The 57,671-nt window shown below is 30.6% G+C and carries 58 protein-coding genes and 9 tRNA genes (1 of these 67 running past the window's edge); 50 read left to right on the forward strand and 17 right to left on the reverse strand.

What is annotated here, in order from left to right; all coding sequences use genetic code 11:
* Positions 1-584 precede the first annotated feature (584 nt).
* The 7 genes from gyrA to dnaA all read right to left on the reverse strand — a co-directional run bounded on the left by gyrA (position 585) and on the right by dnaA (position 9,720).
* Positions 585-3,185, reverse strand: a complete 2,601-nt coding sequence (gyrA, locus tag KPL51_RS10860) for a DNA gyrase subunit A (protein WP_216160896.1) — start codon at positions 3,183-3,185, stop codon at positions 585-587.
* Between the two features lie 89 nt (positions 3,186-3,274).
* Positions 3,275-5,179 carry a DNA topoisomerase (ATP-hydrolyzing) subunit B gene (gene gyrB, locus KPL51_RS10865; protein WP_216160899.1) on the reverse strand — a complete coding sequence of 635 codons (1,905 nt, stop codon included), beginning with the start codon at positions 5,177-5,179 and terminating at the stop codon, positions 3,275-3,277.
* A gap of 20 nt (positions 5,180-5,199) precedes the next feature.
* Complete coding sequence (remB, locus tag KPL51_RS10870; RefSeq protein WP_216146188.1) at positions 5,200-5,463, reverse strand: extracellular matrix regulator RemB; 264 nt, start codon at positions 5,461-5,463, stop codon at positions 5,200-5,202.
* Between the two features lie 39 nt (positions 5,464-5,502).
* A complete protein-coding gene (gene recF / locus KPL51_RS10875; protein WP_216160904.1) occupies positions 5,503-6,594 on the reverse strand; it encodes a DNA replication/repair protein RecF in 1,092 nt (363 codons plus the stop codon).
* A 142-nt stretch (positions 6,595-6,736) separates the two neighbouring features.
* Complete coding sequence (locus KPL51_RS10880) at positions 6,737-6,943, reverse strand: RNA-binding S4 domain-containing protein (protein ID WP_216160908.1); 207 nt, start codon at positions 6,941-6,943, stop codon at positions 6,737-6,739.
* Positions 6,944-6,986: 43 nt separating this feature from the next.
* Entirely contained in the window at positions 6,987-8,096 is a 1,110-nt protein-coding gene (gene dnaN, locus KPL51_RS10885) for a DNA polymerase III subunit beta (RefSeq protein ID WP_216160910.1), read from the reverse strand.
* A gap of 271 nt (positions 8,097-8,367) precedes the next feature.
* Entirely contained in the window at positions 8,368-9,720 is a 1,353-nt protein-coding gene (gene dnaA / locus KPL51_RS10890; RefSeq protein ID WP_216160913.1) for a chromosomal replication initiator protein DnaA, read from the reverse strand.
* A gap of 543 nt (positions 9,721-10,263) precedes the next feature.
* On the opposite strand from dnaA, the gene rpmH reads away from it, so the two are divergent.
* From rpmH to KPL51_RS10955, 13 genes are all read left to right on the forward strand, one after another.
* Positions 10,264-10,398, forward strand: coding sequence for a 50S ribosomal protein L34 (gene rpmH / locus KPL51_RS10895; RefSeq protein WP_071614800.1), 135 nt, complete (start codon positions 10,264-10,266; stop codon positions 10,396-10,398).
* 64 nt (positions 10,399-10,462) lie between these two features.
* Complete coding sequence (gene rnpA, locus KPL51_RS10900; protein ID WP_216161247.1) at positions 10,463-10,831, forward strand: ribonuclease P protein component; 369 nt, start codon at positions 10,463-10,465, stop codon at positions 10,829-10,831.
* Entirely contained in the window at positions 10,794-11,003 is a 210-nt protein-coding gene (gene yidD, locus KPL51_RS10905; protein ID WP_216160918.1) for a membrane protein insertion efficiency factor YidD, read from the forward strand. Before rnpA ends, yidD begins: the two co-directional genes overlap by 38 nt.
* Positions 11,004-11,023: 20 nt before the next feature.
* Positions 11,024-11,707: a membrane protein insertase YidC gene (gene yidC, locus KPL51_RS10910; RefSeq protein ID WP_216160922.1), complete on the forward strand. Its 684-nt coding sequence runs from the start codon at positions 11,024-11,026 to the stop codon at positions 11,705-11,707.
* A 45-nt stretch (positions 11,708-11,752) separates the two neighbouring features.
* Positions 11,753-12,379 carry an RNA-binding cell elongation regulator Jag/EloR gene (gene jag, locus KPL51_RS10915; RefSeq protein WP_216160925.1) on the forward strand — a complete coding sequence of 209 codons (627 nt, stop codon included), beginning with the start codon at positions 11,753-11,755 and terminating at the stop codon, positions 12,377-12,379.
* A gap of 48 nt (positions 12,380-12,427) precedes the next feature.
* Positions 12,428-13,804: a tRNA uridine-5-carboxymethylaminomethyl(34) synthesis GTPase MnmE gene (mnmE, locus tag KPL51_RS10920; RefSeq protein ID WP_216160928.1), complete on the forward strand. Its 1,377-nt coding sequence runs from the start codon at positions 12,428-12,430 to the stop codon at positions 13,802-13,804.
* Positions 13,805-13,812: 8 nt separating this feature from the next.
* Positions 13,813-15,696: a tRNA uridine-5-carboxymethylaminomethyl(34) synthesis enzyme MnmG gene (gene mnmG / locus KPL51_RS10925; protein ID WP_216160931.1), complete on the forward strand. Its 1,884-nt coding sequence runs from the start codon at positions 13,813-13,815 to the stop codon at positions 15,694-15,696.
* Between the two features lie 42 nt (positions 15,697-15,738).
* The gene (gene rsmG, locus KPL51_RS10930; RefSeq protein WP_216160934.1) at positions 15,739-16,458 is read left to right on the forward strand and encodes a 16S rRNA (guanine(527)-N(7))-methyltransferase RsmG; all 720 of its coding nucleotides are present in this window, start codon (positions 15,739-15,741) and stop codon (positions 16,456-16,458) included.
* A 113-nt stretch (positions 16,459-16,571) separates the two neighbouring features.
* Positions 16,572-17,351, forward strand: a complete 780-nt coding sequence (gene noc, locus KPL51_RS10935) for a nucleoid occlusion protein (protein WP_216160937.1) — start codon at positions 16,572-16,574, stop codon at positions 17,349-17,351.
* Positions 17,352-17,582: 231 nt separating this feature from the next.
* Positions 17,583-18,359 carry a ParA family protein gene (locus KPL51_RS10940; RefSeq protein ID WP_216160940.1) on the forward strand — a complete coding sequence of 259 codons (777 nt, stop codon included), beginning with the start codon at positions 17,583-17,585 and terminating at the stop codon, positions 18,357-18,359.
* Entirely contained in the window at positions 18,356-19,207 is an 852-nt protein-coding gene (locus KPL51_RS10945; protein WP_216160943.1) for a ParB/RepB/Spo0J family partition protein, read from the forward strand. The genes KPL51_RS10940 and KPL51_RS10945 overlap by 4 nt, the downstream gene beginning before the upstream one ends.
* 39 nt (positions 19,208-19,246) lie before the next feature.
* Positions 19,247-19,750 (forward strand): DUF4446 family protein, encoded by a 504-nt coding sequence (locus KPL51_RS10950; protein ID WP_216160947.1) that lies wholly within the window; start codon positions 19,247-19,249, stop codon positions 19,748-19,750.
* Positions 19,751-19,853: 103 nt separating this feature from the next.
* Positions 19,854-20,111: a YkuS family protein gene (locus tag KPL51_RS10955; RefSeq protein ID WP_216160950.1), complete on the forward strand. Its 258-nt coding sequence runs from the start codon at positions 19,854-19,856 to the stop codon at positions 20,109-20,111.
* A gap of 45 nt (positions 20,112-20,156) precedes the next feature.
* Here the strand turns inward: KPL51_RS10955 and yyaC are convergent, their stop codons facing one another.
* Genes yyaC through KPL51_RS10970 form a run of 3 tightly spaced genes read right to left on the reverse strand, consistent with a single transcriptional unit; the run spans position 20,157 to position 23,024 of the window.
* A complete protein-coding gene (yyaC, locus tag KPL51_RS10960; protein WP_216160953.1) occupies positions 20,157-20,759 on the reverse strand; it encodes a spore protease YyaC in 603 nt (200 codons plus the stop codon).
* A gap of 48 nt (positions 20,760-20,807) precedes the next feature.
* Entirely contained in the window at positions 20,808-21,860 is a 1,053-nt protein-coding gene (gene ytvI / locus KPL51_RS10965; RefSeq protein ID WP_216160956.1) for a sporulation integral membrane protein YtvI, read from the reverse strand.
* Between the two features lie 9 nt (positions 21,861-21,869).
* Positions 21,870-23,024: an aminotransferase class V-fold PLP-dependent enzyme gene (locus tag KPL51_RS10970; protein WP_216160958.1), complete on the reverse strand. Its 1,155-nt coding sequence runs from the start codon at positions 23,022-23,024 to the stop codon at positions 21,870-21,872.
* A gap of 385 nt (positions 23,025-23,409) precedes the next feature.
* On the opposite strand from KPL51_RS10970, the gene yedF reads away from it, so the two are divergent.
* From yedF to KPL51_RS11080, 22 genes are all read left to right on the forward strand, one after another.
* The gene (gene yedF, locus KPL51_RS10975; RefSeq protein ID WP_216160960.1) at positions 23,410-23,994 is read left to right on the forward strand and encodes a sulfurtransferase-like selenium metabolism protein YedF; all 585 of its coding nucleotides are present in this window, start codon (positions 23,410-23,412) and stop codon (positions 23,992-23,994) included.
* A 108-nt stretch (positions 23,995-24,102) separates the two neighbouring features.
* Positions 24,103-24,375: a putative Se/S carrier protein gene (locus KPL51_RS10980; protein WP_216160962.1), complete on the forward strand. Its 273-nt coding sequence runs from the start codon at positions 24,103-24,105 to the stop codon at positions 24,373-24,375.
* A gap of 19 nt (positions 24,376-24,394) precedes the next feature.
* Positions 24,395-24,580, forward strand: coding sequence for a DUF951 domain-containing protein (locus tag KPL51_RS10985; RefSeq protein ID WP_216160964.1), 186 nt, complete (start codon positions 24,395-24,397; stop codon positions 24,578-24,580).
* 96 nt (positions 24,581-24,676) lie between these two features.
* The gene (rpsF, locus tag KPL51_RS10990; RefSeq protein WP_216160966.1) at positions 24,677-24,964 is read left to right on the forward strand and encodes a 30S ribosomal protein S6; all 288 of its coding nucleotides are present in this window, start codon (positions 24,677-24,679) and stop codon (positions 24,962-24,964) included.
* An 11-nt stretch (positions 24,965-24,975) separates the two neighbouring features.
* Positions 24,976-25,416, forward strand: coding sequence for a single-stranded DNA-binding protein (locus KPL51_RS10995; RefSeq protein WP_216160968.1), 441 nt, complete (start codon positions 24,976-24,978; stop codon positions 25,414-25,416).
* 31 nt (positions 25,417-25,447) lie between these two features.
* The gene (rpsR, locus tag KPL51_RS11000) at positions 25,448-25,711 is read left to right on the forward strand and encodes a 30S ribosomal protein S18 (RefSeq protein ID WP_376770086.1); all 264 of its coding nucleotides are present in this window, start codon (positions 25,448-25,450) and stop codon (positions 25,709-25,711) included.
* Positions 25,712-26,045: 334 nt separating this feature from the next.
* Positions 26,046-26,360 (forward strand): MazG-like family protein, encoded by a 315-nt coding sequence (locus KPL51_RS11005; protein WP_216160972.1) that lies wholly within the window; start codon positions 26,046-26,048, stop codon positions 26,358-26,360.
* Positions 26,361-26,375: 15 nt separating this feature from the next.
* A complete protein-coding gene (locus KPL51_RS11010) occupies positions 26,376-27,383 on the forward strand; it encodes a DUF2232 domain-containing protein (protein WP_216160974.1) in 1,008 nt (335 codons plus the stop codon).
* A 13-nt stretch (positions 27,384-27,396) separates the two neighbouring features.
* Positions 27,397-29,388 carry a DHH family phosphoesterase gene (locus KPL51_RS11015; RefSeq protein WP_216160977.1) on the forward strand — a complete coding sequence of 664 codons (1,992 nt, stop codon included), beginning with the start codon at positions 27,397-27,399 and terminating at the stop codon, positions 29,386-29,388.
* Positions 29,388-29,831, forward strand: a complete 444-nt coding sequence (gene rplI / locus KPL51_RS11020) for a 50S ribosomal protein L9 (protein ID WP_216160980.1) — start codon at positions 29,388-29,390, stop codon at positions 29,829-29,831. The genes KPL51_RS11015 and rplI overlap by 1 nt, the downstream gene beginning before the upstream one ends.
* A 71-nt stretch (positions 29,832-29,902) precedes the next feature.
* The gene (gene lonC / locus KPL51_RS11025) at positions 29,903-31,801 is read left to right on the forward strand and encodes a Lon family ATP-dependent protease (protein ID WP_216160983.1); all 1,899 of its coding nucleotides are present in this window, start codon (positions 29,903-29,905) and stop codon (positions 31,799-31,801) included.
* An 81-nt stretch (positions 31,802-31,882) separates the two neighbouring features.
* Positions 31,883-33,214 carry a replicative DNA helicase gene (locus KPL51_RS11030; RefSeq protein WP_216160986.1) on the forward strand — a complete coding sequence of 444 codons (1,332 nt, stop codon included), beginning with the start codon at positions 31,883-31,885 and terminating at the stop codon, positions 33,212-33,214.
* A 715-nt stretch (positions 33,215-33,929) separates the two neighbouring features.
* Positions 33,930-34,985: a ParM/StbA family protein gene (locus KPL51_RS11035; RefSeq protein ID WP_216160989.1), complete on the forward strand. Its 1,056-nt coding sequence runs from the start codon at positions 33,930-33,932 to the stop codon at positions 34,983-34,985.
* 2 nt (positions 34,986-34,987) lie between these two features.
* Positions 34,988-35,377, forward strand: a complete 390-nt coding sequence (locus KPL51_RS11040; RefSeq protein ID WP_216160992.1) for a hypothetical protein — start codon at positions 34,988-34,990, stop codon at positions 35,375-35,377.
* An 88-nt stretch (positions 35,378-35,465) separates the two neighbouring features.
* The gene (locus KPL51_RS11045; RefSeq protein ID WP_216160995.1) at positions 35,466-35,792 is read left to right on the forward strand and encodes a TM2 domain-containing protein; all 327 of its coding nucleotides are present in this window, start codon (positions 35,466-35,468) and stop codon (positions 35,790-35,792) included.
* Positions 35,793-35,816: 24 nt separating this feature from the next.
* Positions 35,817-35,892 (forward strand) — tRNA-Thr (locus KPL51_RS11050).
* A gap of 176 nt (positions 35,893-36,068) precedes the next feature.
* A complete protein-coding gene (locus tag KPL51_RS11055) occupies positions 36,069-36,740 on the forward strand; it encodes a phosphatase PAP2 family protein (RefSeq protein WP_216160998.1) in 672 nt (223 codons plus the stop codon).
* 264 nt (positions 36,741-37,004) lie between these two features.
* Positions 37,005-37,967 (forward strand): 3'-5' exoribonuclease YhaM family protein, encoded by a 963-nt coding sequence (locus KPL51_RS11060; protein ID WP_216161001.1) that lies wholly within the window; start codon positions 37,005-37,007, stop codon positions 37,965-37,967.
* 29 nt (positions 37,968-37,996) lie between these two features.
* Complete coding sequence (locus KPL51_RS11065; protein WP_216161004.1) at positions 37,997-38,209, forward strand: DUF3006 domain-containing protein; 213 nt, start codon at positions 37,997-37,999, stop codon at positions 38,207-38,209.
* A gap of 306 nt (positions 38,210-38,515) precedes the next feature.
* Positions 38,516-39,934, forward strand: a complete 1,419-nt coding sequence (locus KPL51_RS11070; protein WP_216161007.1) for an NAD(P)/FAD-dependent oxidoreductase — start codon at positions 38,516-38,518, stop codon at positions 39,932-39,934.
* 149 nt (positions 39,935-40,083) lie between these two features.
* Positions 40,084-41,370, forward strand: a complete 1,287-nt coding sequence (locus KPL51_RS11075) for an adenylosuccinate synthase (RefSeq protein WP_216161010.1) — start codon at positions 40,084-40,086, stop codon at positions 41,368-41,370.
* 261 nt (positions 41,371-41,631) lie between these two features.
* Positions 41,632-41,817, forward strand: a complete 186-nt coding sequence (locus KPL51_RS11080; RefSeq protein WP_216161013.1) for a DUF1858 domain-containing protein — start codon at positions 41,632-41,634, stop codon at positions 41,815-41,817.
* 42 nt (positions 41,818-41,859) lie between these two features.
* Here the strand turns inward: KPL51_RS11080 and KPL51_RS11085 are convergent, their stop codons facing one another.
* Complete coding sequence (locus KPL51_RS11085; protein ID WP_216161017.1) at positions 41,860-42,447, reverse strand: ECF transporter S component; 588 nt, start codon at positions 42,445-42,447, stop codon at positions 41,860-41,862.
* Between the two features lie 351 nt (positions 42,448-42,798).
* Between KPL51_RS11085 and KPL51_RS11090 the strand changes: the two genes are divergently transcribed.
* Positions 42,799-43,551 carry an acyl-[acyl-carrier-protein] thioesterase gene (locus tag KPL51_RS11090; RefSeq protein WP_216161020.1) on the forward strand — a complete coding sequence of 251 codons (753 nt, stop codon included), beginning with the start codon at positions 42,799-42,801 and terminating at the stop codon, positions 43,549-43,551.
* A gap of 594 nt (positions 43,552-44,145) precedes the next feature.
* Here KPL51_RS11090 and KPL51_RS11095 read toward each other — a convergent pair.
* Complete coding sequence (locus KPL51_RS11095; RefSeq protein ID WP_216161024.1) at positions 44,146-45,375, reverse strand: BaiN/RdsA family NAD(P)/FAD-dependent oxidoreductase; 1,230 nt, start codon at positions 45,373-45,375, stop codon at positions 44,146-44,148.
* A gap of 341 nt (positions 45,376-45,716) precedes the next feature.
* On the opposite strand from KPL51_RS11095, the gene KPL51_RS11100 reads away from it, so the two are divergent.
* The 8 genes from KPL51_RS11100 to KPL51_RS11135 all read left to right on the forward strand — a co-directional run bounded on the left by KPL51_RS11100 (position 45,717) and on the right by KPL51_RS11135 (position 46,398).
* Positions 45,717-45,791, forward strand: a tRNA-Glu gene (locus KPL51_RS11100).
* A 12-nt stretch (positions 45,792-45,803) separates the two neighbouring features.
* A tRNA-Val gene (locus KPL51_RS11105) sits at positions 45,804-45,879 on the forward strand.
* A gap of 5 nt (positions 45,880-45,884) precedes the next feature.
* Positions 45,885-45,961: transfer RNA gene (locus tag KPL51_RS11110), tRNA-Asp, on the forward strand.
* Positions 45,962-45,972: 11 nt separating this feature from the next.
* Positions 45,973-46,047, forward strand: a tRNA-Thr gene (locus tag KPL51_RS11115).
* A 23-nt stretch (positions 46,048-46,070) separates the two neighbouring features.
* Positions 46,071-46,145 (forward strand) — tRNA-Glu (locus KPL51_RS11120).
* Between the two features lie 13 nt (positions 46,146-46,158).
* Positions 46,159-46,234: transfer RNA gene (locus tag KPL51_RS11125), tRNA-Val, on the forward strand.
* A gap of 5 nt (positions 46,235-46,239) precedes the next feature.
* Positions 46,240-46,316, forward strand: a tRNA-Asp gene (locus KPL51_RS11130).
* A gap of 7 nt (positions 46,317-46,323) precedes the next feature.
* Positions 46,324-46,398, forward strand: a tRNA-Thr gene (locus KPL51_RS11135).
* 152 nt (positions 46,399-46,550) lie between these two features.
* Here KPL51_RS11135 and KPL51_RS11140 read toward each other — a convergent pair.
* Both KPL51_RS11140 and KPL51_RS11145 read right to left on the reverse strand, forming a co-directional pair.
* Positions 46,551-47,531, reverse strand: coding sequence for an ATP-binding protein (locus KPL51_RS11140; protein ID WP_216161027.1), 981 nt, complete (start codon positions 47,529-47,531; stop codon positions 46,551-46,553).
* A complete protein-coding gene (locus KPL51_RS11145) occupies positions 47,524-48,510 on the reverse strand; it encodes a DnaD domain protein (RefSeq protein ID WP_216161030.1) in 987 nt (328 codons plus the stop codon). Before KPL51_RS11145 ends, KPL51_RS11140 begins: the two co-directional genes overlap by 8 nt.
* Before the next feature lie 249 nt (positions 48,511-48,759).
* On the opposite strand from KPL51_RS11145, the gene KPL51_RS11150 reads away from it, so the two are divergent.
* From KPL51_RS11150 to KPL51_RS11160, 3 genes are all read left to right on the forward strand, one after another.
* Complete coding sequence (locus tag KPL51_RS11150; RefSeq protein WP_216161033.1) at positions 48,760-49,959, forward strand: M23 family metallopeptidase; 1,200 nt, start codon at positions 48,760-48,762, stop codon at positions 49,957-49,959.
* Positions 49,960-50,094: 135 nt separating this feature from the next.
* Entirely contained in the window at positions 50,095-50,757 is a 663-nt protein-coding gene (locus KPL51_RS11155; RefSeq protein WP_216161036.1) for a hypothetical protein, read from the forward strand.
* A gap of 190 nt (positions 50,758-50,947) precedes the next feature.
* Positions 50,948-51,160, forward strand: coding sequence for a hypothetical protein (locus KPL51_RS11160; protein ID WP_216161039.1), 213 nt, complete (start codon positions 50,948-50,950; stop codon positions 51,158-51,160).
* Positions 51,161-51,201: 41 nt separating this feature from the next.
* Here KPL51_RS11160 and KPL51_RS11165 read toward each other — a convergent pair whose 3' ends face one another.
* Together KPL51_RS11165 and KPL51_RS11170 are read right to left on the reverse strand one after the other, a co-directional pair.
* Complete coding sequence (locus tag KPL51_RS11165) at positions 51,202-51,387, reverse strand: uracil-DNA glycosylase (RefSeq protein ID WP_216161042.1); 186 nt, start codon at positions 51,385-51,387, stop codon at positions 51,202-51,204.
* 137 nt (positions 51,388-51,524) lie between these two features.
* On the reverse strand, positions 51,525-52,169 hold the full coding sequence (locus KPL51_RS11170; RefSeq protein WP_216161046.1) for an undecaprenyl diphosphate synthase family protein: 645 nt from the start codon (positions 52,167-52,169) through the stop codon (positions 51,525-51,527).
* Positions 52,170-52,522: 353 nt separating this feature from the next.
* Between KPL51_RS11170 and KPL51_RS11175 the strand changes: the two genes are divergently transcribed.
* The 3 genes from KPL51_RS11175 (at position 52,523) to KPL51_RS11185 (ending at position 56,894) form a co-directional block, all read left to right on the forward strand.
* Positions 52,523-53,086 (forward strand): TetR/AcrR family transcriptional regulator, encoded by a 564-nt coding sequence (locus KPL51_RS11175; RefSeq protein ID WP_216161050.1) that lies wholly within the window; start codon positions 52,523-52,525, stop codon positions 53,084-53,086.
* A gap of 185 nt (positions 53,087-53,271) precedes the next feature.
* On the forward strand, positions 53,272-55,821 hold the full coding sequence (locus tag KPL51_RS11180) for a YhgE/Pip domain-containing protein (RefSeq protein ID WP_216161053.1): 2,550 nt from the start codon (positions 53,272-53,274) through the stop codon (positions 55,819-55,821).
* Positions 55,822-55,958: 137 nt separating this feature from the next.
* Positions 55,959-56,894, forward strand: coding sequence for a DUF4097 family beta strand repeat-containing protein (locus KPL51_RS11185; RefSeq protein WP_216161056.1), 936 nt, complete (start codon positions 55,959-55,961; stop codon positions 56,892-56,894).
* A gap of 93 nt (positions 56,895-56,987) precedes the next feature.
* Here KPL51_RS11185 and KPL51_RS11190 read toward each other — a convergent pair whose 3' ends face one another.
* On the reverse strand, positions 56,988-57,671 hold the 3' portion of the coding sequence (locus KPL51_RS11190; RefSeq protein ID WP_216161059.1) for a radical SAM/SPASM domain-containing protein. 204 nt of this gene lie beyond the right edge of the window; 684 of the gene's 888 nt are visible here — the last part of the coding sequence; its start codon lies off the right edge, out of view — the gene reads right to left on this strand; the stop codon is at positions 56,988-56,990.

Genomic DNA, 57,671 nt, shown 5'->3' on the forward strand with positions numbered 1-57,671 from the left:
GGCACGCCGCCAGCGTTCGTCCTGAGCCAGGATCAAACTCTCAATTTAAAAGTTTGCACTTTTTATTTGAAATGAATAATCTGAGACAACTATTAAGTTGTTACTCAAGCTCATTACATACTTTTTAGTCTTACGACTAAATTTACTTCTTTATCTAAAGTAATTAACTGGTCTAACGAAATATTATTTCGTTATTTTACCTATTTCTCTGTTTAATTTTCAAAGACCAACTTCATTTGTCATCATGTGACGACCTTTATAAGTTTACTATTTAATTCTTAAATTGTCAATATATTTTTCTACTTTTAAAATATTATTTTAAACTTAGAAATCTAATTGACTTTTAAAATTAAATCGCTTATTGTTTATCACTCGAAGCGACAAGGAGTATTGTATCAAATATATTCCTTGCTGTATTTCAACTAGTTCTATTTCTTAGTATATTAAACTCACTTTTCTAAAGATACCTTTCTTTTTCGCTGCTTTACTACTTGAGATACACTAGGTTCATTTTATTATAAATATAAAAAAAGTACTTATCTGAAATAACTTCAAATAAGCACTTTACATTTTAATCTTCTTTTTTAATCTTCTTCTTTATCATTTGTTTCATCTTCAATATCAATATTTATTTCATCCGTTGCTTCGCTATCTGTCTCTAAATCATTCTCTACACTAAGAGAATTTTCTTCAGTTGCTTCAATGTCTTCAGTGTCATCTTGTAGATCACCATTCAATTTACAAGCACCACCGTCTTCATTAATTTCATCATTACAATTTATTTTAGCTATAGCTACTATATTATCGCCTTCGCCATTCTTCATTAAAGTAACTCCCATAGTATTTCTACTTGTAGTTGATATTCCTGAGACATTTAATCTTATAACAACACCATTACTGTTTATAAGTATCATTTCATCTCCATCTTTTACTATTCTGGCACCTACAAGTTTTCCTGTTTTGTCTGATACCTTATAAGTTATTACTCCTTTACCACCTCTACGCTGAAGTGAGTATTGTGAAACTAAGGTTCTTTTTCCAAAGCCATTTTCACTTATAACTAAAAGTTCTTCTTCAGGTTTAACAATATTCATAGACACTACAATATCTTCTTTTCTCAAAGTTAAAGCTTTAACTCCAGTTGCAGTTCTTCCCATACCTCTTACATCTTTTTCACTAAATCTTATGGAATAACCATTTTTTGTAGCAAATAGCATTTCGCTATCTCCAGTACTTACAGCCACTCCGATTAGTTCATCATCTTCTCTTAAATTAATTGCAATTAAACCATTCTTCCTTATAGAAGAATATTTATCAAGTGATGTTTTCTTAATTAAACCATGTTTTGTTCCCATTATAAGATAATTATCCTCAGTAAATTCTTTAAGAGATATAACCGCTTGAATTTTATCATCGTTTGCCAGTGGTATAATATTTACTAAGTTTGTACCCTTAGCTGTTCTTCCACCTTCAGGAATTTCATATGCCTTTAATCTAAATGCTTTCCCTTTATTTGTGAATAGCAGTAGATTGTTATGAGTGGAGGTTATAAATATATGTTCTACAAAATCATCTTCTTTTGTAGTAACACCTTGTATTCCTCTCCCCCCCCTTTTTTGAGCACTATAAGTATCAGCTGGAAGTCTCTTTATATAACCTGCATGAGTTAGAGTTATTACAACATCTGTCTCTTGAATTAAATCTTCCTCATCTATGCTATATGGATTTTTTTCTATTGCTGTTCTTCTAGTATCACCATATTTATTTCTAATTTCTATAAGCTCATCTTTAATTATGTTAAGTAGTACCATTTCATCTGCTAAAATTCCTTGTAGATAATTAATGGTTTTCATTAATTCGTTATACTCATCTTCAATCTTATCTCTTTCAAGTCCTGTTAATCTTCCAAGTCTCATTTCAACAATGGCAGTAGCTTGTTTTTCTGATAGTTCAAACGCATTCATTAAACTTTCTTTAGCTTCACTGATGCTATTAGATGCTCTTATTAAGCGAATTACTTCATCAATGTGGTCTAGCGCTATTTTCATACCTTCTAAGATGTGAGCTTTAGCTAAAGCTTTATCTAGATCAAATTGAGTTCTTCTTCTTACTACATCCTTTTGATGATCTAAATAATATACTAAACACTGTTTTAAATTTAGTGTTTGTGGCTCTCCATTTACAAGTGCTATCATTATAACTCCAAAAGTATCTTGCATCCTAGTATGTTTAAATAGCCTATTTAACACTATATTAGAATTTGCATCTCTTTTCAGTTCTATAACAATTCTCATACCTTCTCTATCTGATTCATCTCGAAGGTCTGATATTCCATCTATTTTCTTATCTTTTACTAACTCTGCAATACCTTCTATAAGTCTTGCTTTATTAACTTGATAAGGTAATTCTGTTACTATTATTGAATTTCTGCCTTTATTTTCTTCTATGTCTGTTTTAGCCCTTACCAGAATTCTTCCTCTTCCTGTTTCATAAGCACTTTTAATTCCTGCTCTACCTAGAATAATTCCTGCTGTAGGAAAATCTGGACCTTTTACTTTTATCATTAGGTCACTTATAGTAACTTCTGAATCATCAATAAGCATTAACACTCCATCTATAACTTCAATTAAGTTATGTGGAGGTATATTGGTCGCCATACCTACTGCTATTCCTGTTGATCCATTAACTAAAAGATTAGGAAATCTTGATGGTAGCACTGATGGCTCTTTTTCTTCTCCATCAAAGTTAGGAATAAAATCTACTGTCTCTTTATTGATATCACGAAGCATCTGTGTTGTAATTTTACTCATTTTAGCTTCTGTATATCTCATTGCCGCTGCTCCGTCACCGTCTACAGATCCAAAATTTCCATGACCATCAACCAAAATACATCTTTGAGAAAAGTCTTGAGCCATTCTAACGAGTGCTCCATATACTGCAGTATCACCATGTGGGTGATACTTACCTAAAACGTCTCCAACAATTCTTGCACACTTTCTATATCCCTTTTCTGGGGTTAACCCTAGTTCATGCATAGAGAATAATATTCTTCTATGGACAGGTTTAAGCCCATCCCGTACATCCGGAAGCGCACGACTTACTATAACGCTCATAGCGTAATCTATATAGGATTTTTTCATTTCGTACCTTATATCAATAGGTAAAATTTTTCCCTGATTATTCATCTGTTACACCTCTTCAAACAAAATATTTTAACAACACCTGAAAAATAGTACAGTTATTCTCCATGTGTTACGGTAATTATACTAATCTACTATATATCTAAATTAAGCACTTTCTTAGCATTTTCTTGTATAAACTCGCGACGTGGTTCTACTTTGTCCCCCATAAGAATAGTAAATATTTCGTCGGCTGCCATTGCGTCCTCTACATGTACCTGAAGGAGAGTTCTCTCTTCAGGATTCATTGTTGTATCCCAAAGCTGGTCTGGATTCATTTCCCCAAGACCTTTGTATCTTTGTATATCAGTATTATTGTCTTTTCCCCCTACTTCCAAAAGTACCTTTTCAAGCTCTTTATCAGTATATACATATTGCTCTTTCTTACCTTTAGTAACCTTAAATAATGGAGGTTGAGCTACATATACGTGTCCTTCTTCTACTAATTCCTTCATGTACCTATAGAAGAAAGTCAATAATAATGTTCTAATATGTGCTCCATCTACGTCCGCATCTGTCATAATAATAATACGATCATATCTTATTTTTTTTACATCAAAATCTTTTCCTATACCTGCCCCAAATGCTGTTATCATAGCCCGAATTTCCAGTGATGCTAGCATCTTATCAATTCTTTGCTTTTCAACGTTCATTATTTTTCCTTTTAGAGGGAGTATAGCTTGGAATTTTCTATCTCTACCTTGCTTTGCAGATCCTCCAGCTGAGTCACCCTCGACAAGGTATATTTCGCATTCCATAGGATCTTTTGAAGCACAATCGGATAATTTTCCAGGAAGAGTAGTACTTTCAAGTATTGACTTACGCCTTGTAAGTTCTCTTGCTTTTTTAGCTGCATCGCGAGCTCTAGCTGCATTCAATGATTTGTCTATTATTTTTTTACCAAGCTCTGGACTTTCCTCTAGAACATTGCTCATAGCCTCACCAACTATACTATCAACAATTCCTCTTACTTCACTATTTCCAAGTTTAGTTTTTGTTTGACCTTCAAATTGAGGATCAGTAAGTTTTATAGATACTACTGCTGTAAGGCCTTCTCGTACATCCTCACCAGATAGATTTTTATCATTATCTTTTAAGAAACCAAATTTTTTAGCATAGTCGTTCACTATTCTTGTGAGCGCCGTCTTAAAGCCAACTAGGTGTGTTCCACCTTCTACTGTATCTATATTATTAGCAAAAGAAAATAAATTTTCTGTGTATGTATCATTGTATTGCAATGCTATTTCAACAATATATTCATCTTTACGTCCTTCAATATATATAGTATCGTGAATTTTTCCCTTATTTCTGTTTAGATAATCTACAAAAGATTTTATTCCACCTTCATATAAAAATTCTTGTTTTTTATCTTCGCGCTCGTCTGTAAGTGTTATTCTTATACCTTTATTTAAAAAAGCAAGTTCGCGAAGTCTCTGAGCTACTGTTTCATAATCAAAATCAATTTCCTCAAAAATTTCTGCATCAGGCATAAAGAAAATCTTTGTTCCATGTTCTTCTGTTGTACCAATCTTTTCAAGAGTACTAGTAGCTTTTCCCTTTGAGAAAGTTTGTTTCCATACGTCACCATCAACTTTAACTTCAACTTCACAAACTTCAGAAAGTGCATTAACTACAGATGCTCCAACTCCATGAAGACCACCTGATACTTTGTATGCTCCACCACCAAATTTTCCACCTGCATGAAGTACAGTCATTATAACCTCTACAGTAGGTATTTTCATTTTATGATGCATACCTACGGGCATACCACGACCATCATCTATAACAGTTATAGAATTATTGGGATGTATAAATACCTCGATATTCTTACAAAAACCTGCCATTGCCTCATCTATACTATTATCTACAATTTCATAAACTAAATGATGAAGCCCGCGAATACTAGTGCTTCCTATATACATACCAGGTCTTTTTCTTACTGCTTCTAATCCTTCAAGTACTTGTATTTGACTTTCGTCATAAACATTGTTTATATCCATGTATATCCTCCTAATCTAATCTACAGTTCATAATATACAGTTTCTGTTCTCTTACATAGTGTTTGCGATGATATTGGTGATAGATATATTTTGCTTTTTTTATCTACCTCAGCAATAACAAAAGACTTGGCAATATTCTTAGTTATCCGTTCTACAAATCCATCTTCTTCAGCCATTCTTAAAAATTGTATAGTGTCCGAGCTGTACATAGTAGTTTCCATGTCAAATATACCTATAATATCTTTTATAGGCACTACTACATTTTCTCCTAAATGTAAAAACATATAATATCCTCCTTAATAGCGCATTATACTTATTTATATCTATGTAATTTCTTTTAACTTGCCTGAGCTAACCTCAAAAATTTTATTTTCAGAACTTAGATATTTTCTTATTTCATTAATTCCAGTACAAGTAATTAATGTTTGAACATCTTTTATAGAGTTTAATATATATTCTTGCCTTTTTGTATCGAGTTCAGACAAAACATCATCAAGTAATAATACTGGGTATTCTCCAGTTAATTCTTTTATAATTGCTAGTGCTCCAAATTTAATGGTTAGAACTGAAGTTCTTTGCTGTCCTTGAGACCCAAAAGTTCTAACATCCATACCATTGATAGTTATGGAAAAGTCATCCCTATGTGGTCCTATTGATGTTGTTTTAGTTTCAATATCTCTTTTTCTGTTTTTACATAAAAGCAAGTACAAGTTTTGCTGTATATTATCTAATTCTTTAATAGGTGTTAGATACTTAATTTCTATGACTTCACTTTTAGATGTTATATCACTATGTATTACTTTACCTATTTTATTTAACTTTTCTATATAATTTATTCTGTCTTTTATAATAATTGCACCAAATTCACTAAGTTGTTTATCATACACATCTATAATATCGCTATTTGTATTCCATTTTTTTATAGCTAAATTTCTCTCATTTAAAATTTTCTTGTATTGGGTTAAGCTATAGTAATACCTACTGTTTAACTTACATAGCTCTATATCTAAAAATTTTCGTCTATATGAGGGAGAATCTTTAACAATATTTAAATCTTCTGGAGAAAACATTATTACATTGAAGCTTCCCACCAACTCAGAAAGTTTTTGAACTTTTATAGAGTTTATATTAACCCCTTTTCTACCCTCTTTGAAAATTTTTATTTCTATTTTTTTATCTAATCTGGTTTTACATACATAAAGCTTTATATATGCCTCTGTCCCATTCCAATTTATAAGTTCCTTATCTCTATTAGTTCTATGAGACTTAGCTAAACTACAATAATAAATTGCTTCTAAAATATTTGTTTTTCCTTGGGCATTATCTCCCACAAATACATTAGTACCTTTATTTAATTCTATTGTTAAATCACTAAAATTCCTAAAATTCAGAAGTTGTAAATATTTTACATGCATACAATCACCTATTACAATTATAGCATATATATATTAATTATATAATTTAATATGTATAAATAAAATAACATATTTTTTTATATTACAGACATAAATTGTACACCGGATAATATTTAAAAATTATCCGGTGCATTATATATTATCAGACTATTTTATAAGATTCTTTGTTAAACTCAATTATATCACCTTTAGTTAATTTCTTACCCCTTTGAGTTTCAATGATACCATTGAGCTTAATCTCTTCATTTTTGATATAATATTTTGCCTCTGTTCCTAAACAAGCTATTCCAGCCCATTTTAGGAAAGAATCTAATTTTATTATATCTGTTTCTATTTTTATTTCATTCATTTTAAAACCTTCTTTTCTGAAATATTATTATAAACACTTTTTTCTAATTATTTGTAGCTCTTATTCTTACTGGCAAAACCATATATGTGCAATTATCTTTTTCTTTATTTCTTACTACACAAGGATTAACACCACTAGAAAATTCCATAATAATCTCTTCTTCTTCCATTATTTTTAGCAGCTCAATCAGGTATTTTGAGTTAAATGCAATTTGAAGTGGCTCTCCTTGCAAAATTATATTTATTTCCTCTCTAGCCTTTCCCAATTGAGAATTCGATGTAATTATCAAATTATCTTCTTCAATATTAAATTTGACTAAATTAGTATTTCCCTCTTTTGCCATAAGAGAAGCCCTCTCTATACAACTTAATAATTCAGACCTTTTAGCTGTTATTTTTAAATTATATTCTTCTGGTATTATTGAATTATATTTTATAAATTCTCCTTCTAGTAATCTTGATATAACCTTTGTTTTCCCAATATTAAATAATATATGGTTTGCTGTGAAGGTTATATTTACTGGCTCGTCTGTTTCCTCTAATATTTTTGCTACTTCACTTAATGTTTTACCTGGAATTACAGCATTTATATTAGAATCGTTATCTACCGGTTCACTTCTAAATGCAACTCTATATCCGTCTAGTGCTACAAGATTAAGCTTTTTATCTTTTATTTCGAATAAAACACCTGTAAGTATTGGTCTAGTTTCATCTTGAGCAACTGCAAAAATAGTACCTTTCATCATATTTTTTAATACCTTCTGAGAAATTGAAAAAATCATATTTTCTATTATATTGGGTAGACTAGGATAGTCATCAGCATTCATATGTATTATAGTCGCATATGATTTTTGGCAAACTATTTTAATAGAGTTATTATCCTCAGAAGTTATCTCTATTGCACTGTTGGGTAATTTTCTTATTATTTCACCAAAAAGTTTAGAATCTAAAACTACACTTCCATCTTCCATAACATCTGCATTAATCTTAGCTTCAATACTTAAATCAATATCAGATCCTATAAGTGTTACTACACTATTTTTCGCGATTAACAAGATACCTTGTAATACAGGCATAGTTGATTTACCAGTAATAGCTTTTTGAACATTTGAAATAGCTTCTTGTAATATATTTTTTTCACATATAAATTTCATTTAAAAACGACCTCCTTATCCACATGGGGAATTAGTTAAAGATAGGTAAGATAATAATCTAAAAATAGTAGTAATAGTAGTAGGGGCTGTTGATATGTTAAAAACCTATCGCGGGCTTTAAGCTGCAACAATCATTGGTAAAAGTAATTGTGGATAAGTATGCAAAAAAAAATCATAGTTATCCACAATATCAACAGCTGTGCTTTATGTATTATTTTATACACAGGACTATATATAAATAGTATCAACACTTGTTAGTAAAAGGAATATATTATTTTTGACTTATTTTTTTAGTTAGTTCAGCCACATTATCTTGTAGATTTTCATCTTCTTTAAGACCATTAGATATCTTCTCACATGCGTGTATTACTGTTGTATGATCCCTACCGCCAAATTCTTCACCTATTTTTGGTAGAGACATATCTGTTAGCTTTCGGCATAAATACATTGCAATTTGTCTTGGAAAGGTTATGTTTCTAGTACGCCTTGAAGATTTGAAATCTTCGACTTTTAAATTAAAATAGCTAGAAACTATATCTTGTATTAGTTCAATAGTTACTTGCTTTGAATTTCTACTTGAAATAATATCTTTAAGTGCTTCAGAAGCTAAATCTATACCAATCTCTTTATTAGTTAGAGATGAAAAAGCTACTATTCTTATAAGAGCACCTTCTAGTTCTCTTATATTAGATTTTATTTTAGTCGCAATATAAACTAATACATCATTTGGAATATTTAAATTTTCTACATCGGCTTTCTTCTTTAAAATAGCAATTCTAGTTTCAAAATCCGGTGGTTGTATATCAGCTATAAGACCCCATTCAAATCTAGAACGTAATCGATCTTCTAAAGTAGGTATTTCCTTAGGTGGCCTATCACTAGATAAAATAATTTGTTTGTTTGCTTCATGTAGATCATTAAATGTATGGAAGAACTCTTCTTGTGTACGTTCTTTACCAGCAATAAATTGAATATCATCAATTAGGAGTACATCTACATTTCTATACTTGTTTCTAAATTCTACGTTTTTGTCATCTTTAATAGAATTAATAAGTTCGTTTGTGAACTTTTCTGAAGAAACGTAAACAACTTTAGATTTTGGGTTATTTGATAATATATAATGACCAATGGCATGCATCAAATGTGTTTTTCCAAGACCAACCCCTCCATAAATGAATAGTGGGTTATAGGCCTTTGCAGGTGATTCGGCTACAGCAAGGGACGCGGCATGAGCAAACCTATTACTATTACCAATGACAAAAGAGTCAAAGGTATACTTTGGGTTTAGTGTTGCAGACATCTCATCATTAACTATTAGGTTATTTCTTTCAGATTCCCTTTTCGCTTTAGGTGTTTCAATTTCTGCGACTTCCTCAGATAATATAAAGAATTCAATTTTATATGTTTTAGAAGTAACTAATTTAACAGCATTCATTATTAAATCCTTATATCTATTTTCAAGAATGTCTTTGGTAAAATTATTAGGAACACCTAATTTAAAATTATTATTATCTAAGGCCATAGGTTCTATACTTTTAATCCAAGTATTAAAACTAACTTCTGTAAGTTCGCCTTTTATTATGTTTAAGGTTTTTTCCCAGATATCTTTAATTTGGGTGCTCATTTTCTACCCTCCAGTTCAAATAAAAAAAATATTTTATGTAAAAACAAACAATGTATAAACAGAGTTATAAACAATAAATAAATACATCATAGGTTGTTGATAAATAGCTTTAAAAATATTCACATGTTAATAACTATGTTAACAGTTTTTATATGGTTTTAGTTATTAACAGTTACAAAAAAAAAGTATTAACATATTAAATTTGTAATAAATCTACTGACGTAGCTAAAAATAGATAAGTAAAAAGCAGTTTTGTACAATATTATAGTAGTTATTCACAATTTTGTCCACAAGTTGTGAATAACTTTATGTATAACTAGGTTATTAACAGTTCTATCTTATATAATATCAAAAAATAACAAGGTGTTCAAGAAGTTATCCACAAATAATCATATAAATATTTTAAATATCAACAATACGAATAAAAATGGTTATCTTGACATTATGCGATAGTGAATATATAATACAATAGTAAAACCATAAATATGCGATTGTAAGATGATTGATATAATTTAAGGTTTAAAAAAAGGGGGTGTAGTAGATATGTTCATGACTTACCAGCCTAAAAAAAGACAAAGAAAAAAAGAACACGGATTCAGAAAGAGAATGAAAACCGCTTCTGGAAGAAACATTCTTCAAAAAAGAAGACAAAAAGGTAGAAAAAGATTGACAGCATAAAGGCCGCTAATGTGGCCTTTTTCTGCAATTTGCGGAAACGAGGGCGGCTAATATGAAAATTGATGTGAAGAAATATAGGATTAGAAAGAATACTGAATTTAGAACAGTATATAGAAGAGGAAAATCTTTTTCTAACTTATTATTAGTGTTGTATATCTATAGAAATGGAAAAGATATTAATAGATGTGGAATATCAGTAAGTAAAAAGGTAGGAAAAAGTGTAACTCGAAGTAGAGTTAAAAGACTAATTGGCGAAAGCTATAGGCTCAACAATGAGGGATTAAAGATAGGATATGACTTGGTGTTTATTGCAAGGAATCCTTCTAATGGTAAGAATTATAAAGAAATAGAAAATGCTTTGAAGAATTTGCTTAAAAAGGCAGGTTTGATTAATAATGAAAAAAATACTTATACTGGGCATAAAGAGTTATAGGAAATATATATCACCTCTTAAGAGGCCTTGTTGTATATTTTATCCAACATGTTCTCAGTATACTTTAGAAGCTATTGAAAAGTATGGAGCAATTAAAGGATCTATCATGGGAATAAAAAGAATATTGAGATGTCATCCTTACAATAAGGGCGGCTTTGATCCGGTTAAATAACCATTTGGGAGGTTTTATTTTTGTATTCGAAATTACAGTTTTTAATTTCGCCGCTTCAAAAGTTCTTTTACTTTATACATAGTGGCATTCATACAGTTATACCAATTGAAAATATATCATTTGGACTAGCGATAATTGTGTTTACAATTATAATAAGGATATTATTGCTACCTTTAAGTATTAAACAAACTAAATCAACGGCTAAAATGGGCGCAATTCAACCAGAAATGAAGAAAGTGCAAGAAAAATATAAAAAAGATCCACAAAAATCTCAGCAAGAAGTAATGAAGCTTTATAAAGAAAATGGAGTAAATCCAATGGGCGGGTGTTTGCCAATGCTTGTTCAGATGCCTATTCTATTTGCACTCTTTGCTGTGTTTAACACGTTAAATATGAAGGGCGCTGGATTCTTATGGATGCCAGATTTAACATTGCCTGATCCATATTATATATTACCAATATTGTCTACCGTTACAACGTATTTTTCATCAAAGCTTATGCAACCACCAGGTGGCGGTGCTCAATCTAAACAAACTTCAACAATGAACACTGGAATGGCTATTTTCATGGGATTTATGAGTCTTAAATTCAAAGGTGCATTGGTATTATATTGGGTAATAAACAACGTATTACAAGTAATCCAAACTTTAGTTATAAATAAAATGGAACTAGGGAATACTGGAGTTGTAAAAAAACAGATTTAACACAATTGCCTAATTTTATATTGAGAAAGGCGGGTGTCTTACTGTATGAAGATTATAGAAATCATGGGGAAGAATGTAGAAGATGCAATCAATAATGCATTGAAGGAATTAAAAGTTACAAGAGATAAAGTAAAAATTGAAACCTTAGACGAAGGTAGTAAAGGGTTTTTAAATATTATAGGGGTAAAACCTGCAAAAGTTAGAGTTACAGTTAAAAGAGATAGTTCATATGAAGCTAAAAATTTTCTAATGGAAGTATTGCAGTCTATGAGTATGAAAGCTGAAGTAAAACTAAAAGATGAAAATAATGAAATTAGGATTGATTTAATTGGACCTAATATGGGACTATTAATAGGATATAGAGGTGAGACACTAGACTCCCTTCAATACCTTGTAAGTTTAGTTGTAAACAAAAATCATGATGAAGAGTATAAAAGAGTAATATTAGATACTGAGAATTATAGGGCAAAAAGAGAAGAAACGTTAAAAAGACTTGCATCAAAAATTGCCTATAAGGTAAGGGTTAGTGGTAGAGTATTAAAACTTGAACCAATGAACCCATATGAAAGAAGAATAATACACTCTACACTTCAAAATGATTCATATGTTTATACCTTTAGTGAAGGTGAAGAGCCCTATAGAAGAGTTGTAGTTGATTTAAAGAAAGCCTAAGGGCTTTCTTTTTAAATTCACAAAACTAAAATTAGGAGGTAACATTTAATGAAAGAATTTGATACTATAGCTGCAATAGCAACTAGTATAGGGGAAAGTGGTATATCTATAATTAGAGTATCTGGAGATAAGTCTAAAGATATAGTAGACAGTATATTTATAGGTAAAAACAATAGAAAACTTAATGATTTTAAAACTTATACCATGAAATATGGTCATATTATTGATAAAAAGGGTATTAAACTTGATGAAGTTATTATTTCCTATATGAAGGGTCCTAAAAGTTTTACGGCAGAGGATACTATTGAGATAAATTGTCATGGCGGGGTAATTGGAACTAATAGAATTCTGCAAGAAGTTATCAGGGCAGGAGCAAGAATGGCAGCACCAGGAGAATTTACTAAAAGAGCATTTTTAAATGGCAGGATTGACTTAAGTGAGGCTGAGGCGGTTATGGATATAATAACAGCAAAGACAGAGCTTAGTATGAAGTCTGCCCTTATGCAATCAGAAGGTTCGATTTCCAGGGAAATAAAGAAAATAAGAAATAAATTACTTAATGTAATTGCACATATAGAAGTTACTGTTGATTACCCTGAAGAGGATATTGAAGAAGTAACAGCGGGAGAAGTTAAAGATGACGTTACCTCAATAATAGGAGAGATAGATTTATTACTCAGTACAGCGGATGAAGGTAAAATTCTAAGAGAAGGCTTAAGTACTGTGATAGTTGGAAAACCTAATGTAGGAAAGTCTTCACTTCTTAATGCTCTTGTTAAAGAAAAAAGAGCTATAGTTACAGACGTACCTGGCACAACAAGGGATGCCATAGAAGAATATATAAGTATAGAAGGTATACCAGTTAAAATAGTAGATACTGCGGGCATAAGGGAAACCGAAGATATTGTTGAGAAAATAGGAGTAGAAACATCAAAACAAAAGATAGATGAGGCTGATTTAGTCATATTGATATTAGACTGGAGCAATAAGCTAAGTAAGGAAGATATGGAAATCATTAAATATATTAAAGAAAAAAAATATATTGTATTGTTAAATAAAAGTGATTTAGGTGGTAAAATAGAGAGAGAAGAATTACAAAGTTTAAAATCAAAATATATAACTAATATATCAATTAAAACCGGTGAAGGATTAAATAAAGTTAAAGAACAAATTAAAGATTTATTTTTTAAAGGTGAAATTAAAACTGAAGGAGTATTTGTTACAAATAATAGACATAAGGAAGCTTTAATAAGAGCAAAAGAAAACTTAGAATCATCACTAAATGCAATAGAATATACATCAGCTATAGATTTGGCTTCCATTGATATAAGGAATGCATGGACTGATTTAGGTGATATTACTGGAGAGGCTTTAGACGAAGATATTATACATAAGATATTTTCAGAATTTTGTTTGGGAAAGTAGGGATAAATATGAAATATTTGGCAGGAAATTTCGATGTTGTAGTTATTGGAGCTGGTCACGCGGGTTGCGAGGCAGCGCTTGCAGCTGCAAGAATAGGATGCAAGACTTTAGTTTGTGCTATAAATTTAGATAGTGTGGCTTTGATGCCATGTAACCCTAATGTTGGTGGAACTGCTAAAGGTCATTTAGTAAGGGAAATAGATGCTCTTGGTGGTGAAATGGGAGTGAATATTGATAATACATATATACAATCAAGAATGCTAAACACGTCCAAAGGACCAGCTGTTTTTTCATTAAGAGCTCAAGCGGATAAAAAAGCATATGGCGCAAGAATGAAGAATGTAATAGAAACACAAGAAAATTTGGTGTTAAGACAATTGGAAGTAGTATCCATAGATGTGACTGATGGAAAAATCAATGGAGTTCTTACAAAAAATGGTGCATACTTTAAAACAAAGGCTGTTATTATAGCTTCTGGAGTATATTTAAAATCTAAGGTTATAATTGGAGATCAAAGTTATAATGAAGGTCCAAGCGGATTACTTCCAGCTAATGAACTTTCTAAGTCATTAATTGAAATTGGGATAGACTTAAGGCGATTTAAAACAGGGACTCCAGCTAGAATAAATAGAGGATCAGTGGACTTTTCTAAAATGGAAGAGCAATGCGGCGACACTGAAGTAGTGCCATTTTCATTTATTAGTGGAGATATACGTCGTAATCAACTTTCCTGTTATCTAACTTATACAAATGAAAATACCCATAATGTAATTAGGAAAAATATTCATAGATCTCCACTATATAATGGATCCATCAAAAGTATAGGACCAAGATATTGCCCATCTATTGAAGATAAGGTAATGAGGTTCGCAGATAAGGAACGGCATCAAATATTCATTGAACCGGAAGGTGAGAATACCCAGGAGATGTATGTACAAGGCATGTCTAGCTCACTTCCTGAGGAAATTCAGGTGGAAATGTTAAAAACAGTTCCTGGACTTGAAAATGTAGAAATTATGAGAACCGCATATGCTATAGAATATGATTGCATAGATTCAACAGATTTAAAACTTTCCTTGGAGTTTAAAAATATTGGAGGGTTATTCTCAGCGGGTCAAATAAATGGTAGTTCAGGATATGAAGAAGCGGCAGCGCAAGGTCTTATTGCAGGGATTAATGCTGCACTTAGTATTCAAAATAAGGATCCCTTAATATTAAAAAGATCCGATGGATATATAGGAGTTTTAATTGATGATTTAGTTACTAAAGGCACTAATGAACCCTATAGGATGATGACTTCAAGAGCAGAGTATAGATTGTTATTAAGACAAGATAATGCTGATTTAAGACTTACTGAAATTGGACATAGTGTAGGCCTTGTTAAAGAACATAGATATGAAATATTTTGTAAAAAGAAAGAGCAACTAGAAGAAGAAATTGAAAGAATAAAGCATTTACAAATTACAAATAAAAAAGATATTGAGGAATTCTTAATTTCTTGTGATTCTACACCACTTAAAAAACCTATTAGTTTATATGAGCTTATAAAAAGACCTGAACTTGATTATTATAAAGTTGAAAAACTTGATAAAGATAGACCTAAATTAAATAAATATATTGAGCAGCAAGTTAATATTATGTCAAAATATGAAGGATATATCCAGAAGCAATTAGATCAAATTCACCAATTTAAAAAGTTTGAAAACAAAATCATATCAAAAGAAATAATTTATGAAAATATAAAAGGTTTAAGGATTGAGGCTATGCAAAAACTAGGTAAAATTAGACCAATTAGCATAGGTCAAGCTTCTAGAATATCAGGAGTATCACCTGCAGATATGACAGTTTTAATGATATATATTGAACAGCAGAATAGATTAAGAGATAATTAAGATGATTATTTAATAAAATATAATAAAACCTAGAGGTGAAAGATGAAATACTTTGACATATTGAACCAGGCTAGTAGAAATGAAGGCCTAGAATTTAACGAAAAAAAGTATGAGCAATTTATGAAATATAAAGACCTTATAAAAGAATGGAATGAAAAAGTAAATTTAACTGCTATAAAAGAAGACGAAGAAATAATAAAAAAACATTTTATTGATTCTATGAAAGTTTTTAAGTTTCAAGGACTAAAAAATGCAAAAACGGTTATAGACATAGGAACTGGTGGAGGATTTCCAGGTATCCCTATGAAAATAATTAAACCTGAAATAAATATAGTTTTATTAGATTCATTGAATAAGAGAATTAATTTTTTAAATGAAGTAATTTTAAATCTTCAATTAGAAAAAATTAAAGCTATTCATGGTAGGGCAGAAGATTTTGCACAAGATAGGCAATATAGAGAGAAGTTTGATGTAGCTGTATCTCGAGCTGTTGCTAATTTAACAGTACTTAGTGAATATTGTTTACCTTATGTAAAGGTGGGTGGATATTTTGTTGCAATGAAAGGTCCTGCAGTTGAAGAAGAGATTAAGGCTTCAAAAAATGCAATTAGAATGCTAGGTGGACGTATAGAACATATTGAGAAGGTACAAATTGAAGACAGTGATTTAGACCATAATTTAGTAATAATAAGTAAAATTTCAGGGACACATAAGAAATATCCCAGAAAAGCAGGGATGGTTGCCAAAAGTCCTTTAGTGTAAAATTTCAACTATAAATGGAATAATTTGTTGTACGAAAAATATAAAAAAAAGAAGGAAATAAGATAAAAACAGAGAATTGTTAATAAAAGGAAAAATTTAAGGGATGGTATATTATGCAAAATGATGTAAAATATGTGTCTATAGAATTAATATCTCCAAATGTTTATCAACCTAGAAAGCATTTTAATGAAGAAACTATTGAAGAACTTTCTCAGTCAATAAAAGCTTATGGTATAATCCAGCCCCTAACAGTTAGAAAAAGCGGGGAGAGTAGATATGAATTAGTAGCAGGAGAAAGAAGATTAAGAGCCGCAAAAAAAATAGGACTCCAGCAGGTTCCAGTAATTATTATAGATATTACAGATAAAGACTCCGCAGCAATTGCACTACTTGAAAATCTACAAAGAGAAGATTTGAATTTTTTGGAAGAAGCCTCAGCTTACTATAATCTTATTCAGGATCATTCTTACACACAGGAAAAATTAGCACAAATAATAGGAAAAAAACAATCAACTATTGCTAATAAATTAAGATTGCTAAAATTGGATAAAGAGATTGCAAATGTTTTGATAGAGAACAAGCTTACGGAGAGACATGCTAGAGCACTATTAAAATTAACAGATATAAACCTTCAAGGAAAGGTACTTAAAATAATCGTTGATAGATCACTTAATGTTAAAAATACAGAAGATCTTATTGAAAAAGAATTATTGAAGTTATGTAGAGATGAAGTAGCTGTAGATGGGAAGAAAAAAATAAAAGGCATTTTTGCACCTAGAGTTTACATAAATACTATAAAACAAGTTTTTGATAAGTATGGCATAAATGCAGAATATAAATCTAGAGAATTAGAAGATAGTATAGAAGTAACAATAAGAATACCTAAAAAATAGAAAAGAAACAGAATGTTTCACGTGAAACATTCTGTTTCTTTTTATTTTTTTTCAAAAAATGAAGAAAATACTATTAAAATATTTAACATATCTATATAATAAGCTATATAGTAAAATTAGTTAGGCATATTTAAATAATTAATAAGTATATGTATTAGCATATTTGAGTTGTTATTTATTTTTATGTACCTTATGTAAAGGTGAATAATATTATGAAGGGTAGGTGTAGTCATGAAAACCATATGTATTTTTAATCAAAAAGGGGGCGTAGGTAAAACTACTACTAACATAAACCTATGTTCCTATTTAGCTATGCAAGGTAAAAAAATTCTAACGATAGATATTGATCCTCAAGGAAATACTACAAGTGGCTTAGGATTTGATAAGAAAAAAATAAAACTATCTATATATGATTTATTAACATCAGATATTTCCATTAGGGATACTATAAAAGAATGCGAATTAGTAAACAATTTGTACATAGTACCATCTAAAATGGAACTGGCAGGCGCAGAAGTAGAATTGATTAGTAGAAGTAATCGTGAAAATATACTAAAGGAAAAGCTTAAAGAAATAGAAGGAGAATTTGATTATGTTTTCATAGATTGTCCTCCGTCACTTGGAATTTTGACTATAAATGCACTTACGGCTGCGAGTAGTGTACTTACTCCTATTCAATGTGAATTTTATGCTTTGGAAGGTGTAGGACAATTAGTGAATACTATTCAATTAGTTAAAAAGTCTTTAAATAAAGAATTACAAATTGAGGGCGTAATTTTGAGTATGTATGACAATAGAACAAAATTATGTAATGAGGTTGTATCAGAAGTTAAAAAATATTTTAACGATAAAGTATATAAAATTACAATACCTAGGAATATAAGACTGGCTGAGGCTCCGAGTTTTGGATTACCCATTATGTTGTATGATGATAAATGTAAAGGTTCAGAAGCTTACGAAGCATTGGCAAATGAGTTTTTAGATAGACAAGGGAGGGATATATTTTGAATAAGAAGTTTGGGCTAGGTAGAGGACTTGGAGCTTTAATACCTGAGGAAGAAATTACAGAGGAAAGTTCAATGGTTCTTAAAATATCTATGAATTTGATTAAAGCTAATATTGATCAGCCAAGGAAAAGCTTTGATCCTGAAAGAATATCAGAACTTGCGCAATCAATAAAGGAACATGGGGTTATTCAACCTATTATAGTAAATAAGGAAGCAGATGATACTTACACGGTTGTAGCCGGTGAAAGGAGATTTAGAGCAGCTAAAAGTATTGGACTTTCAGAAATGCCTGCAATTATAATGAACATAGATGATAAGGAAGTATTGGAAATATCATTAATAGAAAATATTCAAAGAGAAGATTTAAACCCTATTGAAGAAGCGATAGCTTACAAAAAACTATTAGTGGATTTTAATCTTACTCAGGAAGAAATTAGTAAGAAGGTTTGTAAATCAAGAACAGCTATAGCAAATTGTATGAGATTATTAAATTTAGATGAAAGAGTTCAAGATTACATAATAGATGGTGTGATTTCAGAGGGTCATGGAAGGGCAATACTAGGGCTCGTCGATAAGGAAATCCAATATGGAATTGCTCAAATGGTTATTGATGAGAATCTAAATGTGAGAGAAACAGAGAGATTGGTAAAGAACTTTGAAAATGAAAAAAAAGAAAAAGTAGCTAAAACTCAATGTAATATATATTATAAAGATATAATGAGTAAATTAGAAAACCGTTTTGGTACTAAAGTTCTCATAAATTGTAAAAACAAAGAAAAGGGTAAAATAGAAATCGAGTATTATTCGGAAGAGGATTTTGAAAGGATTTTGGAAATTTTAAACATGTAATGTTTCACGTGAAACATAATGGAGAGGATGTAATTATAAATGCAAAGTATATTTAATTTTATAAACAGTGCACAGTTATATATAACAATAGCACTTATGGTAATTGTAATGATTTTAATCATAATAATTATAATGACGTATTCATCTTTAAATAAATTAGAGAGAAAATATAGAAAATTAATGAGAGGCGTAAACAATAAAAATTTAGAGGATATGGTTGTAGCTTATTTGGATAAAATTGATGGTGTTAAAGAAGAAAATGATATTATGAAGCAAATGTATGAGCAAATAAATGCTGAACTAAAAACCTGTGTTCAAAAGACCTCAATGGTAAGATATAGGGCTTTCGAAGATGTTGGAAGTGATTTAAGTTTCTCTATAGCATTTTTAGATGGCAACAATAATGGTGCTATATTAACAAGTATTTATAGTAGAAATGAGAGTACAACTTATGCTAAACCAATAGATAAAGGAATGTCTAGGTATGAATTATCTGAGGAAGAAAATAAGGTTTTACAAGGAGCTATAAATTTCGGAAATTAAATGAAATACACTTTTAGGTAATCAAAAAAATTATAAAAATAAATTTGAAAAATTATGATAAAAAAATCTCGTTGGGGAACACTAAAAACAAAGGAGTTTTTTTATGGTAATATGTATTTCACAAGAACTTAACTATTTACAAGAACAATTAGTTAAAAGGGGATATACAGTTATAAATAATAGAGATAATAATACCAATTGTGATGTAATAATATGTGATCTTAAAGATGGTGGACTTATGAATCTAAATATGCAAAATAATATAAGAAGAGAAGGAACCCTGATTATTGATAGTGGAAGCAGGACTATTGATGAAATAGAATATATACTTTGTAATAGAGTATATAGTTTAATATTTTAAAAAAACAACAAGCTTATAATCTTGTTGTTTTTTTATGTGATTAAATTAACCTTCAACATCTTTTATATTGAAATCATCATAGTTATAACTAAAACTTCTTCCACCTAAAGTCTTAAGTACAGAATGATATAAACCATTTGATATAGCATCAGCAAGCATCATTACTGTGTACAATCTTGTATTTTGAAGCACCATAAATTCAAAGGCACCAGATATGTTTACAACTCCCGTTATGCTAAGATCACCTACTTTAGGTAAATCTTTATTTAAAGCAGCACCTGGGCATAAGGGTTTTTCTTCAATAATTATTTTACCTACATTTTGTAAACTTCCAAGGCAAGCATCAATTGCAATGATGTAAGGGTTAGTATAGGAATAGTTAATTTCATCAATTGTTTCACATAAATTTTTTGCATGTACAGGACATTCAAGACTTCCATAAATATGAATCTTATTTCTAACTAGAAATTTGAGTTTGTTTCCAACTAAAGGTCCTAAACTGTCACCAGTAGATCTGTCGGTACCAATACACAAAACAACAATAGGACGTGAGCATTTAACAATGGGAAAAATATACTGACTTATAATATCTCTTAACTTAAAAGTGCAATCTCGGGACATAGAATCTAAAATAACTTTATCTAACATAAAAAAAACCTCCTATTTGGATTTTATCCATGTAGAAGGTTTTTTATTCTATAAAACTTCAACTTTTTTCAAAATATTGTAAAACACTACTAAAAACATACAAAATAGCATTCCAATAAGACCGTTTGCTTTTAATCCTATAAATATAGCAGCAAGAACTGCCACAGGATTAATTCCTAGCGATGAGGATACAATCTTAGGTTCTATAATTTGCCTTACTATGGTGATAATTACATAAGATATTAGTAGGCCTAAAGCAGCTACATAGTTGCCAGATATAAAAAATATTACTATTAAAGGAATATATATGGACCCTATACCAAAAATGGGAAGTAAATCAAATATTCCGCATAATATGCTTAGTGTTACGGCATACTTAACTTTAAAAACTAAAAAAACAACTAATGTTTCCAGAAAGGTTATTGTGATTATAAGCAAGTATGATAGTAAATAATTTTTAACCATTTTTTTTGATTCATCAAATATATAATGAATTCTATCTCCATTTTTAGCAGGAATCAAATCAAATATTTTTTTGCTTGAAGATGATAAATCTTTTGTGAAAAAATATGTGGTAAGTAAAGTGAATAATAAAACCATTAGTGTATATGGAATAGCAGACATGAAACCCAGGGTTAGTGAAAATATTTTTGTTGAGGCATCCATACTAATATTTATGGTTTTGGTAATATAGTTAGAAATATTTGATTTAATATTAGTAAGTATGCTGGGGTCTAAATTTTTATAGTAACTTTGCATATTACTAAAAAAATCTAGTATATTATTTTTGTTAAGGGAAAAATAGGATTGAATATTTTTCCCTAGTTGTATTGATTCTGAAGTTATAGTTGTTATTATTAAAGATAATAATATAATAATCAATGTAAAAAAGATGGTGGTAGTGAATAATGAGGCCATAGCGCTTTTAATCTTTAACTTTCTCATTAAAAATTTTGTTGGTATTTTAAGCAGTGAGGCTAAAATAAGAGCTAATACAAAAGGAAGTGTATAACCTATAGTTCCAAAAAATATTATAAAAACAAAGGTATACAAAACAAAGAAGATAGATAGTTTATCAATTTTCTTAAGAATATTTTCCAATTAAATATATCACACCTTTCGAATAATAGTATTTATAGAGCTTAGGGTATAATTAATGTCCTTAATATCGTTAAAAGGTCCAATGCCAAATCTCAAGGACCCGGTTGGATATGTACCTATGGTTTTATGTGCCAGTGGAGCACAATGAAGACCAGTTCTTGTTGTAATACCATACTGTGTATCTAGCATAAACCCTAACTCGGAATTGTCGATTTTTGTAGAATTGACAGATATAGTAGCGGTTCTTTTAGAAACGTCAGTACAGCCATAAACTTTAACAGAATTTATATTTAATAAGCCCTCGATAAAACTTTTACATAAATCTTCCTCGTGCTGGCGAATAGAGCCTATACCTTGCTTATTAATAAAGTTAATTCCTTCTAAAAGTCCTGCTACACCAGGGCCGTTTAAGGTCCCACTTTCGAATTTATCAGGCAAAAAATCTGGTTGAATAATACTAGATGATAGACTACCAGTGCCACCTTCTATAAATGCAGAACATGCTTCATTTAGATTATCGTCAATTAAAAAGCCGCCTATACCTTGGGGGCCTAATAAACTTTTATGACCTGTGAAAGCTAGTGCATTACAATTTAATTTATAAAAATCTAGAGGTAATACTCCAGCAGTTTGAGCAGTGTCTATAACAAAATAAATACCCTTGTCCTTGCATATTTTTCCTATAGCTTCTAGTGGTTGTATTGATCCAATAATATTAGAAGCATGTGATAAAACTACTAATTTAGTATTGGGCTTAAGTGTATTTATAAAATCAGATATATCTATAAAGCCCTCTTTAGAACAAGGAACAATATCTAATTCTATAATACCCTTTTGAGAAAGAGAACTAAGAGGTCTTAAGGTTGCATTATGATCCATTGATGAAGTTATTACATGCCACCCACTTTTAACAACAGATTTTATAATGGTATTTAAAGAGGTAGTGATATTAGGTGTGAAAATTACATTTTCAACCTTATCAAAATGAAAAAGATCCATTACTGCATATCTACAATTTAAAATAACTTTATTGCCTGCAAGGGCTGAAGTGGATGCACCTCTCCCAGGATTTGTACCTATGTTCATCATATAATTCATCATTGAATTATATACTTCCGCTGGTTTTGGGAATGTAGTGGCTGCGTTATCTAAATATATTTTCATGATATCCTCCAATTTTACAAAATAAATAATAGTATTACTACATTCTATAGAGGATGTAGTATCTATTAATATTATCAATAACAAGTTAAATTTTGTTTTGATATTATTAAAACAATAAATAGTTTATACTTATCTTAGCAAAAGAATAAATAAATTTTTTATAAGACAAAAACTAAATATGATTTTATTTTAAGAATCTACTTTAAAATTAACACATGATACAATATTATAAGCTAAAGTTATCTAAATGTATATCAAATGTAAAAATTTAACTGAATTTTAGAAGCCTTTAATATTGCGGTAATTAAGATAAGAATGTAATAAAGAAAGGGGTGTGAAAGTTTTGGGCTAGTTTTGTAAAAAAATAGCTTAAAACGGAAATAGTATGATTAATATAATAGATTGCAAGGGGTTACAATGCCCATTACCGGTGGTTAAGACAAAAAAATATTTTGAATCAATTGAAAATGGAGAAAGCACAGTCATTGTAGATAATTTAGTTGCTAAAAATAATATAGTAAAACTTGCTGAGGGTAGTGGGTATAAAAGTGTTGTAGAAGAAAAAGAAGAATTATATTATATAAAAATAACTAAAGAAAATAATGAAGTAGTGAGTGCACCAGTAAAAGAAAATAAAAAATTCACATTGGTAGTCTCTACTAATAAATTAGGTGAAGGCGATGATAACTTAGGAGATATACTTATGAAAAGTTATGTATTTGCATTATCGGAAGCAGATTTAATACCTAATGACATACTTTTTATCAATGGAGGAGTAAAACTTACTGTAGATGATTCACCAGTACTAGGAAGTTTAAAGAAATTAGTAGAAAGAGGTGCTAATATCTTAGTTTGTGGAGTTTGTCTTGATTTTTATAATATAAAGGATAAACTTTCTGTTGGAGAAATATCTAATATGTATACTATTGTACAACTTATGAATAATGCAAATAACACTATTAAATTATAAAAGAATACTGGTAAGGTTTAACTACATTTAAGATGTAACTAAATTGAAATTTTAAGATTATAAGGCTATGCGGATGATGATTTAGAGAATAGGATAGGGTGAAAAACATTGAATAAATATTATATAGTAACATTTCAAAATACACTTGAAGCCATGAAGGCAGAAAGAGAAACTATAAAAAAACAAATTAAGGTAGTTGTGATTCCTACGCCTACCTATATAACTAAAAGTTGCGGGATTAGTTTAAAAATAGAAGAAGAAAATATACAAAGTATTTTTAAACTTATAAAATCAGAAAACATAAGAGTAAAAAAGATTTTCCTGCGAGATGGAGAAAGTGTAAAAGCTATTGAAGGTGGGATAAGTAGTGAAATTATTTAATCTAGGAGATATTGTTGAAATGAAAAAAACGCACCCCTGTGGTAGTAAGAACTGGCAAATTGTCAGATTAGGTGCGGATATAAAAATAAAATGTTTAGGTTGTGCTAGAATAGTTATGCTTCCAAGAATTAAATTTGATTCAGCTGTGAAGAAGATTATAAAAGAAAATCTACCCAGAAAAGAGAATGTAACCGAAAAAGAATAATTACTTGATTTATGTTTGATTAAGTGATATAATTTATTCTTGTAATCCCTGCTGTGCAGTGCGCAGCCGTTAGTCCGAGGGGAGGAGGTGAAATTAATGAGAAAATATGAAACTATATTCATATTACATCCTTCATTAGACGAAGAAGCTGTTAAAGCTAACGTTGAAAAATTTAAAGGTGTAATAGAAAATAATGGTGGAGTTATTGAAAATGTTGATGCATGGGGCAAAAGAAAATTAGCCTATGAAATACAAAAAGTTGGTGAAGGCCACTATACATTAATCAATTTCAATTCAAATCCCGATTTACCAAAAGAATTAGATAGAGTATTCAGAATCACTGACAGTGTTATAAGACATATCATAATAAATCCAGAAAAATAGGTGGTGCATTTATGAATAAAGTTGTTTTAGTTGGTAGATTAACAAAAGATCCTGAGTTAAAGTTTGCTCAAGGAACAGGAACAGCTGTAGCCACTTTTACTGTAGCCGTTAATAGAAGATTTAAGCGAGAAGGGCAACCAGAAGCAGATTTTATACCAGTAGTTGTATTTGGCAAGACAGCGGAAGCTACTGCTAATTATATGAGTAAAGGTAAATTGTTAAGCATTTCTGGAAACATTCAAACTAGAAATTATGAGGCTAAAGACGGAACTAGAAGATATGTTACTGAAGTGATTGCTGATGAAGTTGACTTCCTTGAATGGGGAGGCAATAAAGAATCAGCAGCGAATACTAATCAAGGTGGAAATAATAGCGGGTCAAATGCTGGATCTAATGATTTCAGTGGTGGTAGCGATATAACACCAATTGATGATGGAGACATCCCATTCTAATATTAGGTAAGGAGGAAAAAAAATCATGGCAATGAACGATCGTAAAAGAAGCAGTGGCGGAAGTGCTGCTGGCGGAAACAGAAAAAGAATGAAAAGAAAAGTTTGCGCTTTCTGTATGGATAAAGCAACTGCAATTGATTATAAAGACATAAACAAATTGAGAAAATATGTTACAGAAAGAGGAAAGATTCTTCCTAGAAGAATTTCTGGAAACTGTGCAAAACATCAAAGAATGCTTACTGTATCTATCAAGAGAGCAAGAAACATAGCATTATTACCATTTACTACAGAGTAGCAAACTCTTACTAATAAATAGTAAGCAGTTACTACAGAGTAGTAAATGACTGAAAGCAGCGCCTTATGGTAGCTGCTTTTATTTTTTAAAAATGAAAAAAAATATTTTAACAAATATTGAGAATAAAATTATAAAAGTATATATGATTGGGTAGGATTTGTAGTATAATTGTAGTTACAATCCAAAAAATGTAAACGTTGAAAAGTGTTAAATATTTAATTACTTATTGCTTATTATATATTAGCTATATATAAATAAACTTTAGTTGCATAATTTCAGAAGAATAACTAAAATAGAGTTATACGTATAAGCCTACAAGGGGAGATGATATACTATGAAAAGAGATGATTTTAATATAATGTCTAACGTTAAGCTAATTGAAAATTTGAAGGCTGAGCTACTATGTATAATAGCTGATTTCTTCAAATTGCTAAGTAAAGGAAGCAATGTTGCTCAAGATGCTATACTAGATTGCATTTCAGCGGCCATAATACTTTTATATATATTAGGTGAAAGGTTAGGATACTCCAATGTAGCTGTTGATGAAAGTATGAAAAAGAAACTAAAGGTTGGAATAGTAGAAGGAGATAATATAGAAAAGGATGGCAAAGATCTAAGCAGGTTATATATGCACATAAAAGGAAGATAAATAATGGAGGAAAAAATGGACAATAAGAATTATAGTACAAGGGCAATTGTAGAGGCTTCTCTCATATCTGTTATAATTTCAGTAATAATGATTATAATAGGATACTTGCCATTTGTATCATTTATAGGAATATTAATATTACCAATTCCAGTGGCAATACTTTATATAAGGCATAATATCAAAATAACTATCACCGCTATACTTTTGAGTATAATTTTAACATCCATGGTATATAATCCAATAATGGCAATATATTCATCTATAACTTGCAGTAGTGTTGGTATCGCACTTGGTTATTGCGTAAAGAAAAATAAAAAATCATCTATAACACTACTAGCATTAACCATTGCGTCTGCAATAGCTGATATATTAACTATAGCTTTTTCAATGTTATTTATAGAAAAAACAGGATTTATGAATTTTGTTACAGATAAATTAGAGTTTTTTAAAGGATCAATGAATGTTTCCTTGAATCAAGTGAAAGCGATTTATTTAAAATCTGGAATAACTGAAAAACAATTGAAGCTTTTAAATGACAACTTTGAAATGATAAAAAAGATGGATGTTTCTATGGTTTTGGCAATAATCCCTGCAGCTATTGTTTTGGGAGCTTTTATATCAGCTTATTTGAATTATATAGTGTCTAGAGCAATATTAAACAAGTTAAACTATAAAATGGAGAAAGTATTACCGTTTAGAAAAGTTTATGTTTCGAACATAGTAGGAGCAATACTCATAGGCATAGTATGCATAGGAATAATACTCTCAGCAAAAAAAATAGCTGGCGGCAATTATATACTAAGTACATCTCAGCTTATTGTTCAGTGTGTATTTATTATTAATGGCCTGGCGGCAAGTACATATTTTCTAAGAATTAAAAGGAATTTATCAAAGCTTGTAGTAGTACTAATTTTAGGGTTAACAATGCTTTCGCCTCTACGTAATGTTTACTTTTCAATAGGACTCATGGAAATGGCTTTTGATTTTAGAAAGCTTGACCCATATAGAATTAAAAGAAAATAATTGGGGGCGAATTATGGATAATAAATATAATTACTTTAATGTCAATAATAAAATATATATGGTGACTATGGCCCTATTCATATGTATAATATTTTATTATGGGCATCTTGAAGTGGGAATACTAATGCTAGGAATATATGCTATATTAGTAGTGTATAATATCTACAACTCAAAGATTAAAAAAAATGAGTGGAAGAAATTTATTGAGAATTTTTCTTCTAAACTTGATATAGCAACTACAAGTACTTTAGTAAAGCTTCCATTTCCATTAATAATAATAGGGTATATGGGAAACATTTTATGGTACAATCAAAGTGTAACTACAATGCTAGAAGGGGAAGATCTTTTAAATAAAAATATTAGAGATATAATTGTGGAACTCAATTTAAAGCAAGTTTTAGAGGGTAAGAAAAATATATTCCCAAATATTAAAATAAAAGATAATTTCTATGAAATTTATACTAATATTGTAGATACAAACGAAAATAAAAATGTTAAAGATAAAATTATGCTTTTATATTTTTATGATATAACTGAAAAGACCAATTTAATAAAGGGTATTAATGGTAATAGAGAAAGTGTTATGCTAGTAGAGGTTGATAATCTTGATGATGTCATTAAGACTACAGAAGAAGACAAGGCACCTATGCTTGTAGCGGATATTGAGCGAACAATAAACAGCTATGGACAGAGTGTAAATGCTGTGGTAAAAAAGTATACATCAAATAAATATGTTATTATAGTACAAGACAAGTATATTGAAAAAGAAATAGAAAAGAAATTTGACATACTAGATAGTGTACGCGAAATAAGTAATGGTAACAAACTTGCAGTTACTTTAAGTGTAGGCATAGGTAGGGGTGAAGATACACCACTTAAAAACTACGAATTTGCTATTTCTGCTAAGGAACTTGCTTTAGGTAGAGGTGGTGATCAGGCAGTAGTGAAAAAAGGTGATAAATTATCTTTCTTTGGTGGAAAAACAAAAGAAGTTGAGAAAAGAACTAAAGTTCGTGCAAGAGTTATTGCTCATGCATTAATGGATTTAGTAAATGAGAGTGATGCAATTTTTATTATGGGACATAAAAACCCTGATGCTGATTGTTTAGGTGCCGCTATTGGTCTATATAGTATTATTAAAAGCCAAAATAAAGAATGCTATATTATTCTCGAAGGAATAAGTACTGGCATAAAAAGTATGATGGATATATTACAGGAAGATGACGAATATAAAAATACTTTTATAACAAGTGAAAAATTTAAAAGTGTTAAAGGTTCCAATAATTTGCTTATAATAGTAGATGTTCATAATGAAAGTTATGTGCTCAATTTAGAAATAGTTAAAGATGTAGAAAAAATGGTTATAATTGATCATCATAGAAAATCTCAAGACTTCATACAAGGGGCAGTGCTAAGCTATATGGAAACCTACGCGTCATCTACTGCTGAACTAGTTACTGAGATGATTCAATATATGGTAGATAAGCCAAAGCTTAAACATATAGAAGCAGTGTGTCTACTCGCAGGAATATGTATAGATACAAAAAATTTCTATTTTAAAACTGGAGTTAGAACCTTTGAGGCTGCTGCGTTTTTAAGACGTCATGGGGCTGATACTATGGATGTTAAAAAAATGTTTTCTGACGATTTGGATGTATATTTAAAAAGAGCGGATATTATAAAATCTGCAAAAGTTGAAAATGAAATTGCCATAGCAGTTTGTCCGAAAGCAGTAGAAGATACAGTGCTTGCTGCTCAAGCAGCGGATGAACTTCTAAATATTACGGGTATTGAGGCATCATTTGTTATTGTTAAAATAGGGGATGAAGTATTTGTTAGTGGAAGGTCTCTCGGCAAAATAAATGTACAGTTGATACTTGAGACGTTAGGTGGGGGAGGACATATGACTATGGCTGGTACAAAATTTACTTCACTAAGGCTTGAAGAAGTAGTAGTGAAATTAAATGAAGCTATAGATGAATACTTAAGGGAAGGTGAAAAATAATGAAAGTTATTTTATTAAAAGATATTAAAAGTGTAGGTAAAAAGGGCGACGTTATAAATGCTGCAGATGGGTATGCGAGAAATTTTTTATTTCCTAGGAAACTAGCTGAGGAAGCATCAGACGTAAATATGCATATGTTAAATAAAAAGAATGATACCCAAAGAAAAAAGAAAACAACTGAAATTGAAGAAGCACAAAAAACAGCTAATGATCTTAAAGATAAAGTTGTAAAAATAGTTGGAAAAGCTGGAGAAAATGGGAAGCTATTTGGAGCTATTACAAATAAAGATATAGCAACAGCTCTAAATAAACAATGTAATTTAGACATTGATAAAAAGAAAATCGTAACAGAGACAATAAAATTATTAGGAACTTATGAAGTAGAAATAAAAGTATATCCAGAAATATCTACTAAGATTAAAGTTCTTGTTTGTGAGGAATAATCATATAAAATGAAGGGAGGAAACGCTTTAGTAAATAAATTGATAATGTTATTTATTAAAGCGGATTGATCTTGAAGACATTACTTGTTAATAAACTCGGAGAACCGGACGCAAAAGATGAATTACCAATAAATACGCAAATTGATGTTTTGTATGAAATAATGAGAAACGTAATAGATGAAAGTAGTATAAAGTCTAAAACTATAAAATTTAAACTCCAAAAATATATAAAAAGCGAAGATATATTTAAAAGATTGTACGCACTAAATAAAATTATCAGCAACGGTAAGGGAATAGATGTAGTACCCAATCAGAAGAATGTATATGAGGTGTTAGATAAAACTAACAATTATCTTACTGAAGAAATAGCTAAAAGATATGTACAAAATAAGATTGAAACTGAAGTAGAAAAAAACCTTATGGAAAAGCAAGATAAATATATTGATGAAGTAAGACTTAGCATAATTAAAAAACAAAAGGGCCCTGAAAATGCTAAAACACTTAAAAAATATGCGGAGCTTGAAGAACTTGATAGTAGAAAGTTGACAAAAAATATACAAGCTATGCTAAGACCAGAGAGTTTTAGTGAAATAATTGGGCAAGAAAGGGCTATAAAATCTCTGCTATCTAAAATGGCATCGCCATACCCTCAACATATTATTCTTTATGGACCACCGGGGGTTGGTAAGACAACTGCAGCTAGGCTTGCTCTAGAGGAAGCTAAAAAGTTAAGTTATACCATTTATGATAAAGATGCTAAATTTATAGAAGTGGACGGTACAACACTTAGATGGGATCCAAGAGAAATAACAAATCCTCTACTCGGTTCTGTTCACGACCCAATATATCAGGGAAGCAAAAGGGACTTAGCGGAAACTGGAATTCCTGAACCAAAAACAGGTCTTGTTACCGAGGCTCATGGAGGAATATTATTTATTGATGAAATAGGAGAACTTGATAATATACTCCAAAACAAACTTCTTAAAGTTCTAGAAGATAAGAGAGTTGAGTTTTCATCATCTTATTATGATCCTGAAGATGAAAATACACCTAAATATATAAAATATTTATTTGATAAAGGTGCTCCAGCAGATTTTGTTTTAATAGGGGCTACAACCCGTGAACCATCAGAAATAAATCCAGCACTTAGATCAAGATGTACTGAAGTTTACTTTGAACCATTAACTGCGAAAGATATTGAAACTATAGTAATAAATGCTGCCCATAAATTAAAAGTTGAAGTTGCAGATGGAGTTGCAGAGACAATTAGTAGATATACTATTGAAGGAAGAAAAGCTGTAAACATTTTAGCAGATGCTTATGGATATGTATTGCATAATAGAGAATCAAATAAGAGTTCTAAAATTAAAATTGAGCTTAAGGACCTTTTGGATGTTATATCTATAAGTAGACTTACTACTTATGAAGAATTAGATAATAAACTTAAATTTGAAGTTGGTCATATTTATGGACTTGGAGTATCGGGCTATATAGGATCAACTATAGAAATAGAAACATCAGTATTTGAGGCCAAGGAAAAAGGTAAGGGTCAAGTAAGATTTAATGATACTGCTGGAAGTATGGCGAAAGACTCAGTGTTTAATGCTGCATCAGTAATAAGAAAAACAACTAATAAAGATATTAAGGATTATGACATACATGTAAATATAGTAGGTGGAGGTAAGATTGATGGACCTTCTGCTGGAGCTGCTATAACTGTATGTATAATTAGTTCACTTTTAGATAAACCTTTAAGGCAGGACATTGCTGTAACAGGAGAGATATCCCTTCGTGGTATTATAAAACCAGTTGGCGGTATATTCGAAAAGATTTATGGTGCAAGAAGAAAAGGAATTAAAATGGTTATTCTTCCCATAGAAAATGAAAAAGAAGTACCTATTGATCTTGTGGATATTGAAACAAAAGCTGTATCAACCATTGAAGAACTAATGAAAGTAGTCTTCGAATAAAAATACAATTAACTATAATTAATTGCCCTGTTAAATCATTTTAGCAGGGTATAAACATTATTTTAGGAGAGATGAAATAAAATGGATACACCTCTTAGAAGCCTGCCTTATAATTTAGAAGCAGAACAATCAGTAATTGGATCAATGCTAATAGATAAAACCGCCATATCGAGAGTAGTGGAGGTTTTAAAAGGCGATGATTTTTACAGAGATTCTCATAAAGTTATATTTAATGCTATTTTTGATTTATATCAAAAGGACACACCTATTGACATGATTACACTGCTGGAGCATTTGCGCTCTTCTGAAAAATTAGAAGCTTCAGGAGGAATTACTTATATTACAGAGATAAGTAATTCAATACCCTCTACTGCTAATTTAAGTTCTTATATAAAAATTGTAGATGATAAGTCTATTTTAAGAAAGCTTATCAGAGCTTCTACCGATATTATGGAAAATTGTTATAATAAACAAGACGATGTAGAAGCAGTAATGGATCTTGCAGAGCAAAAGGTTTTTAATATAGCAGAGAGAAAGAATACAAGTGACTTTGAACCAATGAATACCGTACTTGAGAGAGGATTCCTAGAAATAGAAAGAATCTTTAATAATAAAGGCGAAACTACTGGAATACCCAGTGGGTTTCCAGAACTGGATGATAAAACTGCCGGATTCCAAAAGGGAGATATGATTCTTATTGCTGCAAGGCCTTCTATGGGTAAAACTACCTTTGCGTTAAATTTAGCTGAGTATGCAGCTCTTCGGGAAGGAAAAAACGTAGCTATATTTTCACTGGAAATGTCTAAAGAGCAACTTGCATATAAATTACTTTGTTCAGAAGCAAATGTTGATATGTCAAAGCTTAGACATGGTAATTTAGAAGATAAGGATTGGGAAAATATAGCGAAAGCTTCCGGTCCACTAGCGGCTGCTAAAATATTTATTGATGATACAGCGGGAACTTCTGTTATGGATATGCGTTCAAAATGTAGAAAGCTAAAAATGGAGCATGGCATCGACATGATAGTTATTGATTACCTTCAACTTATGTCTGGCAGTAATCCAGAAAGTAGACAACAAGAGGTATCAGAAATATCAAGATCCATTAAAGCCCTTGCAAAAGAGATGCAGTGCCCAGTTATTGCGTTGTCACAGCTCTCACGTGCGCCAGAGCAAAGAGCAGACCATAGGCCTATGCTATCTGACCTTAGAGAGTCAGGGTCCATTGAGCAGGATGCTGACATCGTTATGTTCCTATATAGAGATGAGTATTATGATAAGGAAACAGAAGATAAAAATGTAGCAGAATGTATAATAGCAAAACAGAGGAATGGTCCGGTAGGAACAGTAAGACTTGCATGGATAGGTCAATTCAGTAAATTTGCGAGATTGGATGTTATTCATAGGGATTAGATATAGACTGAAAATTTTTTTTAGAGGATGCTATAACTAAAAGTATATGTCGCTAGAAATGCGTTCGTTTCGCTAAGTAATTTTAAAATTTAGGCGTTGGTGAGTTTTTACTTAACGTCTATTTTTTATGAAGTGAATACATATATATAGAATATTATTAATTAGATAAACCTGTAAAGAATGAGATGATAAGCGGGCTAAAGCTAGTGTATATATATCTACATTTGTATAAATATATATAAATGTAGATATATATATATTTACAAATATAGATATAGATAAATAAATATGTATATGTTTATAAGATATACACATATTTATAGCATTAAAAAAGCAGTTAATTTGGAAGAGCAAAGAACTTATCTTAGATAATCATGATTTATTGAGCTGGATAGTAATCTTATTACGTTTTTATATATAATTAGTATTATAATTATGAGATGAAAGAAGAGAACATACAACAAAGATGGCACAAAGATAGGATAAGGGAACCTTATAAGTTTTCTTATCCTATCTTTGATTTAGTAAATATATATAAATATTTGTAGATATATATATTTATATTTATAAGTAGATATATAAATGTTTACACATATATGTAAATATATGTAGATATATGTTTATAAAAAATATTGCTCTAAAAGAAGGGATTTACATTAAAATACAGAATATATAAATACAAACCATAAAAAGAAAAAACTAGGAGGAAATAAAAATGAACTTAACTGATATATCAAAAAAATACCCTGTGCTAAAAAAAGTATTGGCCTCCGTATTAACTGTAGACATAGGAAATACTTTTACAAAAACAAGTACCAATGTAATATTTGCTAGTCGAGTATCTTCTGTAAGTAAGCATGGTTCAAGGGCTACTGGGATAAGTAACGTCACTTGGAATGGAAAATTTTATACCGTAGGAAACAAAGAAGGTAAGCTTAATATGGAGTCTAACAAATACATGTCAGATCATTATAAGTTGAATCTACTCAATGCTATTGCACTAAGTTTTAAAGGCATAACTAAGATAAAGGTAAGACTTGCGGTTGGACTTCCTGCGGAATACTATATAGATCACAGTATCCAACTTAAAAATGAAATTAAGAAGATGGAGAGGCAAACTATAACAATAAATAATATAACATATGATATAGAAATTTTAGATGTACAAGTATTTAAACAAGGGGGCACATTAAGTGCTGAAACTATGGAAATGTTTAGTTACCCAATGTTGTTACTTGATTTTGGTGGTGGTACTTTAGATGTATCTCAATGGAAATATGAAAAAGATGAATTTGGTAACAAGGTGCTAGGAATGACAAAGGCAAGTAGTTTTGCCCAACATGGTTTTGAGCCAACAATTGAAGCATTGCTTACTAAGTTTAACTCTGCAGAAGGATCTGATGGCAATTATGATATATCAGATGCAATAGAATACTTAGAAGACAATGAACTACCATTTGGAGAGACAAATGTCCTACAAGACATTAAAGACCTGGTATTAAGACCCTATGCAGAGAAAGCAATTAGTTCAATCAATAGTTCATTTAAACCCAATACTTGTAAAGATATAAGAATAATAGGTGGGCCTGCAGAGTTATTACTGGAATATTTAAAAAATGAGTTCAAAAAAACTGAGCCGAAACTGATAGATAGTAAAGATCCTCAATGCGCTAATGCTATATTATTTGCTGAAAGATATAAAGAATTATTAGTGCTTGAGTATTTAGATGGAAATAAAGAAGCTGCTGTAACTACAGAAGCGGGACAATAATTATGGGAACCCTCCGTAAAACTGTATCTTCAAACTTAGGTGAGGATACAGATAAAGACTTAATTACTTATGTGAGCAATATGGAGAAGAAGGGTATCAATAATTCTAAGCTCATAAAGCAGGCTTTAAGATTTTATAGGGACTACGGGAATAAAGTTAAGCAATTGGATACAGTAGATATTGCAAATATTTTAGATAATCCTGAAGTTAAAGAATATATAGGTAATATAGTTGGAGAGCTTTTTAAAAGTGCTGCACCAAATTCAATATCACAAGTTAATGATACAAATGGTGCTAAAAGAATAAAGAAAGAACAGCAAGAGATGGACATTGATGCTATTGAAAGTGATTATAGGAAAAAACTTAATTGTGTGAAAGATATGTCCTTATAGTTTGAATAAATATCATATATATAGTAAAATGTTGCCACATATGATAAAATGTAAATAAGCATTAAAATAATATGAAAAGGGTGATTTTATGTTCTGTCATAATTGTGGAGCTCAAAATGATGATGGATCTAATTTTTGTAAAACCTGTGGTATTAATATGTTAATTCAAACTAATAAGACTGAAGCGAGGACTATTAGTGAGAAAAATTGGTTAGTTGCACTATTGTTATGTGTTGTTCTAGGTGCACTTGGTATTCATAGATTTTATGTAGGCAAAACCGGTACTGGAATTCTAATGATTTTAACTGGCGGTGGTTTTGGAATATGGATATTAGTTGATTTGATTTTAATTGCTACTAATTCATTTACTGATGCAGATGGGTTACATTTAAATAGAAACATGTATAATTACTAAAGAGGATAACCCCTCTTTAGATATGCTGAAATAGCTCAGTTGGTAGAGTAACGCACTCGTAACGCGTAGGTCGAGGGTTCGATCCCCTTTTTCAGCTCCAATTTTATAATATAGAAAAGAACTTAAGTAGTGATACTTAGGCTTTTTTTCTATTAGGAGATTTTTCATATAAAGTTAAAAAAGATGTATATTAATCCATATACTGCAGAAAATGTGTATAGGTCAAAGTTTAAATTTAATGGAATTTTATTAAACCTCACTAGGAGATGATATAATATGAAAAAGTTTAAAAAAGACTTAATGGCATTGTGTTTTATGGCATCTATTATATTTTCTATTATTTTTTATAAACTTCTAAATAATGGGGATGGGAATATAAATAGTTTAGTAACAAATGTAGATAAGGCAATACCATTTCTTAAAATATTTATACTGCCCTACATAACCTGGTATGGATATGTTGCTATAGGGTTAATATACTTATGCATGAAAAATCGTAGGAATTATTATACTTCTCTTATTAGTTTAAACCTTGGCATCTTGATATGTTATGTTATCTATGTTATCTTTCAAACTACAGTACCTAGGCCAATAGTTACTGGTGCAGATATGTTATCTAAATTAGTAAATATGATATATAAAAATGACAATCCGTTCAATTGCTTCCCAAGTATGCATGTCACAACAACTTATATTATAATTAAGGGGATTAATCATACTGAAAATAATACAGTTACGGGGGTTGTTTTTAATATAATAGGGGTGCTTATAATTATATCTACTCAATTTGTTAAGCAGCATGTGGTATTAGATTTGGTATTTGCTGTATTATTAAGTGAAGTAATATTTAGATTTATAAATAACATTAAAAAAGAAGATATTGATATATTTAAAAATAGACTATGTAGAATTCATATTATAAAGAGAAAATTAAAAAATCCTTTTTAATTGAAGGATTTTTTAATTTTGTACAAAGTATAAATTTTCCCAAACCTATGTAACTTAGGGTAACTTCATTTATCATATTTAATGGAATTTAAAGGTAAGATTAATTAGAAAATAATAATATTGGAGGAAAAACAATAATGATGTATAATTGAAGTGTGCATTTAAGTTGTGTAATTTTTTTTAATATATAATGAAATATTGATGATTTGTATCAGCATAATGTAATATATATAATAATATTAACGACAATATAAGGAGATAAATATGGAAATAAAGAAGATAAGCGAAATAAAAAAAGGTGATAGGATTGAAAGTTTTTTTGTTATAAAATCTGTAGATAGCAAGGTTACCAATAATAGTAATACAAATAAATATTTAGATTTTAATTTAGGAGATGCTACAGGGGATATAAATGCAAAACTCTGGGAATCAAATGAAGAATTAGAAAGTAAATTTAAACCGAATATACTAGTCAAAATTAAAGGTACCGTAAATGAGTGGAGGGGAAAACTTCAATTAAAAATTGAAATGATAAGACTTACAGAAGAAGCAGATGAGGTTAATATTTGCGATTATGTTGCAGTGGCACCTTATTCACCGGAAAAAATGTATGATGATATTCTAAATTATCTATCTAAAATTAAAAATACAGATATTCAAAATATAGTTACAAATATTCTAAGTGATAATGAAGAAAAGCTAATGCATTACCCTGCTGCTAAGTCTAACCACCATGCTATAAGGTCAGGACTTTTATATCACACTACCACCATGCTTAAGGCAGGAGAAAAATTAAGTGAAATTTATACTTTTCTAAATACAGATTTACTATATGCAGGTATAATACTTCATGATATTGGCAAAATATATGAAATGAATGCTAGCGAGCTTGGTATTGTGTCCGAGTATACAGTAGAAGGTCAACTTATAGGCCATATAGTTCAAGGAATTAAAATGATAGAAACAGCAAGTCTTCAGGTTAAGGCGGATAAGGAAGTAACTATATTATTACAACATATGGTGCTTGCACATCATTATGAAGCGGACTATGGAAGCCCCAAGAAACCTATGATACCGGAAGCTGAAATGCTACATCATTTAGATATAATGGATGCAAGAATGTATGATATGAATAAAGCATTAACGGATACAGAGCAAGGTAAATTTTCAGAAAGAATATGGTCCCTAGATAATCTAAGTATTTATAAGAGTTTTATTAATAAATAGAAAAAAATCATTGGTAAAAGGTGATAAAAATGAAGGGAATAGTAGATAGATTTGAAGGAGAGTATGCGGTAGTAGAGCTTCAAGATGGAAAAATGGTTAACATAAATAAAAAGAGATTACCACTAGGAGTAGAGGAGGGAATGGTTATACAGATATCAGAAAATATAACTATTAACATAGACGAAACTAGTAAAAGAAGAAAAGAAATTGAAAAATTGACAGAGGATTTATGGGAAAACTAAAATTATCTAGTATGAAAAAATGCGCTTATTCAGTCAATGTGAATAAGTGTATTTTTAATTTTAATGTATAAATAAAATGCTAATTATGCAAAATATTGTGTACCGTAAAGTTTTAAATGATGTAGTATAAAAAATAGAATTTATCTAATAGGGGGAATGAAAACTAGAAATTTATACGAACTATTATTATAAATAAAATATTAATATTCGCGTTTTATATTGACTGTGGTAGGTAGCTCTGATATTATTAAGTAGGCTAACAAACATTGTTAGTTACCCTAGAGTAGTACAAGGAGGATATGTAAAATGAAAAATTTTTACGATGTAGTTATTGTAGGAGCCGGACCTGCGGGTATATTTACGGCACTAGAAATTACAAATAAAAAACCTGAACTTAGTGTACTTATAATTGATAAGGGAAGAAGTATAGAGAAAAGAAAATGTCCAGCTAGAGCTAATGGAAAATGTGTTAAGTGTAATCCTTGTGGGATAACATTTGGATGGTCAGGTGCTGGAGCTTTTTCAGATGGTAAGCTTTCCCTAAGCCCAGAGGTGGGTGGAAGACTTCTTGAATATTATTCTGAAGAAGAGTCAAAAAAATTAATAAAGTATTGTGATGATATATATATAAAATTTGGAGCAAATGAAAAGGTATATGGACTTAATAGTGATAAAGTTGATGAAATTAAATATGAAGCAAGTAAACATAATATTCGTCTTATTGAATGCCCTGTAAGACATTTAGGAACAGAACTTGCCTATGAAGTTTTAAAATCTATGTACCATCATTTAATGGATAATACCAATACGGAGTTTGTTGAACTTAGTGAAGTGGAAGAAATATTGATAGAAGATAATAAAGCTACTGGGGTATTATTAAAAAGTAAAGACGGTCTAGTTAAGGTTAATGCTAAGTACGTTGTAGCTGCACCAGGTAGAGGTGGGGCAGAATGGGTTTCAAATGAAGCTAAAAAACATGATATCCAGGTTACTAATAATGCAGTAGATATTGGACTTCGCGTAGAGGTACCTAATTCCGTTATGGATCATTTAACAAAAGATTTATATGAAGCAAAATTAGTATATTACTCTGATACCTTTGACAGTAAGGTTAGAACCTTCTGTATGAACCCAGGTGGAGTGGTATCAGCAGAATATTATGATGATAATAAGATTGCAGTTGTAAATGGACATAGTTACTCAGATCAAAAGCTTAGAACAACTAATACAAATTTTGCAATGCTTGTATCTACTACTTTTACAGAGCCATTTAATCAACCTATTGATTATGGAAAATATATAGCTCAGCTAGGGAACATGTTAACTGGCGGGGGTATAATGGTTCAAAGATTGGGAGATTTACTAAAGGGAAGAAGAACAGATTATCACAGATTAGCTAAATCAACCACTGTTCCTACTTTAAAATCAGCGGTGCCAGGAGATTTAAGCTTTGTACTGCCACAAAGGCACTTAACTTCTATAGTAGAAGCATTAAAGGCTTTTGATAAGATAGCACCAGGGTTATATAGCAAAAACACATTACTATATGGAGTAGAAGTGAAGTTTTATTCTAGTAAGATTAGTACAAATAACAAATTTGAAACAACTATTGGTAATTTGTACACTATAGGAGATGGAGCAGGAATAACTAGAGGTCTAATGCAAGCATCTACAACTGGTGTAATTGTAGCAAGAGATATATCAGATAAAGAAGACTGTGATTAATTAACTGAAATGGTTGGTTATATTAATATTAAAAGAGTATAATTCAAAAGGTAAGTACATATGAGCAATAAAAATTCACAACCGCAGTAATTTAACAATTAAAGAATTGTAGTATTTTATTGCGAAATGAAAGAAAGCGAGGAATTTATATGTCAGCATTTATTATTTTAGGAGCCCAATGGGGAGATGAAGGTAAAGGTAAGATGACGGATTATCTTGCAGAGGGAGCTGACGTTGTTGTCAGATTTCAAGGCGGAAACAATGCAGGTCATACTGTAGTAGTAGGGGAAAAAGAATATAAACTTCATTTAATACCATCAGGAATATTATATAAAGATAAATTAAATGTAATAGGAAATGGTGTGGTTGTAGATCCAGAAGCGTTATTTATAGAAATGGACTACTTAGAAGCATTAGGCGAAAAAATAACTCCAGAGAGATTAATGATTAGTGATAGATCTCAAGTTATAATGCCTTATCATAAAGAGTTAGATAATTTATATGAAATAGCTAGAGGTACAAATGATATTGGAACTACTAAAAAAGGTATAGGCCCTTGTTACACTGATAAGGCTGAAAGAAGCGGAATTAGAGTATGTGACCTACTTAAAAAAGATGTTTTTAAAGAAAAACTTAAAACTAGTTTAGCAATGAAGAATGATATAATAACAAAAGTTTTGGGTGGAAAAGCTTTAGATTTTGATATAATATACAATCAGTATTTAGAGTATGCAGAAAAAATGAGACCTTTTGTAAAAGATATATCGGTTAAAGTTTTTGATGCAATTAAATCAGGAAAAAATGTTTTATTTGAAGGAGCACAAGGAACACTACTTGATATAGATTATGGTTCATACCCTTTTGTAACTTCTTCTAATACCATTGCAGGTGGAGTTTGTATAGGAGCTGGAATAGGACCTACTATGATAACAAATGCTGTAGGAATAGCGAAAGCTTATACTACAAGAGTAGGAAAAGGACCATTTCCAACAGAACTTAATGATGAAGTAGGAGATTGGATTCGCGAAAAAGGCTTTGAATTTGGTGTAACAACAGGCAGAGCAAGAAGATGCGGATGGCTTGATCTTGTTATACTAAAAACTGCAGCAAGAATATCAGGACTTACTAGTTTTGCTGTAACTAAAATAGATACTTTAGCAGGTCTTGAAAAAATCAAGATTTGTGTAGGGTATGAATTTGAAGGAAGCATAATAGATTACTTTCCAGCAAGTCTTGAGGATTTGGCGAGTTGCGTTCCAGTATATGAAGAGTTTGACGGCTGGGATGAAAATATAGCAGAGGCAAGAAGTTATGATGAACTTCCTGAAAATGCAAAAATATACCTAAAGAAAATTGAAGAGTTTACAGGAGTTAAAGTTTCTATAGTATCAGTAGGACCTAAAAGAGACCAAACAATGGTATTAACTGAAATATAGAAATAAATAAGACGTACATATTGTAAATATTATCTTTGCAATATGTATGTCTTATATATTATAGGGAATTATAAGTAGTGTAGAAATATGATATATAGGTATACAAGTATATACTTAAGATTAAAAAAGTGCGTACTTGTAAAATAGAAGTATATAAAATATAATGAGAATGATAATTAAAGTTAAATAAATATTTTTATTTAATTGCTAGTTAAAGTCTGATATAATTATTTTAAATTTAAAAAAAGTGAGGTAGATAATATGAAAATAACTAAGGATATGACAATTGGTGAAGTTGTAAGATCAAATCCAGATTCAGTTGAAGTACTTATGGGTTTTGGAATGGGTTGCGTAGGATGTCCTTCAGCACAAGCTGAAACAATAGAAGAGGCAGCAATGGTTCATGGTCTTGATTTAGAAGCATTAATGGCTAAATTAAACGCATAGAAAAATTAAGACACTTAGCAAAAATGCTAGGTGTCTTTTTTCTTATTTTTTTATCTTTTTAATTGACAGGATTACAGGTATGGTAATTATAGTAGCTATTATAGCTTCTGGGACACCATTTATTACGGCTATACCATAAATGGTCTTGGCAGCAATAGACGGGTCTATGCCTTTAGAAGCAGCAAATTTAGCTGCATATAAAATATATATCATAGTAAGAACACCAAAAGTGTTAGTTAAAGAACCAATTACGGTAGCTAGGCCAATTTTTAGGCTATCATTTTTAGTGAAGTTTAGTTTGTAAACATAGTAAGAAGTAAGACCAATAAGAACTCTTGGTAATACGGATACTAGAGGATTTATAAAAGCAAAAGATAGTAAATTTGGAGCCATAATATTTTGCATAATGCTAAAAACACCAAAAATTAATCCAATAGTCATTCCAACCATAGGTCCCCCTATTATTGAGCCTATAATAACTGGAATGTGCATAATGGTAGCTTTGGCACCAGGAAGTGGAATAAACCCATATCCAGTTAATCCAAGGACTACACAAATAGCTGATAGCATACCGATTGTTGTTAATTGACTTGTTTTTATTCTTCTGATTTTCATAGAATTATTAATCATAATTTCCCTCCGCTCTTATTCCATAAGGATATAAGTCGATTATATTGATAATCTGCATTTATAGTTCAGTTTCATAACGAATACCGACAACAATATTTTATCACTTATTTTACAAAAATTAAATAGATAAAAAAAATTTTTAAAACTTAATATATAGCTTAATACAATCATAAGGGTAATACGTTTTTATTTGTAAGATTCTTTAAGTATGTAGTAGAATAAGATATAAATGGCTAAAATAACAAAGGCTTACTTTAGTCATTTAGTTTGATATTATTTTAACACAAAGAAACTAAAATTACATAAGAATAATAAAAATTGTTTATTAATATTAAATATAGGAGGCAAAATATGATTAGAATTCCAGCAGTTACGGATAGAGATTATAATATTCATTACTATGAAGTAGATATCCATAAAAGAGCTTTAATTACAAGCATTATAGATTATCTCGGTGATATGGCAATGTATCAAAGTGAAATTTTAGGAGTGGGTATAGGACACCTTAAAGAGAATAACATGGCATGGGTTTTATATAAATGGGACATAACAATGGAGTCCTATCCACTATTGAATGAAAATATAAAGGTGAAAACTTTTGCACATTCATTCAGAAAATTTTATGCATATAGGAAGTATGAAATTCTTGATTCTAAAGGAAATAAGATAGGATATGCCAATTCTGTGTGGATTCTAATAAATACAAATAGAAGAAGGCCCATAAGAATTACTGAAGATATGTACGTGGCTTATGGTATAGATAATAGCAATAATGCTTCTTTAGATATTCCTAATATACCGGAAATAAATACAGTAGACAGCGAAAAAAGTTTCCAAGTTAGATATAGTGACATTGATACTAATGTGCACGTAAATAATGTAAAATATGTTGCTTGGGCACTAGAGACAATGCCTAAGGACATAGTTTTAGATTATGTTTTAAAGAATATTAAAGTAACCTACGAAAAAGAAACAACTTATGGAGAAACCATAAAGGTAAGTACGGAAATTATAAGAGCAGAAAATAATGTAATATGTAGACACAAAATCGTAAATGAAGAGGGAACTGAGCTTACCCTTTTAGAAAGTACTTGGTTAAAGTAATTTAGGAATTTTTAATAAGGCTATGTTAGACAATATTGAGGTCATAGTCATATAAAAACCGACTTATCTATTTAGAGGAGTCGGTTTTTGTTGTATCATTTTACAATATAATCCTAAAATGATTTTTATAATAACTATCCTTGAAATTAAACTGAAAATTATTTGAAAACTTCTTATAAATGTCTGATACTTCATTGAAATCATATTCAACCCCTTAGCTGTAATGAATCGTATAAAATTGAATTCGGGAATAAATGTGGATTTTAATTATTTTGAGAGGCTTGATTCTTAAAAATTGCTATTTCCTCATAATAATAATTCGTAAAATTAGGTATTTTTTCTTGGAGCATGCTAACAAAAGTATATGTTGCGTAGAATGCTTTGAATAAGCCTTAGTAATTCTTAACTTATTTTAACGGAAGATACGTTAAGAAAAGTGCATGTTTGAGCGTAAGCGAGTTTGCACTTTTTAGTATTTTTCAATAAAATAAGTTTAGAATTACTTGGCGACGTGAAAGCATTCCAGCAACATATACTTTTAGTTATAGCATACTCCAAGAAAAAAGATTTATCTATTAATAGAACGATTATTTCCTATTTGGAAGCATTAATCGCTGCAATAGCGCCAGAGCTCCAGGCCCATTGAAGGTTGAAACCACCACAATCGCCATCTACATCTAAAATTTCTCCAGCAAAATATAAATTTGGAACAATATTAGACTCTAGAGTTTGAGGGTTGATTTCTTTTGTATTAATACCACCCGCTGTGACTTGCGCATTGGAAAAAGAATTAGTTCCTGAAACTTCAAATTTCCATTTTTTTAATAGTTCATATATAGAATTTTTTTCTGTAAGTTCAAGATCACAGCATGATTTATGAATATCTTCTATTTTCGCATGTTTTAAAATTATTGGAATTACTTTTTTATTAATTATTCCAATGAGTGAATCATTAAGGGATCTATCCCTGAATATAGACCAATGACTTTCTAAAAATATTTTTAGATCTTCAGCAGAAATTGTTGGTAACAGGTCAATATGTAGAGATACTTTATTGTTTTTAGCTAAGGCATAGGATGCAGTTCTACTAAGTTGTAGAATTGGAGGTCCGGAGATGCCGTAGTCAGTAAAGAGTATTTCTCCAAATTCCTTTTGGATGGATTTATTATCTATGAATATTTCTGCATTACCGTCGAATTTCACTCCAGATAGTGCCTTTAGTCTATCATAGTTTAATTTAAGCTGTACAAGAGCTGGTACAGGAGATATTACGCTGTGCCCTAATTGTTTAGCCAATGTGTATCCGGAGCCGTCAGAACCTGTCTTAGGGGAAGATTTACCGCCGGTAGCAATAATTAGTTTTTCACATTCATATGTAATATCGTCTGCGGTTAAAATTTTAAAGCACTTATTTTTTTTTATGATTTGTTTAGCTTTTGTATTTATATATACAGGAATATTTTTTTCTTCTAAAGAAAAGCGCAGTATGTCAAGCACTGATGAAGCTTGTAATGACATAGGAAACATTTTACCGCCATCTAAAGTTACTAGAGGTATACCTAAATTACCAAAAAAATCTATAGTATGATTTATGGTGAAAGAGTCTAGTGTATTTTTAGAGAAATTTGGATTTTCACTATGATATCTATCTATATTTATATTTGTATTACTGATATTACACCTTCCATTACCGGTGGTTAATATTTTTTTACCTACTCTGTCGGAGCCTTCAATTATGGCTACGTCTATTCCTAAATCTTTTGCTATAAGTGCAGAGGTTAAACCAGCGGCACCTCCGCCAACTATTATAAGAGAATGTTTCAAGAAAATCTCTCCCTTCGAGAAATAAATTATATTTGTAATATTAAGTGTGTCTCCTATGATTTTACCCTAAAACACTTAGGTTTAATATGACTTTTATTTTATCCTATGAAAAAGTATATGGTTTATTTATAATTATTTGGTTAAGTTTAAAATATTGCCAAAGTTATACTAATTTTTTTATATAAGACAAACCGTTGAAATCACTGGATTATTGTGCTGTTATAAAAAAATAAATAAATAAAATTAAGAAAACATGTTGACACTTCAGCAAAAATTATGTATTATAGTTTATGTTGGGTTGCGAGACGGAAGCACATGATGAATAAATAACAATTTAGTATGGCTCCTTGGTCAAGCGGTTAAGACACCACCCTTTCACGGTGGTAACAGGGGTTCAATTCCCCTAGGAGTCACCAATAAACATATATGGGAGCATAGCTCAGCTGGGAGAGCATCTGCCTTACAAGCAGAGGGTCACAGGTTCGAACCCTGTTGTTCCCACCATATATGGCCCAGTGGCTCAGTTGGTTAGAGTGCCGCCCTGTCACGGCGGAGGTCGACGGTTCGAGTCCGTTCTGGGTCGCCATTTTTTTTCTCGCTGGCATGGCTCAACGGTAGAGCAGCTGACTTGTAATCAGCAGGTTGTAGGTTCAATTCCTATTGCCAGCTCCAAAAAAAACTTAATAGATTAACATGGCTCCTTGGTCAAGAGGTTAAGACACCACCCTTTCACGGTAGTAACAGGGGTTCAATTCCCCTAGGAGTCACCAATAAAACATATATGGGAGCATAGCTCAGCTGGGAGAGCATCTGCCTTACAAGCAGAGGGTCACAGGTTCGAACCCTGTTGTTCCCACCATATATGGCCCAGTGGCTCAGTTGGTTAGAGTGCCGCCCTGTCACGGCGGAGGTCGAGGGTCCGAGTCCCTTCTGGGTCGCCATATTTTTGCTGGCATGGCTCAACGGTAGAGCAGCTGACTTGTAATCAGCAGGTTGTAGGTTCAATTCCTATTGCCAGCTCCAAAAAAAGTACTAAACTTTTGTTTAGTACTTTTTTTTATTTGCTTTAAAAAAGCACATATTATATGAAATGCATTTGAATAAGTCTTAGGATTAAGTAAGACTTACGCATTTTTAGTAATATGTGCTTTTTTATTAATGTACAAAGCTTAATATTATTTTGGTTTACTCAAATTTTTCTTTATTCTTATATCCTCACAAAAGAATTTGCAAGCAGTAAAATTACCAAGTAATCTTGAGGTTATTCTTTCAGAATAGGTGTTTGCTAAATTTCCAAGAGTTAAATTAGTGGATACTAGCATCTTCTTTTGTTTTAATAACTTTGTGTTAAGCAAATTAAACATTTCCATTTTAGTAAAATCTGAAATTTGCTCAGTGCCCAAATCATCTATAATAAGTAGATCACAATTTATTAGTAGCTCCTCTAAAGAATTATCACCATTAAAGCGAATTTCTTTTAAACCTTTTATAAGTTCCTCAGCAGTCCTATATACTACAAAAGAGCCTTTGTCCATTAATTCCTTTGTAATGCAATGAGAAAGAAAAGTTTTTCCTGTGCCAGGACCTCCGTAGAATAACAAGTTTTCATCAGAGTCATTGAAGTTCTTCAAAAAATTCATAGATGTAGATAAAATCTTTTCCATATTTTTTTTAGGAGATTCTGAAGCATGTTCACTCTTTCTAGAAGGATAGTAATCCAATTTAAAATTATCGAAATTATGAGTTTTTAACATATTTTTAAGTTCAGAACCTGTGTAATAAACATCTATAACCTTTTGCTTAAAACAGGTACATTTAGTATTTCCAATAAAACCTGTATCTTTACATTTGTTACATCTATAATGTAAATTTAAGTATTCCATATCAAAACCATTAGAAACTAATAGTTCAGATTTTTTAACTCTTAGATCTACTATTTTTTCTCGCAGATCATGTAAGTATTGATCTCTATTAATAATACTTTTTAAAGCGCTAATAGATAATTCTATACATAGCTTCCCTATTTTGTGATCAAGTTCAATAATTTCAGGATGAGTCTTTTCTATATGAATTTTTCTTTGTCTAAAGTCGGCTTCTTCTTCTTGTCGTATTTTATCATACAAATCTAATATTTTAGTTTGATATCCTTTAATCATTATTATCCCATCCTAGTAATTTTTTTTCTAGCTCATCAAAGTCATAGGCTCTTTGTTCATAATCGTTAAAACTGCCTTTGGCAGGCTTTGTACCAGCAGTAACGCCTTTAGTAGAAAGCAATCGTTTTTTATCTTTTTTCTCAATATCCTCGAGAGAGTTTATTCCATCTTTAAACCAACTATTTAAAATACCGTCTATATATTTAAAATCAGCTCTGTTAAGTCTTGCAAAACAGATATCGCAAGCTTTATATATGATTTCTAAAGAAAACTTATAAACATTTATCCATTTATCTAATATTTGCTCTTGAGGCTTCATTATTTCAGGGGCTTTTATTCCTAAGTAATTTAATATTTTTCTAATATTTATCCATTTATCCTCATGTTTTTTTATATAGGATTGGGCATCTTCAATATTTTTAATATTAGCATCATGCCATGCAATTGCTATGGTCTCAATATATCTATAGTCAACTTTACCTTTTGATACACAATATTGAATTAACAGAAGTATTAGCTCAGGAGGAAAACTATAATCCTTTTGCCAGCTTAAATACATTGTCATTTCTTTTGGTGAAAGAGGTTTGGCTAATAGTTTTTCAATATCTTGAAGCATACCCTTTATTGAAGAATTCGTTAATTCTTCAAGTAAATTTATATTTCGAATATTTTCATCAGGGACATCTAATAAATCCAAGAATTCAATATTAAAGTTGCCCATATTATCAATAGGAGTCATTTTAATTAGGTTCTCATCATTCCAATAGTTCCAAGCATTAACAACATCTGTTTCTAGGAGTCCAAGGGTATTGGCTATAACTGAAGAGGTGGCACCTATTTCTCCAGAGGTACAATACTTTAAACCAAGGAGGTAAACTTTAACGAATTCTCCCCTGGCTCTTGGCATAAATTTATCTATAAAAATATTACTCACAGGAGTATATCTATAATTTTCATTTTTAAACATGAAAGTACTCATAAAGTCACTACCTTTCTTTTTATATTATAGAAATATGATTTTAGACTGCAAAACCGCAGTCTATCTATATTCCCTTTATTTATATAATGTATTTAATATAGTATACACAATGTATTAGTATATAGAAATTTCATTATTCAACCTATAGTATACCATATACTTAAACATAGAATTAAAAAAATATATTTCATTAATGTTTAAAATTAGATAAAAAGGGTATATTAAGTAAGTGCCATAGGAGGTATAATATTGAACATTTTAAAAAGAAACAAAATCAAGATAGCTGTGATAATGATTACAGTAATACTTACAGCCGCTATTATGTATTTCAATGTTTATAAGTACAGTGGTTATAGTATTTCCATAGGGAATAATGCTTTAACATTTGTAAAAAGTAAGAGTGAATTTAATAAAGCATATATGGAGTTACTTAGTGATGCTAAATCTAAATATAGCAAGGTAATTACAAAAGAGGATTTCACTTTAAAAAAGGTGAAAGTGGATGACATTGCTATGTTTATAAGTGGTAATGATCTTAGAAAAATAATGTTTAAGAAATTCAATATAGTAGTAAATGCATTTGTAATGAAATCAGATAATAAAGAAATGGCATATGTGGTAAATGATAATCAAGGAAAAGAAATTTTAAACTCCCTAAAAGATTATTACTCTAAGGGGTCAAAACTAAATGGTATTACAAAAGTGGAAGTGATAAATAAAATTAGTTATGAGGCTGTGATGGTAAAAATCGGGAGTTTGTATGAAAATTATGAAATTGTAAAAGCATTAATAGAGTATAACAATAGAGTACAAAAACCATTTATAACTGTTAAGGTAATAGGTAATGTAAGTAAAGAACAAACCATATTTGCCACTACAGTTATAAAATCTTCCAATACACTAATGAATGGTGTTAGCAAAATTATGCGAGAGGGTAAAGACGGAATTAAAAAAGTTACTTTAGAGGCGATAGTTCTAAATAATAAAATCTTATCTGAGAAAATTTTAAATACAGAAATTACAACCCCAGCGCAAAGCAAAGAGATATATGTGGAAAATTATAAACAAAAGGTACTTGGAACGACATATATGAATAGTCCATCTAGAGGAAGTATAAGTTCAAACTTTGGTATGCGATGGGGAAAAATGCATAAAGGAATTGATATAGCAGCTAATTTTGGGGCTAGAATAAATGCTGCATTAGATGGAACAGTTATTTATGCAGCTTGGCAGGAGGGATATGGTAATGTTATTAAAATCAATCATGGGGATGGAATAGAAACTACCTATGCACATTGTAGTGTTATTAAAGTGAAAAAGGGTGAAGTTGTAAAAACGGGTGAAAAAATAGGAGAAGTAGGGAGTACCGGTAATAGTACAGGACCTCATTTACATTTTGAAGTAAGAAAAAATGGAGAGGCTATAAATCCTCAGGATTATATGAATTAAAATAAATGTATGAATAAAATCTATGATTAATACTAGTAATATTTTATATGGTAACATAAGTTACTGTAATTTTAGTTTTAATATATTACTATTAGTGTATAGAAACAAAACTAAACAAATATTGGAGGAATAATAATGAGCGCTTTTTTAGCACCTATTCACACTTGGTTATTTAAGAAGATTTTATTGGCAGAGGAATTAGAAAAAAGATTAAAAGAAGTTTATATAAATAAATATGGTGAAATTGCAAAAAATGTGGATGATAAATCACTAGATTATGGCATCCCAATAGATACTACGAAAAATATAGAAGATATAATTGATAAGTCAAATATACATGGGTGGTTACAAGATAAAATTAGCAAGGTTGAAACTAGAACAGCATTTACAATAACAGAAATGAGTAAAGAGTGTGGAGAAGGAGCAGAAGCTATTGCTATGGCATGTTTTACCGAGCAAGGCAAAACTGTTGGAGAAAATTTAAAGGCAAGTGAAATGCCAGGATGTCCAGAAGAATTATTTAATGCACTTAATATTTATTTGTTAGAAGGTATGCCTTGCGATAGAGTTACAAGGATTATAAAATCTGAAAATAATATATTAGAATGGGAAACTACAAGCTGTATTCATAAAAAATATTGGGAAATAGTAAATGGAGATGTAAATGTATTTTATAATCTTAGGCATAATTGGATAAAAGCATTTATTGAAAGTTCTAATGAAAAGTATACCTATAATTTTATTGAGGGATTAGAATATGATGGTACCTTAGGAGTAAATCAAATTACAATAAGGTAAAATATGTAAAACATATGTATCATCAAAATAGTTTTTTAAATTCTATAACGTTAAGAATGTCTTCAACATTTTTAGCGTTATTTGATTTTTGTTACTTAAATTTTATTGAAATTAAAATTATTTTAGAATATTAAGAGTATATATGCATTTATATATGGATAGCATAATATTTAAAAGGGGAGATAAGTTCATGCGATTTAAGGGAATAAAATCAAGTAACGAAGAAGGCGTTAAGGATATAGATGTATTAGATAGATATGCTAAAATTCAAGGAATGCACAGTAAGCTAGTAAATATACCTACAATAATTACAGGTCTTAATGAAGATGGGACTATAAGGGAAGAAAAAATTGAGCCTTACGCATATGAGATAGTTGAGCAAAACAAAGGATTTATAGACTAGTAGTACATAGGATTGCAGAGCATATAACTTAGTTGTAAATTTTAGTTAGGTGCTCTGTTTTGCTTTGGTGTGAATTTAATACAAGATAAACCAGAGGATTGCTTTACAAGGATTGAAGGTAAATTCATAGATTTGAAACCATAAAATTTACAACCCTTAGGGAATGCGGCATCCCAAGTTATATAGTAATACTGACATTTATAACAATTTATTTTTTCGTTAATCATAGAAGACTCCTTTAGTAAAATTGCATATATGAAAATAAAGCCCTGAAAATCAATTTAATAATAACATATTTTAGTGAATAAAAAAATAGATATAGGTTATTTAAAACTTATATCTAATATAGAATAATGAAGTTAAACTAACCTCCAAGGGTTACATCTTGGTCGTTATACCAAGTTAAAGCTGTGGATAAATGTTCGGGTTTAAAATCAGGCCAAAAATCATCTATAACATAGAAGTCAGAGTATATTGATTGTAGCGGCAAAAATCCACTAAGACGCCTTCTCCCACCCCAACGAATAATTAAATCCACTCTAGAAATATCATTAGTTTTTATACAATCAAATATACTGCTTCTTTTACTACTTTTATTTTTGCTTAAATTACTCAGGTCCCATTCCCAACCATAGTTCACAAGAAAGTTTAGTTTTATTCCGCCCTTTCCAAAGGTTTTTCGCGTGGTATAAGGAAGCAGTTCTTTTGGAAACATAGGTGAATCACTATTTCCTACTACTAATAAATCAGCATCTTGTGTACTTAAAAGCTTTACTGCATCGACGCAGGCTTTAACAAAAGCTTCTCTCTGCAAAGGGGGTCTTTTTGTATTATCAGTAGTAAAACCATAATAAGTTATTTCTTTTACTCCTAAATCTTTGCAAATCTTATATAGTGATAAACCGGGATCTAATCCAAAAGTATATCCTTTATCTTTTGATAGCCCATTGTCTACAGACCATCTTCTATTTCCATCGGGAATTACTCCAATATGTTTTGGTATTCTCATCTTATCACCCTTTAGTTATGAATTTTTTTATAATATATAAGTCATAGTATATCCATTATTACTATATAAATCCATGTTATTTATAAGATTTACAATATAAATATATTTAGAAAATTATTAATAGTTATGTTTATTAAATTATTATGTATATAAATTAAAGTATTTGTACAATTATTAAATTATATTTACTTTGATATAGATATATATTACAATCAGGTATAAACTAACAATAGACATTTATATAGTCCGTTGTGCATTTTGTGGATATAGTTTAATCAAAAGTTGAACATCTTATTTGAGAGCTTTAAAATTAAAATAGCAAGATAACTTTCTTGATGTGTTGGGGTGAATTTGTGAATAAAACAAAAAAAAATATATTTCAGTCGGCTATTAAAACGTTTTCTACTAATGGTTATGATGGAGCTACTATGGACGAGATCTCAGCAAGTGCTGGGGTAGCTAAAGGTACAGTTTATTATTATTTTAAAAGTAAGGATGAGGTTTTTAAATACATAATTACTGAAGGGGTAAGTTTACTACGGCAACAAATGGAGTGCATTAATGTAGGAAAAGGTGATTATGCATATAAACTAAGAGAATTAAGTAAAAATCAGTTAAGACTAGTATATGATAATAGGGATTTATTTAAGGTTATAATGAGCCAAGCATGGGGTGGCAAAATAAGACACTCTGAGCTTAGAGAATTGCTAAAATCATATATGGAGGATATAGAGAAATTTTTAATAAAGGCCATGGAAGATGGTACTATAAAAAAATGTGACTCTTCTTTTTTAACATATACGTATTTTGGAACATTAGCATCAGTAGCGGTTTATAATGTTATAAAAAATGACAGTATGAAATTAGATGAAATCACAGATAATTTCATGAATCACTTATTGAATGGAATAAGATAGAAACACACCGAAAGATCATTCTATAAAATAGAATATCTTATGGTGTGTTTTTTTTATTTGCGAAAATATATTGACATTATGAAAATTAAATGTAGAATAGATATATAACTGACCAGTCAGTCGACAAATTGTTGTTGATAACAATGTTGTAAAAAATAAATAGAAGTAAAGGATGGGGTGATAATATGAATTTTTTAAAAGTAGCAGGGAGAGATATTTCAAGCATATTTAAAAATAGATTCATACGAGTATCAGTAATAGCAATTATTATAGTTCCACTTTTGTATAGTCTACTTTACCTTGATGCCTTTTGGGACCCATATGCAAGGATTAAGGATATGCCTGTAGCTGTGGTAAACCAAGATAAAGGAAGCATAAAGGATGGAGAAAAAGTAAACTACGGTGAGAATTTAGTAAATAATCTTAAAGAAAAAGAAGCGGTAGGCTGGAGGTTTGTTACAAAGAAGCAAGCGGAAGCAGGAGTTAAGGGGAAAGATTATTATGCAATGTTTATAATCCCTGAAGATTTTTCAGAGAATGCTCTAAGTGTCACTAAGGGTAAAACGGAGCAAGCTAAAATATTATATAGTGCAAATGAAAAGAGAAACTTTTTAGCAGCACAAATTAATGGTAAAGTTTTAGATCAGCTTAAATCAGAGTTAACAAAAAATATGTCAAAGGAATATACAACAGTGGTATTTGATAGTATGTATGAAATTAAAGACGGTATGAAAAAAGCTTCTGAAGGAAGTAAAGAATTAGCTGAAGGGCTTATTACTGCAAAAGATGGTACTAGTAAGTTAAAAGATGGAACGGGTCAGCTTAATAGCAGTGTTCCAGAAATGATGGATGGTGTAGAGAAATTATTAGCAGGTTCTAATACATTGACTAGTAAACTAGGTGAGCTTAATTCTAAGGTACCTATAATGGTAGGTGGAGTTAATCGGCTTTATGGCGGTGCAGATAAGCTAAACAATGGATTAACACAGCTTAATAATCAAGTGCCAACTATGGCAGCAGGGGTAGAAAAACTTAATGAGGCATATAAAACTCAAATTGTACCCTCAACTGGAAAACTTAAAGATGGGGCAAATCAGCTTGCAATAGGTCTGGGAGCAGCAAAAGAAGGTGCGACTCAGTTGTCAGAAGCGGCAACAAAGCTAAATGATGGCTCAGCACTTCTTACAGATGGCTCAGTAAAACTTAATGCAGGATATGCTCAAATGAAGCCAGGTATAACTTCTCTTAAAGATGGAAGTGAAAAAGTTGCTGGTGGAGTAGATGTTTTAATAGATAACAGTAAAAAATCTCAAGCATCCTTGAAGCAAGGAGTAGATGACCAGCTGGGAGCATACTTAAAAGCTCATCCTGAAGCAATGAAAGATCCAAATATGCAAGGCTTTTTAGCTACACTTGGAGCATTAAATAAAATTTCTGGGGACGAGAAGAATCTAGCAATGATGATTGAGCTTCAAACTGGTGCCCACAAAGTAGCAATTGGAGCTAATCAATTAGAAGAGGGGTCATCAGCCTTTGTGGATGGTTCACAGAAATTCGCACAAAGCACCGTTATTTTTGCAAGTGTATCAGAGCAGTTTTCAAAAGGCGCGGGAAGTTTTGGAGAAAAAACAGGAACAGCAGTGGTTGCCGCAACTCAAATTAGTAGTGGGTTAGATCAATTATATGCTGCTATGAATGGGGAATTTGGAAGTGGGCTTTCACAGCTTAGTGAAAGTGTTCCCGCATTAACAGCAGGTGTATCGAAGCTTACAGGCGGTTCAGTGGCTTTAGAAAGTGGATTATCAGGGTTAAATAATAAAATGCCAACTCTAGCTGATGGAACCTCAAAACTAAATGTAGGTTCAGCGAAGCTTACAGGAGGAATTAGTACCTTAAACGGTAAATTACCTAAGTTGAAAGATGGGGTAAATAAGTTATATGATGGTGTTAATAAATTAGACGATGGTGCCATTAAACTCGCAGATGGTTCTAAAGAACTTAATGAAAAGCTTGAAGCGGGCTATAAGGATCTTAGTAGTAGCTTAAAAAATGATAGTAAAACTATGGCAGCTACCTTCGCAGAACCAGTAGTTATGGATCAACAAGCAATAAATCCTGTTAAAACTTATGGCGAAGGCTTTACTCCGTATTTCATTCCACTATCCTTATGGGTAGGAGCTCTAATGATGTTCTTTGTAATTACAGACAAGGTGGATGAGGACATTGAAGCAAGTCCATCGGCTGTAGTGGCAGGAAAGTTTTTATCATATGGTGCTATAGGATTTATGCAGGCAGTTCTTGCAAGTGGAGCTGTAATGTTATTAGGTCTTAGGCCAAATAATATATTGCTATACTTCTTATTTAATATTTTCTTATCCTGTGTATTTATTGCTATAATTCAATGTATGGTATTTTTACTTGGACAAGTAGGAAGATTAATATCAATTATATTATTAATTCTCCAACTAACTTCTTGTGCTGGAACATTTCCAATAGAAGTTGTACCTAAACTGTTTGTGGTTTTAAATCCATTTATGCCTTTTACTTATGCGGTATCTGGATTAAGGGAAGTAGTATCAGGTGTTGATTATGCGGTGTTTACAAAAGATGTAATAGTGCTTACTGCTATGTTATTTGTATTCTTATTCACATCTATAATAATGAAGGGTCATGCAGATAAAGTGCAGAAATTAGTACAAGATAGAAAAGAACAAGCAGCAAATATGCCTGCATAATATAAATAAGGATATAATATGGATTTCATATTATATCCTTATTTTTTTATTTTTGATATTATATAAAATATATTACAATAAGCATCAGCCTATGATAAAATGATACCATGGTAAATAATGTAATGCAGGAGGGGGAAATGAGTAATTTTAATGTTAAGAAAATAATTCAAATAACTTTACTTATAATAGTTATTTCAATAGGGTTTGCTTTTATAGTTGCAAAAATCCAGGGAATAAACCTATTAGAAAAAAGCAAGCAAGTTACAGTATCAAAGGGGAATGGAAGTATTAACGAAATAAAGGAATTTGATATAGTGCCCATAAGCAAGGTCATGGTGGATACAGTAAGTTCTGATGTTAACATAATTTTGTGGAAGGGTGATAAGATAAAGGTGCATTTTTATGGTACAGCCTCTGACCTGAGTAGGGCACCTAAATTAGAAACCAGTTTAAGTAGAGACAAACTAGATATATCAATAAAATATCCAAATCAAATTACATCTATATTTAATTTTAACTTAAACACAAAACTAGATTTGTATATTCCAGAAAAATACAAAAAATCTATGGATATAGAAACTGTATCAGGGGAAATAAATATTGACAAGCTTGAGGCGGATAACTTTGATGTAAGTTCAACTTCAGGAGATGTAAATATAAATTCTATTGTAGCCAATATAACAGATTTTGAAAGTGTTTCGGGTACCATTAATATAAAATCACTATCTGCTAAAGCAAACGGATTTGAGACAACTTCAGGTGATATTAAAATTGAAGCCATTAATGGAGATATTAGTGCAAATTCAGTTTCAGGAAGCATAACAGCATCATATAATACATTTAATAATGAGGTAGCAGCAGAGACTGTTTCAGGAGATGTAGATTTAATTCTTCCAAAAACTTCAGAATTTATGGTTGATTTTAGTAGTACATCTGGAGAATTAGATAACGATTTTCATTTAGTAGTAAAAGGAAAAGTAGAAAAGCAAAATATTAAGGGAACTGTTGGAAATGGTAAGAAAACTATTAGAGTAGAGACCATTTCGGGGGATGCTGTTATTAATAAAAAATAAATCATTTTTTAAAGAAACACACAGGCTAATTTATGAAAATTGGCCTGTGTGTTTCTTTATCGAAAATTTGTTATAGGTACTTAATCAATGATTCTACTTTGAAATATCGTTAAATTTCTTTCTGTAGCCGCACTTTCTGCATAATTCTTCAACAACTTCTCGCCTAGAAAAACCATTGAAAATGTGGTTTGACCTTTGATTTTCAACTATTTCAGAAAATGGAGTTTTATGAATATTGCCTAGGTTAATTACACCTTCTCCATCAAGGCAACAGGGTACTACTGTGCCATCTACTAATATGGCCACTTGGTTTCTAAGACCATAACAAAAACCTGGGCTATTGTCTTCTCGGGCGTTTAAATCTGGCCACTGAAATTCATGGTCTTGATTTAAATAAACTTTATCACAAATTTTAATACCGTGACCTGCGTGTATTTCTTCTTCTATTTTGTAAGGTAAATTAAAAGCCTTTTCAATTACAGACAGCAAGTAACGATTTTTATTAGCCTGAAGATTTGTTGTATTATCTACATCAAGGTTCCATAACCTTAGGGAAAACAAAGTATCAGTTATATTAAGGGCTTCTTTCACAAAGGAAATAATATTATTAACATATTCGTCCTTATTAGATTCGCCTTCATTGCCATCAAAACTATGCAAAGAAAAATTAATCTGTCTTAAGGCGGGCTTTAAAATTATTTTGTCTCGAACTTTGTTTATTAGTGTTCCATTGGTGGTTATATTAACCTTAAAACCTTTTTCATAACTTAAATCCAA

The sequence above is a fragment of the Clostridium bowmanii genome (assembly GCF_018861315.1).
Classification (GTDB): domain Bacteria; phylum Bacillota; class Clostridia; order Clostridiales; family Clostridiaceae; genus Clostridium_AD; species Clostridium_AD bowmanii.

What these genes read in the sequence shown, in the direction of transcription:
- KPL51_RS10970 (WP_216160958.1), bottom strand. Translation starts at nt 23,024, where the DNA reads ATGAAAATATATTTAGATAACGCAGCCACTACATTCCCAAAACCAGCG.
- KPL51_RS10950 (WP_216160947.1), top strand. Translation starts at nt 19,247, where the DNA reads ATGCAAAGTATATTTAATTTTATAAACAGTGCACAGTTATATATAACA.
- KPL51_RS11060 (WP_216161001.1), top strand. Translation starts at nt 37,005, where the DNA reads ATGGAAATAAAGAAGATAAGCGAAATAAAAAAAGGTGATAGGATTGAA.
- KPL51_RS11140 (WP_216161027.1), bottom strand. Translation starts at nt 47,531, where the DNA reads ATGATTAAAGGATATCAAACTAAAATATTAGATTTGTATGATAAAATA.
- KPL51_RS10940 (WP_216160940.1), top strand. Translation starts at nt 17,583, where the DNA reads ATGAAAACCATATGTATTTTTAATCAAAAAGGGGGCGTAGGTAAAACT.
- KPL51_RS10995 (WP_216160968.1), top strand. Translation starts at nt 24,976, where the DNA reads ATGAATAAAGTTGTTTTAGTTGGTAGATTAACAAAAGATCCTGAGTTA.
- yyaC (WP_216160953.1), bottom strand. Translation starts at nt 20,759, where the DNA reads ATGTTAGATAAAGTTATTTTAGATTCTATGTCCCGAGATTGCACTTTT.
- remB (WP_216146188.1), bottom strand. Translation starts at nt 5,463, where the DNA reads ATGTTTTTACATTTAGGAGAAAATGTAGTAGTGCCTATAAAAGATATT.
- KPL51_RS11090 (WP_216161020.1), top strand. Translation starts at nt 42,799, where the DNA reads ATGATTAGAATTCCAGCAGTTACGGATAGAGATTATAATATTCATTAC.
- gyrA (WP_216160896.1), bottom strand. Translation starts at nt 3,185, where the DNA reads ATGAATAATCAGGGAAAAATTTTACCTATTGATATAAGGTACGAAATG.
- KPL51_RS11040 (WP_216160992.1), top strand. Translation starts at nt 34,988, where the DNA reads ATGGGAACCCTCCGTAAAACTGTATCTTCAAACTTAGGTGAGGATACA.
- noc (WP_216160937.1), top strand. Translation starts at nt 16,572, where the DNA reads ATGCAAAATGATGTAAAATATGTGTCTATAGAATTAATATCTCCAAAT.
- KPL51_RS11180 (WP_216161053.1), top strand. Translation starts at nt 53,272, where the DNA reads ATGAATTTTTTAAAAGTAGCAGGGAGAGATATTTCAAGCATATTTAAA.
- jag (WP_216160925.1), top strand. Translation starts at nt 11,753, where the DNA reads ATGAAGATTATAGAAATCATGGGGAAGAATGTAGAAGATGCAATCAAT.
- KPL51_RS11165 (WP_216161042.1), bottom strand. Translation starts at nt 51,387, where the DNA reads ATGATTAACGAAAAAATAAATTGTTATAAATGTCAGTATTACTATATA.
- KPL51_RS11185 (WP_216161056.1), top strand. Translation starts at nt 55,959, where the DNA reads ATGAGTAATTTTAATGTTAAGAAAATAATTCAAATAACTTTACTTATA.
- gyrB (WP_216160899.1), bottom strand. Translation starts at nt 5,179, where the DNA reads ATGGATATAAACAATGTTTATGACGAAAGTCAAATACAAGTACTTGAA.
- mnmE (WP_216160928.1), top strand. Translation starts at nt 12,428, where the DNA reads ATGAAAGAATTTGATACTATAGCTGCAATAGCAACTAGTATAGGGGAA.
- KPL51_RS11015 (WP_216160977.1), top strand. Translation starts at nt 27,397, where the DNA reads ATGGATAATAAATATAATTACTTTAATGTCAATAATAAAATATATATG.
- KPL51_RS11005 (WP_216160972.1), top strand. Translation starts at nt 26,046, where the DNA reads ATGAAAAGAGATGATTTTAATATAATGTCTAACGTTAAGCTAATTGAA.
- KPL51_RS11080 (WP_216161013.1), top strand. Translation starts at nt 41,632, where the DNA reads ATGAAAATAACTAAGGATATGACAATTGGTGAAGTTGTAAGATCAAAT.
- yedF (WP_216160960.1), top strand. Translation starts at nt 23,410, where the DNA reads ATGATTAATATAATAGATTGCAAGGGGTTACAATGCCCATTACCGGTG.
- KPL51_RS11170 (WP_216161046.1), bottom strand. Translation starts at nt 52,169, where the DNA reads ATGAGAATACCAAAACATATTGGAGTAATTCCCGATGGAAATAGAAGA.
- KPL51_RS11070 (WP_216161007.1), top strand. Translation starts at nt 38,516, where the DNA reads ATGAAAAATTTTTACGATGTAGTTATTGTAGGAGCCGGACCTGCGGGT.
- KPL51_RS11045 (WP_216160995.1), top strand. Translation starts at nt 35,466, where the DNA reads ATGTTCTGTCATAATTGTGGAGCTCAAAATGATGATGGATCTAATTTT.
- KPL51_RS11065 (WP_216161004.1), top strand. Translation starts at nt 37,997, where the DNA reads ATGAAGGGAATAGTAGATAGATTTGAAGGAGAGTATGCGGTAGTAGAG.
- rpsF (WP_216160966.1), top strand. Translation starts at nt 24,677, where the DNA reads ATGAGAAAATATGAAACTATATTCATATTACATCCTTCATTAGACGAA.
- KPL51_RS11075 (WP_216161010.1), top strand. Translation starts at nt 40,084, where the DNA reads ATGTCAGCATTTATTATTTTAGGAGCCCAATGGGGAGATGAAGGTAAA.
- rpmH (WP_071614800.1), top strand. Translation starts at nt 10,264, where the DNA reads ATGTTCATGACTTACCAGCCTAAAAAAAGACAAAGAAAAAAAGAACAC.
- recF (WP_216160904.1), bottom strand. Translation starts at nt 6,594, where the DNA reads ATGCATGTAAAATATTTACAACTTCTGAATTTTAGGAATTTTAGTGAT.
- KPL51_RS11010 (WP_216160974.1), top strand. Translation starts at nt 26,376, where the DNA reads ATGGACAATAAGAATTATAGTACAAGGGCAATTGTAGAGGCTTCTCTC.
- yidD (WP_216160918.1), top strand. Translation starts at nt 10,794, where the DNA reads ATGAAAAAAATACTTATACTGGGCATAAAGAGTTATAGGAAATATATA.
- rsmG (WP_216160934.1), top strand. Translation starts at nt 15,739, where the DNA reads ATGAAATACTTTGACATATTGAACCAGGCTAGTAGAAATGAAGGCCTA.
- KPL51_RS11145 (WP_216161030.1), bottom strand. Translation starts at nt 48,510, where the DNA reads ATGAGTACTTTCATGTTTAAAAATGAAAATTATAGATATACTCCTGTG.
- KPL51_RS11085 (WP_216161017.1), bottom strand. Translation starts at nt 42,447, where the DNA reads ATGATTAATAATTCTATGAAAATCAGAAGAATAAAAACAAGTCAATTA.
- dnaN (WP_216160910.1), bottom strand. Translation starts at nt 8,096, where the DNA reads ATGAAATTTATATGTGAAAAAAATATATTACAAGAAGCTATTTCAAAT.
- KPL51_RS10955 (WP_216160950.1), top strand. Translation starts at nt 19,854, where the DNA reads ATGGTAATATGTATTTCACAAGAACTTAACTATTTACAAGAACAATTA.
- KPL51_RS11160 (WP_216161039.1), top strand. Translation starts at nt 50,948, where the DNA reads ATGCGATTTAAGGGAATAAAATCAAGTAACGAAGAAGGCGTTAAGGAT.
- KPL51_RS11055 (WP_216160998.1), top strand. Translation starts at nt 36,069, where the DNA reads ATGAAAAAGTTTAAAAAAGACTTAATGGCATTGTGTTTTATGGCATCT.
- KPL51_RS11035 (WP_216160989.1), top strand. Translation starts at nt 33,930, where the DNA reads ATGAACTTAACTGATATATCAAAAAAATACCCTGTGCTAAAAAAAGTA.
- dnaA (WP_216160913.1), bottom strand. Translation starts at nt 9,720, where the DNA reads ATGAGCACCCAAATTAAAGATATCTGGGAAAAAACCTTAAACATAATA.
- mnmG (WP_216160931.1), top strand. Translation starts at nt 13,813, where the DNA reads ATGAAATATTTGGCAGGAAATTTCGATGTTGTAGTTATTGGAGCTGGT.
- KPL51_RS11155 (WP_216161036.1), top strand. Translation starts at nt 50,095, where the DNA reads ATGAGCGCTTTTTTAGCACCTATTCACACTTGGTTATTTAAGAAGATT.
- rplI (WP_216160980.1), top strand. Translation starts at nt 29,388, where the DNA reads ATGAAAGTTATTTTATTAAAAGATATTAAAAGTGTAGGTAAAAAGGGC.
- KPL51_RS11030 (WP_216160986.1), top strand. Translation starts at nt 31,883, where the DNA reads ATGGATACACCTCTTAGAAGCCTGCCTTATAATTTAGAAGCAGAACAA.
- KPL51_RS10985 (WP_216160964.1), top strand. Translation starts at nt 24,395, where the DNA reads ATGAAAAAAACGCACCCCTGTGGTAGTAAGAACTGGCAAATTGTCAGA.
- rpsR (WP_376770086.1), top strand. Translation starts at nt 25,448, where the DNA reads ATGAACGATCGTAAAAGAAGCAGTGGCGGAAGTGCTGCTGGCGGAAAC.
- KPL51_RS10880 (WP_216160908.1), bottom strand. Translation starts at nt 6,943, where the DNA reads ATGAATGAAATAAAAATAGAAACAGATATAATAAAATTAGATTCTTTC.